The following is a 57,671-nucleotide window of genomic DNA, read 5'->3' on the forward strand; positions in this document are numbered from 1 at the left end:
AAGGTGCCCAGGGCGATCATCAACGAGACCGTCTCGTTGCCCGACGGGAAGAACAGCTTGGAGATGGTCGCGGCGAAGAAGCCGTAGACGACCAGGTCGAACCACTCGAGCGCATTGCCGATCGAGGCTGCCACGACCACGCGCCACGTCGGCGTCGTCGCGCCCACGGCGCCGGCTTGTTGGGAGGAAACGTTCATGACACCGCTCGCAGGAAGGTAGTGACGCGCTGCCGGCGCACCGACTGCGCCGGGCTCGCGCTCCGGAAGAAAAGATCACTCAAACGAACATCGCGGCAACGCGGCCGCGCCGGAACCGGGCGTGCGATGGACGGCGCCGCGCGAGCGGCCGGCGCCGGTGCCTGCCTGGGTCCGTCGGTCCTGCCGTGGGTCCCGTCGTGGGTGCCGCCGGGGGTGCCGCCGGGGGTGCCGCATCAACGGCCCTTCGTCAGCGACCGTCTGGCCTCAGTCACGCACCGCGAGGCTGTCGACGAAGCGCCCGAGGAAACGGTCGCACTCGGCCATCTGCTCGAGCGAAACGAACTCGTTCGGGCGGTGCGCCTGTTCGATGTTGCCTGGTCCGCAAATGATCGACGGAATGCCTGCCTGCTGGAACTGTCCGCCTTCCGTGCCGTATGCGACCTTGCGAACGTCGGTGTCCCGCGTGAGCGCACGCACCAGTTGCGTCACCGCCGCTTCTTCCGATGCGTCGAGCGACGGCGCCGCGGCAATCTTCGACAACTCGACCGCACCGATCGCGTGCTCGCGCCGCATGCGCGGCAGCAGGTCGCCGTCGATGTATTCGCGGATGCGCGTCAGTACCGCTTCCGGGTCGACACCCGGCAGATTGCGGTATTCGAACTGGAATTCGCAATCGGCCGGCACGGTGTTGAGCGCATTGCCGCCCTTGATCGTGCTGGTCTGCGCGGTCGTGAACGGCACGTCGAACGCGTGGTCGTACGGCCCGTTGGCACGGAACTCGTCGGCGATGTCGCGGATGAAGGTGATCAGCCGTGCCGCGTATTCGATCGCGTTGAGGCCCTGCGGCGTCAGCGACGAATGCGCGGCCTGCCCGCGGATGCAGCAGCGGAATGCGTTGATGCCCTTGTGCGCGACGATCACCCGCATGCTGGTCGGCTCGCCGACGATGCAACCGCTCGGCCGGATGCCGCGCGCGGCCAGATCGGCAAGCATCACCGGCGCGCCGACGCAACCGATTTCCTCGTCGTACGAAAACGCGAAGTGCACCGGCTTCGACAGGCGGGTCGACATGATCTGCGGCAGCGCGGTGAGCGCGCTGCCGATGAAGCCTTTCATGTCGCAGGTGCCGCGGCCATAGAGCTTGCCGTCGCGCACTTCGGGCGCGAACGGATCGGAGTCCCATTTCTGCCCATCGACGGGCACCACGTCGGTATGCCCGGACAGCACGATGCCGCCCTGCGTGCCGCCGCCGGCGTCGGGAACCGTGGCGAACAGGTTGGCCTTGCGGCGGTCAGCGTCGTAGCTGAGGATGGATTCGATGCCCGCGCCGGCCAGATGGTCGCGCACCGTCTCGATCAGGCCGAGGTTGGATTCGCGGCTGGTCGTGTCGAAACTGACCAGTTTGCGGGTCCAATCGAGAGAGGCCGGCTCAGCGGCGGCGGGCGCAGCGCTGGCGGGGGACAGTTGGTCGTCGAACATTTCGGTATCTCATAAGAAAACTCATCAAGCATAGCCTCAATCGGTCCCAAAAAAAACGGCACTTTCCCGGCTGTTCCGGTTGCCGTCCGCCGCGCGGTCGGTGCCGCCTTGGCCCGCGCGCGTCGCCGCGTTGCGCGGCCGCCTGAATGCCATTCCCCGCGTTCGCGGCCGTGCCACCCTACCCGCTGTGACCGGTGCGCGGGCGCCGCCACGGCACCAGCACGCGGGCGGGCGGGCGGGCGGCATTGCGCCGCGGCCCACGAACCGCGCTTCTGGCATCATCGCGGCTATCCAGCACCGGTTGGCGGCGTCCCGCGCCGTCGGCCGCGCCTCCATCCCTCCCTCAACGCCGGCCAGCCCGCCCGCCGCCCGCCATGAACGACCGCATCCTCACCTGCCTCGGCGCCCTCAACATGTTCATCGCGGTCGGTGCCGGCGCATTCGGCGCACATGGACTGAAGCAGCGGCTGTCCGCCGACATGCTGGCAGTGTGGCAGACAGGCGTGACCTACCATCTGATTCACGGTCTGGGCCTGCTGCTGATCGCCTCGCTGGCGCCACGCCTTGCCGCCGCACGCGTGGCGTGGAGCGGCTCGCTGATGCAGGCCGGCATCGTGCTGTTCAGCGGCAGCCTCTATCTGCTTGCGCTCCTGGGCGCGCGTCCGCTGGGCATCGTCACGCCCATTGGCGGCGTGCTGTTGCTTGCGTCGTGGGCGGTGCTCGCGTGGAGCGCATTGCGCTGACGGCGGCGCCCTGCCAGGGCGCGCCACCCAAGCGCGTCAAGCAAGCGCGTCAAGCAAGCGCGTCATCCGAGCACGCCGTCCGGGCACGCCGTCCGGGCACGGCATACGGACAAGGGCCCGTGCCGCCCGCTGCTCCTGTTCGATTCGGCTCGGCCACCGCTGACCGCAGTCGCGCCGCCGCGCGCGGCTTGCACCGTACTGCCGCGCGCTTTCGTCCCGTTTGTCGTCGCCGATCACGCTTCGCGACGCCGGCCGCCGGGCTTACCGCTGCTTACAAAACGTCACAGCGGCGCGTCCGTCGCTTTCCGATACTGATCTCCAACAGCCGCAGCACTGCGGCCGGCTCGAGGAGATCGAATATGGACGCACAAAATCAAAGCCATCTTCCAGCGACGGTCGTTGCCGCCCCTGCAACGCGTCTTCATCCGCTGCTCGCGGGCGCAGCCATCGCAGTCACGCTCGCCAGCGTGGTCGGCGCCGCCGCCATGCTCGGCTGGCTGCCGAACAGCCGCGCCACCGAAGGCGCAAGCGCCGCCACGCCAGCGCAGGTCACCGTCGTGCAGCCGGTGGTGCAGCCGGCCGTCCAGCCGCCGGCGACGCGCACGGTGACGGTCAAGCGGTACGTCGACGTACCGCGCCAGCGCTACGAAAGCGCGCCGACCTATGCCGCGCCAACGCAGACGGCCTACCAGCCGAGCTACCAGCCCGCGCACCAGCCGACCACAGGTGTCGGCGCGGTCGGTGGCGCGGTGGTCGGCGGCCTGCTCGGCAATCAGATCGGTCACGGGCGTGGCCGCACGCTTGCCACCGTGGCCGGCGCGCTGGGAGGCGGTCTGCTCGGCAACACGGTGGAATCGCGCGTCCGCAACAGCAACAGCTACTGACCCGTCCGAAGACGCGGATGGCGCCGGCCCGTCGTCGGCGCGGTCCTGACCAGGGGCTGGCGAGCAGGCGGTCTTCGGCGATAATCGCCCGATGGACCTCGAACGCATGCTCTTTTCCCAGGGTTTCGGGTCGCGGCGGGAATGTCGCGCGCTGATCGCCCGGGGCGCCGTGAGCCTCGCCGGCTACCCCACCGATGATCCCGCGACGACCGTGCCGGATGGCGCGATCGACTTCACCGTCGACGGCGTTGCCTGGCGTTATCGTGAAAAAGTGTATCTGGCGATGCACAAGCCGCCCGGCTTCGAGTGCTCCCACGATCCGCAGCATCATCGCAGCGTCTTCGAATTGCTCCCATGGCCATTGCGGCAACGCGGCGTGCAGTGCGTCGGCCGGCTCGACCAGGACACCACCGGCCTGCTGCTGTTCTCCGACGACGGTGCCTTCGTCCATCAATTGACCGCACCGAAGCGCAAAGTACCAAAGTGTTATCGGGCGACGCTCAAGCACGCGGTCAACGACGCGCTGCTCGATGCGCTCGGCGCCGGCGTGGTGCTGCGCGATGCGCCCGAACCGATGGCCGCCCTGGCCGTGCATCGTGTCGGCGACGCCGAGATCGAGCTGGAAATCGCCGAGGGCAAGTATCACCAGGTGAAGCGGATGGTGGCGGCCGCGGGCAACCGGGTGGTGGGCCTGCATCGCGTGGCGATCGGCGGCTTGACCTTGCCTTCCGATCTGCTCGAAGGCACCTGGCGCTACCTCGACGACGCCGAACGGGCCGCGCTGCGTGCGAAGAACGCGCCGACCGTCGGGTACGTCAACGCATAGCCGAACTCGCGCCGCAGGCGCCCGTTGTCGAGCCGGCGCGATTCCAGCATGAACGACAGCAGCGCGGGATCGAGGTTCTCGCGGGCTTGCGCCAGGCTCACGCGCGGTGGCGGCGCGAGGCCCGCGTGCGCCGCCACGAGTTCGAAGTAATCGCCCATCTTCAACGCGCTGTCATCGCTCGCGTGCACGATACGCTGCGGCCGGCCTCGCCGGAGCGCGCGCACGACGATGGCCGCCAGATCGTCCGCGTGGATGTGGTTGGTGAACACGTCGTCCTCGCCACGCAGCGCCGGCGTGCCGCGCTGCAGGCGCGCGACTGGCAGACGCGTCTCGTCGTAGATGCCGGGCACCCGCAGCACGCTGACCGACAGGTCCGCCGCCGTGCCCGCCGCGGCGCGCAGCAGCCGCTCCGCGGCGACGCGGCGCCGGGCACGGGCGGTGGCCGGCGCCACGCGCGCGGTTTCGTCGGTGCGGGCGCCGCGTCGGTCGCCGTAGACACCGGAGGTACTGGCATAGACGAGGCGGCGGGTACGCTCGGGTACAATGGGCCGCCTCGTGCCGCCGGACACACCGGGCACGCCGGCGGGCCGCGCCGCCGTCCGCGTGCGTCGCGGTGGCCGCCTGAGCGCCGCGAGCAGCGCGACCGTGCGGGCATCGCCCTCGCCTTCGGGACGCGGCGGCGCCAGATGCACGATGTGGTCGAAGGCCGGGCCGAGGGCGGCCAGGCGCGCCAGACTGCGGTGGCGGTCGAGGTCGCCTGGCAGCGGCGTGATGCCGGCGGCGCGCAGTGCGGCGGCCCGGGACGGATCGCGGATCAGGCCCACGCACTGGTAGCGGCGCGACAGCAGCCGGCCGCAGCGCAGGCCGATGTCGCCGCAGCCGACGATGAGCACGCGCTGGCGTCGGAACGAACAATGGCTTTTCATTGTTCCGATTGTAGAACGCACGGACCGGACGTCGCTCGCCGTGATGGGTCCGCCGGTTTCCCCTATCGATAAAGATGAGCTATACAGTCACCCTCAAGAAAAGCGGCCGTCAGTTCCAGGCCGAGGCCGATGAATCGATTCTGGCCGCGGCACTGCGCCAAGGCGTCGGCCTGCCATACGGCTGCAAGAACGGCGCGTGCAGTTCCTGCAAGGCGGAGATCGTTGCCGGGGAAGTCGACCAGGGCCCGCACGCGGCGTCCGCCCTGGCCAACGACGAGAAAACGCGCGGCTTTGCGTTGCTGTGCTGCGCGAATGCCCGGTCCGATGTCGAGATCGATGTGCGCGAGGTCAACGGCGTGGGCGACGTGCCGGTCAAGAAGCTGCCCTGCCGCGTCAGCGAACTGGTTCGCGCGTCCGACGATGCGATGATCGTGCGCCTGCAACTGCCGGCCAACGAACGTCTGCAATTCCTGGCCGGACAGTATCTCGAATTCATCCTGAAGGACGGCAAGCGCCGCGCCTATTCGATCGCCAGTTCGCCGCACGCCGACGGCCCGCTGGAACTGCACATCCGTCACCTGCCGGGCGGGGTCTTCACCGACCACGTGTTCGGCGCGATGAAGCCGCGCGACATTCTGCGCTTCGAAGGTCCGCTGGGCACTTTCTTCCTGCGCGAGGACACGGACAAGCCCGTCGTGCTGCTGTGTTCGGGCACCGGCTTCGCGCCGATCAAGGCCATCGTCGAACACATGATCTTCAAGGAGATCCGGCGCCCGGTGACGCTCTACTGGGGCGGCCGGCGCAAGCGCGACCTGTACCTCGCCGAAGCAGCGCAGCGTTGGGCGGCCGAGCATGCGCATATCCGCTTCGTCCCGGTGCTGTCCGAACCGGATGCCGACGATGGGTGGACGGGCCGCACCGGCTTCGTGCACCGGGCGGTGATCGAGGATCTGCCGGATCTGGCCGGTTACGAGGTCTACGCGTGCGGCGCGCCGGTGATGGTGGAGTCCGCGCAGCGCGACTTCACCGCGCATCACGGCCTGCCGGCGGATGCGTTTTTCGCCGACGCGTTTACCAGCGCGGCGGACCTCGCCAATCCGATCTGAGGCGACGCATGACACGGCGCCAACGGACGACGACCGCCGCGCCGGGTCCGCTGGCGCCGGCGGGCGAACCTTGCTTTGACAAACGCCGCCACGCTGACGTATTCTTCGCGAATGCACTGCACCGCCGCCACCGCTGGGTCACGACGCCGCCGCCTCTGCTAGAGACGGCCCGGCCCAGATGCGCGCGCAGCGCGACGCGTTACACGCTTCCAGAAGCCACGGGTCAAACCGTGGCTTTTGTTTTTTCCGACCGCTTTGATGGAGCCCGTTGATGAACTTTGATGCCTATTCGACCGAGTCGCTGATGTTCATCACGACCCGCCCGGAAATCGTCTTCACCCACGGCAAGGGCGCCTGGCTGTACGACAACAACGACAAGCGCTATCTGGACTTCATCCAGGGCTGGGCGGTCAATTCTTTCGGCCATGCGGACGACGGCATCGTCGAGGCGATGCACAAGCAGGCCAGCCGGCTGATCAACCCGAGCCCCGCCTACTACAACGAACCGATGGCCCGCCTGGCCAAGCTGTTGACCGACAACAGCGCGTTCGACAAGGTGTTCTTCGCGAACAGCGGCGCCGAAGCGAACGAAGGCGCGATCAAGCTGGCCCGCAAGTGGGGTCGCAAGAACAAGAACGGCGCCTACGAGATCATCACCTTCGACCATAGCTTCCATGGCCGCACGCTGGCCACCATGTCGGCCAGCGGCAAGGCGGGCTGGGACACGATCTTCGCGCCGCAGGTGCCGGGCTTCCCGAAAGCCGAACTGAACGACATCGCGTCGGTCGAGGCGCTGATCACCGACAAGACCGTCGCGGTGATGCTCGAACCGATCCAGGGCGAAGGCGGCGTGCTGCCCGCCACGCGCGAGTTCATGCTGGCGTTGCGCGAACTGACCCGCAAGCATCGCCTGCTGCTGATCGTCGATGAAGTCCAGACCGGCTGTGGCCGCACCGGCGAGCTGTTCGCATACCAACTCTCGGGCATCGAGCCGGACATCATGACGCTCGGCAAGGGCATCGGCGGCGGCGTGCCGCTTGCCGCCCTGCTCGCTCGCGATGAGGTGTCGGTGTTCGAGGCCGGCGACCAGGGCGGCACGTACAACGGCAACCCGGTGATGACCGCGGTGGGCTACGAAGTGATCTCGCGCATGGTCGCGCCGGGCTTCCTCGACGGCGTGCGCGATTCGGCCGCCTACCTGCGGCAGGCGCTGCTCGGCCTGTCCGAGGAATACGGCTTCAATGGCGAGCGTGGCGAAGGCCTGCTGCGCGCGCTGCTGCTGCCGAGCGAGATCGGACCGCTGATCGTCAACAAGGCACGCGACCTGAACCCGACGGGCCTGCTGGTGAACGCGGCCCGGCCGAACCTGCTGCGCTTCATGCCGGCGCTGAACGTCACGCGCGACGAAATCGACCAGATGATTGCGCTGCTGAAGCAGGCGATCGAAGCGTCCCTGCCGGAAGGCGCCGCCACCTCGGCAATCTGAGCCGGGCGGACGATCGGCCTGGTCCGCCGCCCGCAAGCGCGGCGGACCGACAAGAAAAATGCCGCGTCAGCGGCATTTTTCGTTTCTGCAAGCGCCGCCATCAACGATGACGACTACATCAGGGGCGCCAGGGCGGCAGCATCAGGACGGCAGCAGCAAGACGACAGCACTACCGGCGTACCGGCGCGCGCTGTCGCAGCAAAGCGCCACGGTCACTCGCCCAGATAGGCTGCCCGCACCTTCGGATCGTGCAGCATCTCCTTCGCGTCGCCGCTCATCGAGATCAGGCCCGAGTCCATCACGTAGCCGCGATTGGCCGCCTGCAGCGCCAGCCGCGCGTTCTGCTCGACCAGCAGCACCGTCAGACCCTCGGACGAGATTTCGCGCACGACCTCGAAAATCTTTTCGACCATGATCGGCGACAGGCCCATCGACGGCTCGTCCAGCAACAGCAGCTTCGGCCGGCTGATCAGCGCGCGCGCCATCGCGAGCATCTGCTGCTCGCCGCCGGACAGCGTGCCGGCCAGCTGGCTCTGACGTTCCTTCAGGCGCGGGAAGAAGCCGAACATCCGCTCGATGTCGCTGCGGATCGCCGACTCGTCATTGCGCAGGTAGGCACCCATGCGCATGTTCTCGAGGATCGTCATGCGCGCGAAGATGCCGCGGCCTTCCGGCACCATCGCCAGTCCGCGCTTGAGCAGTTCGTACGACGGCACGCCGCGGATCGACTGACCCATGTAGGTGATGTCGCCGCCGGTCCAGGTCTTCAGGCCGGTGATCGCCTTCATGGTGGTCGTCTTGCCGGCGCCGTTCGCACCGATCAGCGTGACCAGTTCCTTCTCGTGGATATCGATGTCGATACCCTTCACTGCCTGGATCCCGCCGTACGCCACCTGCAGGCCCTTGATCGACAACATTGCTTCGCTCATCAGTGGCCTCCCGCGCCCAGATATGCCTCGATCACCTTCGGGTCCTTCTGCACGTCCTGCGGCAGGCCCTCGGCGATCACCTTGCCGTAGTCGAGCACCGTGATGCGATCGCACAGGCCCATCATCAGCTTCACGTCGTGTTCGATCAGCAGGATCGTGCGGCCGTCGCTGCGGATCTTGTCCAGCAACGCGCGCAGCTCGACCTTCTCGGTCGCGTTCATGCCCGCGGCCGGCTCGTCCAGCGCCAGCAGCTTCGGATCGGTGGCCAGCGCGCGGGCGATTTCGAGCCGCCGCTGGTGACCGTACGACAGGTTGCGCGCGGTGTAGTCCGCATACTTCAGCACGCCGACGTAATCGAGCAGCTCGATCGCACGCTCCTTGATCTCGCGCTCCTCGCGGCGTTCGGCGGGCGTGCGCAGCACCGCGCCGATCAGGCCGTGCTTGGTGCGGACGTAGCGACCGGTCATCACGTTTTCGAGCGCGGTCATGCCGCCGAACAGCCGGATGTTCTGGAACGTGCGCGCGATGCCCGCCCGTGCCACCTCATGCACCGCGGTTGGCTTGTACGGCTTGCCGTCCAGCACGAAGTCGCCCGAGTCCGGCTCGTACAGCCCGGTGATCACGTTGAAGAACGTGGTCTTGCCGGCACCGTTCGGCCCGATCAGGCCATAGATCTGGCCGGGCCGGATGTCCAGACCGACGTCCGACAGCGCCTGCAAGCCGCCGAAGCGCTTGTTGACGCCCTTGATATGTAACAGCATTTCGCTTTCGACCATCTCGACCTTCTCCGCTTCTCTGCGGCGGCGTTGTCACCGCCTGCGACCGGCCGTCGTGCGGCCGGCTGTTGTGCGTCTTGGTATCGCCGGTGCTCAGGCACCGGCCGCCTTGTTCCGCTTCGCGAGCCGGGCGATCCGGTCCTCGTGGCGCGGCGCAGGCCAGAGGCCTTCCGAGCGGTACAGCATGATGATGATCATCGCGAGACCGTACACCAGCTGGCGGACGACTTCGACGTCGACCACTTCATGCCCGAACACGGCCTGCTGCAGCGGGCCCATCGTCGAGCGCAGCACTTCGGGGAAGACGGCCAGCAGGACGGCGCCGAGGATCACGCCCGGGATGTGGCCCATGCCGCCCAGCACGACGCAGGCAAGCACCACCACCGATTCCCAGAAGGTGAACGACTCGGGCGACACGAAGCCCTGGAAGGAGCCGAACATCGCACCGGACACGCCGCCGAAGGACGCACCCATTGCGAAGGCGAGCAGCTTCACGTTGCGGGTGTTGATGCCCATCGCCTTGGCTGCGATCTCGTCCTCGCGAATGGCCGCCCATGCGCGGCCGATGCGCGAGTGCTGCAGCCGCACGCAGATGAAGATCACCGCCAGCGACAACGCCACGAACAGGTAGTAGTAAAGGTATACCGGCGGCAGCGTGACACCGAACAGGTCATGCGTCTTCGAGAAGTCGAAGCCGAACAGCGAGACCGGCGCGATGCCCGTGATGCCCTTCGGACCGTTGGTGATGTTGATCGGACGGTCCAGGTTGTTCATGAAGATCCGGACGATCTCCCCGAAACCGAGCGTCACGATGGCCAGGTAGTCGCCGCGCAGCCGCAGCGTCGGCGCGCCGAGCAGCACGCCGAACAGCGCGGCCATCGCCATGCCAACCGGGATCACCACCCAGATTGGGAAATGCGGTCCGGTCGGCCACAGATGCGCGGCCCATTCGAACTGCGTCGACAATTGCGGCGACGTCAGGAACGCGGCCATGTACGCGCCCACCGCGTAGAACGCGATATAGCCCAGGTCGAGCAGGCCGGCAAAACCGACCACGACGTTCAGCCCAAGCGCGAGCATCACGTAGAGCATCGCGAAGTCCAGCACGCGCACCCAGTAGTTGCCGCCGGCGGCGCCAACGATCATCGGTGCGGCGGCGACCAGCACGATCAGGATCGCGACGCCCAGGTAGTGCGAGGGCGACTTCTTCTGCGGCGTAAGCGAGGTCGTCGCTTCGATCGGAGGAATGGAAGGCATAGCGCTACCCCTGTTAAGCGCGGTCGGCAACCCGCTCGCCCAGCAAACCGGACGGACGGAACACGAGAACGATGATCAGAACGATGAACGCGAACACGTCCTGATAGTTACTGCCAAACACGCCGTGCGTCAGGTCGCCGACGTAACCGGCGCCGAGCTGCTCGATGATGCCGAGCAGGATGCCGCCGACCATCGCGCCGGCCAGGTTGCCGATGCCGCCGAGCACCGCGGCCGTGAACGCCTTGATGCCGGGGATGAAGCCCATGTAGAAGTGGACGTTGCCGTACTCGGACGCGATCATGACACCCGCCAACGCGGCGAGCGCCGAGCCGATCATGAAGGTGGCAGCGATCACGAAGTTCGGGTTGACGCCCATCAGGCCGGCCACGTTGCGGTTCTCGGCGGTGGCGCGCATCGCACGCCCCAGCTTGGTCTTGTTCACCAGCAGCAACAGGCCGCCCATCGTCACGAAGGCCACCGCGACGATGATGATCTCGGTCACCGAGATCACCGCGCCGGGGGTCGTGTCCGTGGCCTTGATCACTTCGAGGGGGTCGGTCGGCAACAGCTGCGGGAACATCAGCGGGTTACGACCCCAGATCATCATTGCAACGGTCTGCAGCAGGATCGAGACGCCGATCGCGGTAATCAACGGCGCCAGACGCGGCGCGTTGCGCAGCGGCCGGTAGGCCACCCGTTCGATCGTCGCGCCACTGATCGCACACACGACCGCCGCGATGCCCAGCGCCACGACCAGGGTCGGAACGGCGCCGAGCGCGGGGAAATGCGCTTGCAGGAGATTGATTGCGGTGAGCGCCACCATCGCGCCGATCATCAGCACATCGCCGTGGGCGAAGTTGATGATGCCCAGAATGCCATACACCATCGTGTAGCCCAACGCGATGATCGCGTAGACGCTGCCGAGGACGAGGCCGTTAATCAGCTGCTGGACGAAGGTATCCATTCATTCTCCCGGACGGCGTTCCTTCAATAACGCCGAGACCAATACCGCATGAAGTCATGCCCCACCCGGTTGGGTGCGGACCATTTGGCAGACGGGTGCACGACAGTAGCCTCGCAGCCTTGCGTCCCTGCCGCAACCGTACCCCCATGTCGACGTGCCGGGTGTCGGCATGCCGAAAAGTCGGCGAATTGTACCCAAATTTAACTGGGCGACAATAATGGTTGCACCGTATATGAAACAGACGTTGCAACCGCCGCTTGGCGGGTTGCACCTGGCGCGGAAAATCTCTCGACTTCGTTGAAAAGAAAGGAAAGGTGCGCGCGGCCACGATTTCAGTGGGCGCGCCATGCGGACGCATCGCTGGCAGTGCATGAATGCCGCGCGGCGCCGTTCTGCGAGTCGGTTATCAGCCGCCTCGGGTTACGCGCGGGCGGCCCGACAGGCGGGCACGATTAGAGGGGTTCTTCTAATGCAAGAAGCAGGGCGGCGCGCAAAAAGCCGTCCGGTTCGGCTGGTACGACGGCGCCGTCAGTTCGCCGGCACCGTGCCGGCCACGTCGCGGCGCGACCGGCGAGCGCGGCGACGCGTCTGTCGCATGACCGCTGGAGGCCTGTCTACTGGCGGTGCCATGGTGCCGGCCGGACCGCCAGGCCGGTACACGGCGGCCCGACATATTCAGGTCGCCGACGGCGCCAGACCGCGAGGCAGCGGAAACGCAATGTTTTCGACGATGCCGTCCAGTTTTCGCACACCCTTCACGCCGAATTCACGGATACGCTGCATCACGGACTGGGCCAGCGCTTCCGGCGCCGAGGCACCCGCCGTCAAACCCACGCGCTTCACGCCGACGAACCACGCCGGGTCGAGCTGGTCGGCGGCGTCGACCATATAGGCCGGCACGCCGAGCTTTTCGGCCAGTTCGCGCAGGCGATTCGAATTCGAACTGTTCGGGCTGCCGACCACGATCACCACGTCGCACTGCGGCGCCATGAACTTCACCGCGTCCTGCCGGTTCTGCGTCGCATAGCAGATGTCCTGCTTCTTCGGCTCGCGAATCGCCGGAAACCGTGCCTTCAACGCTTCGATCACCACGGCCGCGTCGTCGACGGACAGCGTGGTCTGGGTCACATAAGCGAGCCGCTCCGGATCCTTGACGGACAGCGTCGCGATGTCGTTGTCGTCCTCGACGAGATACATGCCTTCGCCGGACTGCCCCATCGTACCCTCGACCTCGGGGTGGCCGCGATGGCCGATCATGATGATCTCGTAGCCCTCGGCGCGCATCTTCGCGACCTCGACGTGCACCTTGGTGACCAGCGGGCAGGTGGCATCGAACACCTTGAGCCCGCGCGCCTCGGCATCCTTGCGGATTGCCTTCGGCACGCCATGCGCGCTGAACACCAGCGTGCTGCCGGCCGGCACTTCGTCGAGATCCTCGATGAAGATCGCGCCCTTGCCGCGCAGGTCGCTTACCACGTAAGCGTTGTGGACGATCTCATGGCGCACGTAGATCGGCGCGCCGAACAGGGCCAGCGCGCGCTCGACGATCTCGATCGCCCGGTCGACGCCCGCGCAGAAGCCGCGGGGCTGGGCCAGCAGGATTTCTGCGTCGACGTCGGAAACGGAAGTCATATTCATCTGGGTTGCGTCACTAGGTAGGCGCGGCGCCGGCGCTGGCGCGCTCAAATGATGCCGATGATCTGCACCTCGAAGACCAGCTCCTGGCCGGCCAACGGGTGATTGAAGTCGAACAGCGCCGACGTTTCGCCCACTTCCTTGAGCACGCCCGCATAGCGGCCGCCGCCCGGCGCGTTGAACTCGACCAGGTCGCCAGGCGAGAAATCCTCGCCGACCATGCTGTTCTCGCGCAGCGTCGACAGCTTCACGCGCTGGATCAGTTCGGGGTTGCGCGGTCCGAAGCCCTGCTCCGGCGTCAGCCGAAAGACCGAGTGGTCACCCGCCTTCATGCCGATCATCATCTCTTCCAGGGTCGGCGCAAGCTGCCCGGCCCCGAGCAGCAGCGTGGCCGGTCGTTCGTCGAAGGTGCTGACGATGTCTTCGCCGTCGGGACGGGCGAGACGGTAATGCAGCGTGACGTGCGAACCGGGGCCGACACGGGCGAGATCGATCAGGGTCATGACAAAGGCTATTAGACGAGCGCAGCGCGACGCGGCGAAGGGGCACACTGCCGGCTTGAAGGAAGCGCCCGGCAGTTCGCCGGGCAACGATGCCCGGCATGTGTCGGCAGCCGCGCGCACCGGTGGGCGGGCCGATCGACAGGAAAGCGGTATTGTAAGCCAGCCGGCAAAACCCTGTGCCCGGCGCGGCCCGGGCGCCGATCTGCCGATTTCGCGCTGGCCCGTCGATCTTCGCCCACGCGAGCGCCTGCAGGAAGCCGGACCGGGTGCGCTGTCCAACGCGGAACTGTTGGCCCTGCTGCTGGGCAGCGGCCCGGCCCATTGCAATGCGGTCGCGTTCGGACAGGCGTTGCTCGCCCGCTTCGGCTCGCTGCGCGCGTTGCTGCATGCGGACCGGCGGGTGCTTGCCGCCGTGCGGGGCATGGGCCCGGCGAAACTCAGCAAGCTGCAGGCGGTGTTGCAACTGGTCGAGCGCGCACTGGTCGAGAATCTGCGCGCGGATGCGCCGTTCGCCGGGCCGGCCAACGTCAAGGACTATCTGCGCCTGACGCTCGGCATGCGAAGCCGCGAAATCTTCATGTGCCTGTATCTCGACGCGCGCCACCGTCTGATCGCCAGCGAGGAAGCGTCGCGCGGCACGCTGACCCAGACAGCCGTCTACCCGCGCGAGATCGTGCGCGAGGCGTTGATGCGCAATGCCGTCGCGGTCATTGTTGCACACAACCATCCTTCCGGGCAGGCTGCGCCAAGCGAGGCCGACCAGCGCCTGACCTATCGGCTCAAGGCCGCGCTCGAACTGATGGACGTGCGGCTGCTCGACCACATGATCGTCACGCATGACTCAGTGATGTCGTTCGCGGAGCGTGGCTGGCTATAGCACTGCCTCTGCAGCACTGCGTCTGCGGCACTGCCTCTGTGGCATTGCGTCTGTGGCATTGCCTCTGTGGGATTGCGTCTGCGGCACTGCGTCTGCGGCGCCGCGGCCATGGCAGCGGCGCCCGCGACACCGGCTACGGTTGGGGCGGCACGACACGCGCTTGCAACCGGTTGCCGGGCTTGCCAACTTGTGGACGGGACCCGAGCGGGAGAGGTCTGCGACGCAGCTGCTGGGCACGCGCGCTGGCGCAAGCCGGGCGGCGGCGCCTGTCGGACAGCCGGCTCGTCGCCGATCGGCCCCTGTACCGGCGACCGGGCGGCCAGCGCAGGCATTCAGCCGCGGGCCCATCGATCGCCAAGCGATAGATCGACTGCGGCAGATCTATTGCGGCGGCCGATCGCGGCAGATCAATTACGGCAGGCCGATCGCAGCAAGCCAGATTGCAGCGCGCGACGCGCGGCTCATGGTGCGCGGCGCGCTACGTTGCCAGGCGAACCGATGTTGCGCCCATGCCTATAGCGCCAGCCTCTTGAATAGGCTAGCGAAAACATGCTAACATCGCTGTCTTTGTGTCTCCGAATACGTCGGAGCAAGCCGAATCAAAGCGAATCTACGCGTACTGGAGAGTGCTTCATGGCACGCAAATGCATCGTTACGGGAAAGGGGCCGATGGTCGGCAACAACGTTTCCCACGCAAACAATAAGACGAAGCGTCGCTTCCTGCCGAACCTGCAGAGCCGCCGCTTCTGGATCGAAAGCGAAAACCGCTTCGTGCGGCTGCGCGTGTCGAACGCCGCGCTGCGCCTGATCGACAAGAAAGGCATTGAAGCGGTCCTCGCCGACATCGGCAAGGCCTAAATCGCAGATTAACAGGCGAGGGCATTGCCCCGCCTCATCCTTACAGGGGATTTGTCATGGCGAAGGGTATTCGCGACAAGATCAAGCTGGAATCGACCGCCGGTACCGGCCACTTCTACACGACGACGAAGAACAAGCGCACGATGCCGGAAAAGATGGAGATCAGCAAGTTTGATCCCGTCGTCCGCAAGCACGTGCCCTACAAGGAAACCAAGATCAAGTAAGATCTTGGCGCGGTGCGCGCTTGCGTGCACCCGTGACCTGGCGCCGGGCAGACCGGCCCCGCCAGGAACATCACAAAAAGCCGCTTTCGGGCGGCTTTTTGCATTTCGCGCGACGTCGCATTACATAGCGTCGCATCGCGTTGTGTCCGGCTCCCTGCCGCGATCTGCTACATCCGTCGGATTGCCCGGACGCGCCCCCGGTCTCAGGCCCCTCCTCTGTTCAACCGCCCCTCGACGGCCTGTCTCGTCGAACGCAAGCGTCGGCCGCTGCGCCGACGGCATCGTCGCGCCTGCCCCTTTTCAACCGTTGCCTAACACGTGACACGAGTATCGAACTCCGGCGATGACCATAGCGGTGCGGCTGTTACTTCGGCGCCGCATTCGATAAAGCGCCACGGCGCTTGCACCGGTACGCGACAGCCGCCTAGTGCAGCGGGCGCGCACCGTCCAACGGTTAGCGCGAGACGTAAGTCCAAGAGATGACCGGCGCAAAGGCGCACCGAGTGAACTGGCGACTGGGCGATCGGGCGACTGAGCGACTGAGCCACCGAGCAACCTTCATGAGGTCGTTTGCGCAGCGTGTCACGTCGTTCCGGCTGGCTCGCCGTTGCGACAAGCGCGCCACACCGGCACCGGATGTCAGGCCGAATTGCCGTGACGAAAATGTTGCCGTCAGCCTGAGATCGCCGCCCCTGCCAGCTACCCGTCCCCTCCAGCAGCGGGCCTAAGGGGGCACCAGCACCGAGCCGGCTGCACGGCGACCGGCCTGGCTAGCTTGCCTGTCGAGCTAGTGCATCGTGCTGGATCAGACGCGCACGTCGACTTCAACTCGCGATGCAAGTCGCGTCTAAAGCCGTTGCGTCGTGAAACGATGCTTGTCGGCTCGCCGTCGGTTCCGCCGCGCGTCCGCGCACGACGCGTCATGCCCGCCGCTATAGCGGCGCACCGCCGTAGCTGTGCAGCCGTATAGCCGTATAGCCGTATAGCCGTATAGCCGTATAGCCGTGGAGCCGTGGAGCCGTGTCTGCAGCCAGCGACTGCTCAGACCAGCCGCATCGAAAAGTCTGTTGCGCGGATATCCTTGGTGAGCGCGCCAATCGAGATGCGGTCGACGCCGGTTCGGGCGATGTCGACCACCGTGCGCATGTCCACGCCGCCCGACACCTCCAGCAGCGCCCTGCCCGCGTTGCGACGAACCGCCTCGCTCATGTCGGCCAGTGCAAAATTGTCCAACAAGATCGAGCGTGCGCCGTGCGCCAGTGCCTCGTCCAGTTGCACGAGCGTCTCGACCTCGATCTGCACCGGCGCCGACCCGCCCCGCTCGGCTGCGCGCTGCAAGGCTGCCGCGACTCCGCCGGCGGCGGCGATGTGGTTTTCCTTGATCAGGATGCCGTCGTAAAGGGCCAGACGTTGATTCGCGCCACCACCGACGCGCACCGCGTACTTCTGCGCCAGGCGCAGTCCAGGCATCGTCTTGCGCGTATCGAGGATGCGCGCGCGGTTGTTCTGCACCGGTTCGATCGCATCGACGTAACGCCGCGTCGCTGTCGCCACGCCGGACAGCAGTTGCAGGAAGTTCAGCGCATTGCGCTCCGCCGTCAGCAGCGACCGGACCGGACCATGCATTCGGCACACGACGGCTTCGGCAGGCATCCGCTGGCCGTCCGCGAAATGCCATTCGAGCGTGATGGTCGGGTCGACGTACCGCATCACCGCCTCGAACCACGGCGCGCCGGCAAGCACCGCTGCCTCGCGCACGATCACACGGGCGCTGCGCTGCTCGTCATTGAGCAGACGGCCGGTTAAATCGCCGGCCCCCACGTCCTCGTCGATCGCCGTGGCGACGTTGCGGGACAGCGCGGCCCCCAGCGTGCCGTCATACTCGGCGTCGATGGTTTGGAACTCGGGCGCGAGCGATGCAACATCCATCGCTGCAAGAACATCGCGCAGTCGCTCGGGCGACCGTTGATCGGCTGAGCTCATGCGGGCCCCACTTGTGAGAACAGTGCGCCGTCGCGCGCGAGATCGCCGCTCGCGCGCACCGTGCGCTTGGCGGCGGCGGCGAAGTCGAGCATGCGGGTGATGGGCAACAACGCTCGCTGCCGGATGGCCGGATCGATGTCGATTTCCTTGTCCCCGGCGTCGAGAACCGCTGCCACGTTTTCAAGTGCGTTCATTGCCATCCACGGACAGTGCGCGCAGCTCTTGCAGCTTGCGCTGTTGCCCGCGGTAGGTGCCTCGATCAGGATCTTGCCAGGGGCCGCCGCCTGCATCTTGTGGAGAATACCGAGGTCGGTCGCGACGATGAAGCGTTCCGCATCGAGCGTACGCGCCGCATCGATCAACTGCGAGGTCGAGCCCACGACGTCGGCCAGCGCGACCACCGAAGCCGGCGACTCGGGATGAACCAGCACCTTCGCGTCCGGGTACTCGGTCTTCAGCAGATCCAGTTCGGTCGCCTTGAATTCATCATGCACCAGGCAGGCGCCGTCCCACAGCAACATGTCCGCACCGGTCTGCTTGCGGACGTAGGCACCCAAATGGCGATCCGGCGCCCACAGGATCTTCTCGCCTCGATCGTGCAGCGCCTGGATGATCTGCAGGCCGATCGACGACGTGACTACCCAATCGGCACGTGCCTTTACCGCTGCGCTCGTATTGGCATAGACGACCACCGTGCGGTCCGGGTGGGCATCGCAGAAAGCCGAGAACTCGTCGGCCGGACAGCCGAGATCCAGCGAGCAGGTCGCGTCGAGATCCGGCATCAGGATGCGCTTCTCGGGACTGAGAATCTTGGCCGTCTCGCCCATGAAACGCACGCCCGCGACCATCAGCGTGCCAGCCGGATGGTCCCGGCCGAAGCGAGCCATCTCGAGCGAGTCGGCGACGCAGCCGCCGGTCTCCTCGGCAAGATCCTGCAATTCCGGATCGACGTAATAGTGCGCGACCAGCACGGCGTTCTCGCGCTGGAGCAATGCCTTGATCCGCGCCTTCAGGGCAGCGCGTGCTTCGCGGTCGGGCTGAGCGGGCACGCGCGCCCAGGCTTGCTCGACACTGCAAGTGCCGCGAAACATGTGTGGCCGATCGAACTCGACCGATTTCAGCGCTGCCTGATTCATCGTCGGTATGGGATTCGCCAATGCGCGAAACCCGGTCTGGAAACCGGGTTTCGTTCAAAAAAGGCAAGTGTAGCCCAAGAAACTGCCCGTCGGGGCAGCCGAACGATCGCTCAGCTGTAGCGGCGCAGACGCCCCGCGAAATCTTGCAGTGCAGCAATACCGCTCTGCTCCGCGCGCTGGCACCAGCCTTGAAGCTGAGCAAGCAACTGCTCGCGCGACGCGTTGGAACGTTCCCAGATGGCGGCCAGCTCGCGGCGAAGCTCGTAGAACGTATGCAGGGCGGAGCTGCTTTCGAGGATCTGCGGCAATTGCTGGCGCTGCGGCTCGGCCAGGCGCGTCTCGTCCTTGTGGAACCATTTGCGCGCGCCCTTGAACAGCGCATAGCTCTCGCCGCTCGCACCGGCCGACGTCTTCAGTCGCGCCAGTTCGTCGCGGTATGCCCGGCGCAGCGTGCGGCCGTAGCGCTCCATCACTTCGTAGCGGTTCGACAGCACGGCCTGGAGCGTATCCAGATCGCACACCGACTTGCCAGCGGCCAGCTTCGGCGTCGGCGCGAGCTTCTTCACCTTGGCCAGACCGAAGACGGACATCGTGCGAATGTACAGCCAGCCGATATCGAACTCGTACCACTTGTTCGAGAACTTGGCCGACGTGGCGTACGTGTGATGGTTGTTATGCATTTCCTCGCCACCGATCAGGATGCCGATCGGGAACAGGTTCGTGCTGGCGTCCGTGCAGTTGAAGTTGCGGTAACCCCAATAGTGGCCGAGACCGTTGACGACGCCGGCCGCCCAGAACGGAATCCAGACCATCTGCACCGCCCAGACCGACAGGCCGGCCAGGCCGAATAGCGCCACGTCGATGATCATCATCAGGCTGATGCCGAGGATGTTGTGGCGCGAATAGACGTTGCGCTCGAGCCAGTCGTCGGGCGTGCCGTGGCCGAACTTGCGCAGCGTCTCGCCGTTCACGGCCTCCGCCTTGTACAGCTCGGCGCCTTCCCACATCACCTTCTTGATGCCGCGCGTCTGCGGGCTGTGCGGATCTTCTTCGGTCTCGCACTTTGCGTGGTGCTTGCGGTGGATCGCGGCCCACTCCTTGGTGACCATGCCGGTCGTCATCCACAACCAGAAGCGGAAGAAATGCGCGGCGATCGGATGCAAATCAAGGGCACGGTGCGCCTGGCACCGGTGCAGATAGATTGTCACGCTCGCGATCGTGACGTGCGTCATCGCCAGCGTGAACAGGACAATCTTCCACCAGGACCAGCCCGTCAGGCCGTTACCGAGGAATTGAGACAAGGACTCGTACAAGATGTTTTCCGGCTGCTTGGAAAGGACGCATCGTCAGGGTCGAGGAGGCGCCGAAAGGCTCGCCGGCATACTGCCCGCTCGACGAGCGAACGATTCAGACGGAATTTTAGCGCAAGGGTTCCGCAAGGCTGGCAGGAAATTGTAACCGCCCCACCCGGGAGTCAACTAAACGGTGGACCTGAAAATAAATCTGTCGTGGCAATGACTTAGATCAACTCGACGGACCCGATTGTTCGGTAGAAATTGCCGCAGCCCAGGCGCGCCGTGCGTCCGCCTCCGCGGTCTTTCCCGGACCTCGCGATGCGCATTGCCTTGGTCGCGAGCCAGCGCGCCGCGACGCGAATGGGCCCAAGGCCGAGGTGCCGCCGTCGTCTCTCGCGTTTCGCGCAACAGCCTCAGTCGCGCGTCCACCGCGCGCTCGCGGAACGCTGCTGCCACGCCGCGCGCGCCTCTCAACCAACAAGAACCGACAACGGACAAGAACAAGTAAAAACCGGCACCGCACGCGCCGACAAGGCGAACTCGTCGCCATCGGCGTTGCGGTCCGTTCCGCCGTCGCCGTGGTGCTTACGGCCGTGGTGCTTACACAACAACCGCGGCTCATCGCCCCACGTGCCCGTGCCGGCAGCAACGGTTGGCGAGCGGGCCAGTGCCGCGCGCGCCGACCGCCATGCAACCGTCCGGTTGCGGTAACGCCGCCAGTGTCAGGCCGGCTCCGACGCCGGCTCGGCAGCGGTCGCTTTGGCGGCTGCCTTGCGTTGCAGGATAGCGGCGAAGAAGCCGTCCGTACCGTGGCGATGTGGCAGCAGCTTGAGCATCGGTCCCGTGTCGAGGTCGATGCGCTGCGATTTGAGCACGGCCGCCGCGTCGCCCAGTTCGAAATCGGGATGCGACGCGAGAAAGGCTGCCACGATCGCCTCGTTTTCCGCCGGCAGCAGGCTGCAGGTCGCATAGACCAGGCGGCCCGAAGGCTTCAGCAGGCGGGCGGCGGCCGCCAGAATGGACGCCTGCTTCACGTTCAATTCGGCCAGCGAGGCCGGCGATTGCCGCCACTTGAGATCGGGGTTGCGTCGCAGCGTGCCCAGGCCGCTGCAGGGTGCGTCGACCAGCACGCGGTCGATCTTCCCGCCCAGACGCCGGATCTTCACGTCGTTCTCGCTGTCGATGACGATCGGGTGGACATTGGACAGGCCGCTGCGCGCCATGCGCGGCTTGAACTTGGCCAGCCGCCGCTCCGACACGTCCAACGCGTACAAGCGGCCGCTCGAACGCATCAGCGCACCGAGCGCGAGCGTCTTGCCGCCCGCGCCCGCGCAGAAATCGACGACCATCTCGCCGCGCTTCGGGGCCAGCAGATAGGCGAGCAACTGGCTGCCTTCGTCCTGCACCTCGAACCAGCCGTCCTGGAACGCCTTCAGCCGCGTCAATGCAGGCTTGCCCACCAGACGCAGCGCTTCCGGCGCATACGGCGTGGTGCCGCCGTCGATGCCGGCGTTCTCGAGCGCGTCGAGCACCTGTTCGCGCGTCGCCTTCAGCGTGTTCGCGCGCAAATCCAGCGGTGCCGGATAATTCAGCGCCGCCGCCAGTTGCATCAAGCCTTCGTCGCCCAGTTCGGCGCGCAGCGTGTCGCCGATCCAATCCGGCAGGTTCAGGCGCATGCGCTCGGGCAGGCTGGCGGGATCGATCTGGGCGATGCGGTCGAGCCACGCCTTTTCCTCGTCGCTCACCACGGCCGACAGCACGCCGCGTCCGACGGTCTGCATCAGCCCCAGCAGGATCAGGCGCCGGTTCGGCGCGCCGCTGCCGCTCTGGGCCAGATGCGCGAACTCGAGCCGACGGCGCAGCACCGCGAAGATCGCCTCGGCGATCACGCCGCGCTCGGCGTGCCCGAGCTTCGGATGCGCGCGGAAGAAGCGGCTGACGACCGCATCCGCCGGATGCGTGAAGGTCAGCACGTCGGCCAGCAGGGTTTCGGCTTGGCCGATCAGGAATCGATGTAGTTTCATTGCGTAAGCAGGTCGGCCGCGGCCGTTTCGTGGACGCAGGCAAGCGAAGGCCACAGTTGCGGCGCGAGCAGCAGGTCGTCATCGACCAGTTTGATCTGGTCATCCACATATCCGCGCACCACACGCGGATACAGCGCATGCTCGGCGGCCAGCACGCGCTCGCCGAGCGTCGCCGGACTGTCGTCCGGATGCACCGGCACCGCGCATTGCGCGATGATGCGTCCGCCATCGACGGTCGGGCTGACGAAATGAACCGTCGCGCCGTGCCAGCGCACGCCGGCTTCGAGCGCGCGGCGGTGGGTGTCCAGGCCGGCGAAGCTCGGCAGCAGCGACGGATGGATGTTGATCAGGCGGCCCGAATAGCGCGTCACGAAGCCATCGGTGAGCACGCGCATGAACCCGGCCAGCACCACGAGATCCGGCGCGTGCGCATCGATCGCGTCGGCCAGCGCCGCGTCGAACGCGGCACGGCCGTCGTACGCGCGGTGATCGACGACCTCGGTCGCGACGCCATGCTGACGGGCCACCGGCAGGCCGGCCGCATCGGGCCGGTTCGAGATCACCGCGACAATTCGCGCCGGCCAGCGATCGGCCGCGCACGCGCGCAGGATCGCTTCCATATTGCTGCCCCGGCCCGATATCAGGATGACGATTTTTTTCATGGGCGGATTCTATCACCGGCGTCCCGGGCCACCGGCCGCACTCAGCCACGCCCCGCGGCGGGCGGCAGCGGGTGGCGGCAGCCCGTGCGCTGGCGGCGCCGGCGGCCGGCAGCGTGCCCGGGGAGCGCACAAGCGTCTATAATCGAACGCTTTTCTCCGTCCGGACCGGCAGTTTGCCAACGTGAAAGTCTTCAGGGGTCTCCCGAATGCCGAAAGCCGCGAACGTTGCGCGCTGACGATCGGCAATTTCGACGGCGTCCATCGCGGCCACCAGACGCTGCTGGCGCGCGCGCGCGCCGCCGCCGACGCGCGCGGCCTGCCGCTCACGGTCATGACCTTCGAACCGCATCCGCGGGAGTTCTTCGATCCGGGCAGCGCGCCGCCGCGCATCGCATTGCTGCGCGACAAGCTCGAGGCGCTGGCCGCCTGCGGCGTCGACCGGGTGATCGTCGAGCATTTCGGTCCGTCGCTCGCCGCGCTGTCCCCGGATGCGTTCATCGACGACATGCTCGTCGACGGCCTGCACGCGCGCTGGGTCCTGGTCGGCGACGACTTCCGCTATGGCGCCCGGCGTGCCGGCGACTTCGCCGCCCTGGCGGCCGCCGGGGCGCGGCACGGCTTCGAAGTCGAGCGCATGGACACGTTCGCCGACGTGAACGGCGCGCGCATCTCCAGCTCGGCCGTGCGCGCGGCGCTGGTGTCGGGCGATCTGGGCGCGGCAGAACAACTGCTCGGCCGCGCCTATGCGATGTCCGGCCGCGTCGTGCACGGCAAGAAGCTGGGCCGGGATCTCGGGTTCCCGACGCTCAACCTGCACATCGCGCACAAGCGCCCCGCGATCGCCGGCATCTTCGTGGTGCGCGTGCACGGCCTGGCCGCCACGCCGCTGCCGGGCGTCGCCAGCATGGGCCTGCGCCCGACGGTCGACGACTCCGGACGCTTTCTGCTGGAAGTGCATGTGCTCGACTGGAGCGGCGATGCGTACGGCAAACTGGTGCGCATCGAGTTCCTGCAGAAATTGCGCGACGAGGAACGCTACATCGACCTGCCCACATTGATCGCGGCGATCGGGCGCGACGTCGCGCACGCGCGCGCGTGGTTCGATCGCTCGGGCACCGGCGCGACGACTGCCACCGACCGAATTAGGTAGGCTGGCGCGGCGGGCGCGGGCCATGCCCGACCGCCGCGACCGGCAGGCATCTCACCCGCCGCAGGCGCCGGCCCCGCAATGCCGCGCCAGCGCGCGGCGCACCCATTTCGCGAAGTCGCACACATGAGCCAAGACAACCACGAGTCCCAGCCCGCCCAGGGCGCCAAGCCGAGCAACGGCAAGGCCGGCAAGCCGCAGAAGCACGCCAAGGCGTCCGCCTATCCGGTCAACCTGCTCGAAACGCCGTTCCCGATGCGCGGCGACCTGCCGCGCCGCGAGCCGGAATGGATCCGGCAATGGCAGGAAAAGGACATCTACGGTCAGATCCGCGCGGCCAGCTTCGGCCGGCCGAAGTTCGTGCTGCACGACGGCCCGCCCTACGCGAACGGCGACATCCACATCGGTCACGCGGTCAACAAGATCCTGAAGGACATGATCGTGAAGGCGCGCACCCTCGGCGGCTTCGACGCGCCCTACGTGCCGGGCTGGGATTGCCACGGCATGCCGATCGAGATCCAGATCGAGAAGCAGTTCGGCAAGAACCTGCCCGCCGACGAGGTGCAGCGCCGCGCGCGCGCCTACGCGACCGCGCAGATCGATCGCCAGCGCGAGGATTTCAAGCGCCTGGGCGTGCTTGGCGACTGGGCGCGGCCGTACCGCACGATGGACTACGGCAACGAGGCGGACGAAATCCGCGCGCTCGCGAAGATCCTCGACAAGGGCTACGTGTTCCGCGGCCTCAAGCCGGTGAATTGGTGCTTCGATTGCGGCTCCGCGCTGGCCGAGGCGGAAGTCGAATACCGCGACCGCACCGACCTGTCGGTCGACGTCGGCTTCGCGTTCGACGACCCGGCGGCGGTGGCCGCCGTCTTCGGCCTGCCGGCACTGCCGGACAAGCCCGGCCAGATCGTGATCTGGACCACCACGCCCTGGACCATCCCGGCCAACCAGGCGCTGAACGTGCACCCCGAGATCGAATACGCGCTGGTCGACGCCGGCACGCGGCTGCTGATCCTGGCCAGCGAACGTGTCGCCGCCTGTCTCGACAGCTATGGGCTGAGCGGCAACGTGCTGGCGACGGCGCCGGGCGCCCGCCTCGCCGACCTGCGTTTCGTCCATCCGCTGGCGTCCCTCGACGAAGGCTACCGGCGCACCGCGCCCGTCTACGTCGGCGACTACGTGACGACGGATACCGGCACCGGCATCGTGCACTCGGCGCCCGCCTACGGCATCGAGGACTTCGTCTCGTGCAAGGCGCACGGCATGCGCGACGACGACATCCGCAACCCGGTGATGGGCGACGGCCGCTACGCGTCGAGCCTGCCGCTGTTCGGCGGCATGTCGATCTGGGACGCCAACGAACCGATCGCCGAGCGTCTGGCCGAGGCCGGCAGCCTGCTCGCCCGGCACAAGCATCCGCACAGCTACATGCACTGCTGGCGGCACAAGACGCCGATCATCTACCGCGCCACCTCGCAATGGTTCGCGGGCATGGATATCACGCCGCGCGACGGCGGCGCGACCCTGCGCGAGACGGCGCTGGCCGGCATCGAGGCGACCCGCTTCTTCCCGTCGTGGGGCAAGCAGCGCCTGTTCGGCATGATCGCCAACCGCCCGGACTGGACCCTGTCGCGGCAGCGCCAGTGGGGCGTGCCGATGGCGTTCTTCGTCCACAAGGAAACCGGCGAGCTTCACCCGCGTACCGTCGAACTGCTCGAACAGGTCGCGCAGCGCGTCGAACAGCACGGCATCGAGGCCTGGCAGACGCTCGATCCGGCCGAACTGCTCGGCGACGAGGCCGCCCAGTACGAGAAGAACCGCGACACGCTGGACGTCTGGTTCGACTCCGGCACCACGCACTGGCATGTGCTGCGCGGCTCGCACGCGGACCAGCTCGTGTTCCCCGCCGATCTCTACCTGGAAGGCTCCGATCAGCACCGCGGCTGGTTCCATTCGTCGCTGTTGACCGCGTCGATGCTCGACGGCCAGCCGCCGTACAAGGCGCTGCTCACGCACGGCTTCACCGTCGACGGCGAAGGCCGCAAGATGTCCAAGTCGATCGGCAACACGATCGTGCCGCAGGACGTCGCGTCGAAGCTGGGCGCCGAGATCATCCGGCTGTGGGTGGCGTCGACCGATTACTCCGGCGAGCTGTCGATCTCGGACGAGATCCTGAAGCGCGTTGTCGAGGGCTATCGCCGCATCCGCAACACGCTGCGCTTCCTGCTCGCCAATCTGGCCGACTACGACGCCGACCGCGATGCGTTGCCGGTCACGGAATGGCTGGAGATCGACCGGTATGCGGTCGCGTTGTGCGACCGCCTGCAGCAGCAGGTGCTGTCCCACTATGACCGCTACGAATTCCACCCGGTCGTGGCGATGTTGCAGACCTTCTGCTCCGAGGATCTGGGCGGCTTCTACCTCGACGTGCTGAAGGACCGGCTGTACACGACCGCGGCGGCCTCGCACGCGCGGCGCTCCGCGCAGAACGCGCTGTGGCACGTCGCGCACGGCCTGCTCAAGCTGCTCGCGCCGTTCGCGTCGTTCACCGCCGAGGAAGCGTGGCAGGTCCTGCACCCGCAGATGGACACGCTGTTCGTCGAGACCTTCCACGTCCTGCCGCCGCTGGCCGACGGCGAGGCACTGCTTGCAAAGTGGACGCTGCTGCGCGAGGTCCGCAGCGACGTGACCAAGTCGCTCGAGGAAGCGCGCACGGCCGGCGCGATCGGCGCCTCCCTCGACGCCGAGGTCTCGGTCCGGGCCAGCGGCGCACGCTTCGATGCGCTCAGCAGCCTGGGCGACGACCTGAAGTTCGTGCTGATCACGTCGAAGGCCGACGTGGTGCGCGTCGACGACGAAGCCGCGCATGGCGTCGACGTGACGCGCTCGCTCGCACCGAAATGCGAGCGATGCTGGCATCATCGCACCGACGTCGGCATCGATCCCGCCCATCCGACGATCTGCGGACGTTGCTTCAGCAACCTGTTCGGCGAAGGCGAATCGAGGAGTGCGGCCTGATGGCAACCCGAAGCATGACGATGAAAAGCGCGGGCCCGGTGCGACGCGGCTCGGTCTGGCCGTGGCTGGGCCTGGCCCTGCTGGCGATCCTGATCGACCAGTTGACGAAGGTGATGATCGTCCGACTGTTCCAGTATGGCGAGTCGCGCCCCGTCACCGACTTCTTCAGCCTGGTGCTGGTCTACAACCGAGGCGCGGCCTTCAGCTTCTTGGCCAACGCCGGCGGCTGGCAGCGCTGGGGCTTTACCGCGCTGGGACTGGTCGCCGCCGTGTTCATCTGCTGGCTGCTGCGTCGTCATGCCTCGCAGAAGGTGTTCTGCACCGCGCTGTCGCTGATCATGGGCGGCGCGATCGGCAATGTCATCGACCGGCTGGTGTACGGCCACGTGATCGACTTTCTCGACGTGCACTGGCAGCACTGGCATTGGCCCGCCTTCAACGTCGCGGACAGCGCGATCACCGTCGGCGCGGTCCTGCTGCTCGTCGACGAAATGCGCCGCGTGCGTCGTGCACGCTGACACGTAGTCCGCACGCCAGCCAGCGAGGGAGACCATGTCCGCATCGCAATCCGACCCCGCCTTCCCGGTGGACCGCGACGCCACGCCGGCCGACGCCGATGCGACGGTCGCGCACGCTGCGGCGTTGCTGTCGACCGCAACGTCATCGCACGACGCGCTCGAACTGGCCGGCCGGCGAATCGTCGTCGGCCTGACCGGCGGCATCGCCTGCTACAAGGCGGCCGAACTGACGCGCGAACTGGTTCGGCGCGGCGCGGAGGTCCATGTCGCGATGACCGAGGGGGCCACCCACTTCATCACGCCGCTGACCATGCAGGCGCTGTCCGGCCGCCCGGTGCATCTCGACCAGTGGCGGCAGGACGGCAATGGCATGGCGCACATCGACCTGTCGCGCGGCGCCGATGCGATCGTGATCGCGCCGGCGTCGGCCGACTTCATGGCCAAGCTTGCCTGCGGCATCGCCGACGACCTCCTGCTGACCCTGTGCCTGGCGCGCAACTGCAAGCTGCTGGTGGCGCCCGCGATGAACCGGGAGATGTGGGCCAAGCCCGCCACCACGCGCAATGTCGCGCAGTTGCGCGACGACGGGGTGGAGATCTGCGGCCCCGGCAGCGGCGCGCAGGCCTGCGGCGAGGTCGGCGACGGCCGCATGCTCGAAGCCGGGCAGATCGCCGACGCTCTGTGTGCGGCGCTGCGGCCAAAGCTGCTGGCGGGCCGGCATGTCGTGCTGACCGCCGGGCCGACCTTCGAGCCGCTCGATCCCGTGCGAGGCCTGACCAACCGCTCGAGCGGCAAGATGGGCTTCGCCCTCGCGCGTGCCGCCGCCGACGCGGGCGCGAGCGTCGATCTCGTTGCGGGTCCGGTGGCGCTTCCGACCCCGTGGGGGGTGCGGCGTCACGACATCGAAACGGCCAGCGAGATGCGCGCCGCGGTGCTCTCGCTGGTGCCGCACGCCGACGTGTTCATCGGGGTCGCGGCCGTGTGCGACTGGCGCGCCGCCGAGATCGCGACCGACAAGATCAAGAAGTCGGTCGACGCGGCACCGCCGCGGCTCGCGCTGGCCGAAAACCCGGACATTCTCGCCGAGGTGGCCGCGCGGCCCGACGCGCCGTATTGCGTCGGCTTTGCGGCCGAGAGCAGCGACCTTCTGAAGCTTGCGGCTGCCAAGCGCGTGCGCAAGGGCGTGCCGCTGCTGGTCGGCAATCTCGGCCAGCAGACCTTCGGCCGCGACGACAACGAAGTCGTGCTGTTCGACGCCGACGGACCACGGGCGCTGCCGCGTACCGGCAAGGCCGTGCTGGCCCATGCGCTGATCGCCGAGATTGCACGGCGACTGCCGCGCCGGCCGCCGCCCTGAGCATGATCCGGCGCCGGGCCGCGTCGGTCGAACAGGGGCGCGCTCGCCGCTCGCTCACGCGGTGGCGCCGACCCACCGGCGCGGCCCTGCCTGACTCCGCTGGCCTCGCTGCCTCGCTTCGCCGGCGTCGTTGCGCCGCGCCACCCTGCGTGGTGCGGCAACTTGCCACTTTTTTCGTCCCTCTCTCACGCCAGCCGATGCAAATCGATATCAAGGTACTGGACGCGCGGATGCGCGAGCAACTGCCCCGTTATGCCACCTCCGGCAGCGCCGGTCTCGACCTGCGCGCCTGCCTGGACGCGCCGCTGGACCTTGAGCCGGGCCAGACGGAATTAGTGCCGACCGGCCTGGCGATCCATCTGGACGACCCCGGCTACGCGGCGTTGATCCTGCCCCGCTCCGGGCTCGGCCACAAGCACGGCATCGTGCTGGGCAATCTGGTCGGGCTGATCGATTCGGATTACCAGGGTCAACTGATGATCTCGACCTGGAACCGCGGTCAGCAGGCGTTCCGAATCGAACCGTTCGAGCGGCTGGCGCAATTGGTCATCGTGCCGGTCGTGCAGGCCCACTTCAATCTGGTCGACGAGTTCAGCGACAGCACGCGCGGCACCGGCGGGTTCGGCAGCACGGGCCGCGGCTGAGCGGACCACGGACCGCCGTTGTTCGCCCGCCTGCGTTCCGGCCGCCCGCGGCGGGGTGCTGCCGCGAACGGACGGCACCATGAAAAAAGCCACCCCGCAGGGTGGCTTTTTGCTGTGCGGCCAGGCCGGTCACTCGACTTCGGCCGCCTCCGGCTTCGCGTCGCGCGGCGCGCCGCTGTCATCGAAGCTCAGCTGGACCTTGTCGTCCGCGTCCACATCGACCGATACGCGTCCGCCGCTGGCCAGACGGCCGAACAACAACTCGTCGGCCAGCGCCTTGCGGATCAGGTCCTGGATCAGACGCTCCATCGGACGCGCGCCCATCAGCGGATCGAAGCCATGCTTCGCGAGATGATGGCGAAGGGCGTCGCTGAAATGGACGTCCACCTTCTTCTCGTGCAACTGGTCCTCGAGCTGCATCAGGAACTTGTCGACCACCCGCAGGATGATCTCCTCGTCCAGCGACTTGAAGTTGATGATCGCGTCGAGCCGGTTGCGGAACTCGGGCGTGAACATCCGCTTGATGTCGACCATCTCGTCGCCGGCTTCCCGGCGCGTCGTGAAGCCGATCGTCGACTTCTGCATCGCCTCGGCACCCGCGTTCGTGGTCATGATGATGATCACGTTGCGGAAGTCGGCCTTGCGTCCGTTGTTGTCCGTCAGCGTGCCGTGGTCCATCACCTGCAGCAGCACGTTGTAGATGTCCGGATGCGCCTTCTCGATTTCGTCGAGCAACAGCACGCAATGCGGCTTCTTCGAAATCGCCTCGGTCAGCAGCCCGCCCTGGTCGAAGCCGACGTATCCCGGCGGCGCGCCGATCAGCCGGCTCACCGCGTGGCGCTCCATGTACTCGGACATGTCGAAACGGATCAGCTCGATGCCCAGCGTGAAGGCCAGCTGCTTCGCGACCTCGGTCTTGCCCACGCCGGTCGGGCCGGAGAACAGGAACGAGCCGATCGGCTTGTCCGTCTTGCCCAGGCCCGCGCGCGACATCTTGATCGCGGCGGCCAGCGCCTCGATCGCGGGGTCCTGACCGAACACGACCGCGCGCAGGTCGCGATCGAGCGTCTGCAACTTGCCGCGGTCGTCCTGCGACACGCTTTGCGCCGGCACGCGCGCGATCTTCGAGATGATCTCCTCGATCTCGCTCTTGCCGATGGTGCGCTTCTGACGCGACTTCGGCAGGATCCGCTGCGCCGCACCCGCCTCGTCGATCACGTCGATGGCCTTGTCCGGCAAATGGCGGTCGGAGATGAAGCGCGCCGACAGCTCGGCGGCCGCCGACAGCGCGCCCGACGAATACTTCACGCCGTGGTGCTCCTCGAAGCGCGACTTCAAGCCGCGCAGGATCGCGATGGTCTGTTCGACCGTCGGCTCCACCACGTCGACCTTCTGGAAACGACGCGACAACGCCGCATCCTTCTCGAAGATGCCGCGGTATTCGGTGAAGGTCGTCGCGCCGATGCACTTCAACTGGCCCGACGAGAGCGCCGGCTTGAGCAGATTCGAAGCGTCGAGCGTGCCGCCCGACGCGGCGCCCGCGCCGATCAGCGTATGAATCTCGTCGATGAACAGCACCGCGTGCGGACGATCCTTCAATTCCTTCAGCACGGTCTTCAGGCGCTGCTCGAAGTCGCCGCGATACTTGGTACCGGCCAGCAGCGCGCCCATGTCGAGCGAATACACGACCGCGTCCGACAGAATGTCCGGCACGTCGCCGCGCGTGATGCGCCAGGCCAGGCCCTCGGCGATCGCGGTCTTGCCAACGCCCGCCTCGCCGACCAGCAATGGGTTGTTCTTGCGGCGGCGGCACAGCACCTGGACCACCCGCTCGACTTCGGACTCGCGGCCGATCAGCGGATCGATCTTGCCGTCCTTCGCCATCTGGTTCAGGTTCTGGGTGAACTGGGCGAGCGGCGTTTCCTTCTGGCCGGCGGCGTCCTCGCCCTCGGCCGGGGCCGCCTCGCCGCCCTTGCCGGCATCGGTCGCGCCGGCCTTCGAGATGCCGTGCGAGATGAAATTGACCACGTCCAGACGCGTCACGCCCTGCTGTTGCAGATAGTAGACCGCGTGCGAGTCCTTCTCGCCGAAGATCGCCACCAGCACGTTCGCGCCGGTCACTTCCTTCTTGCCGTTGGACGTCGACTGCACGTGCATGATCGCGCGTTGAATCACGCGCTGGAACCCGAGCGTCGGCTGTGTGTCGACCTCGTCGTTTCCGGCCACCGTCGGCGTGTTGTCGTGGATGAAATTGCGCAGATTCTGACGAAGGTCTTCGATATTCGCCGAGCACGCACGCAAGACTTCGGCTGCCGTTGCGTTGTCCAGCAACGCCAGCAGGAGATGTTCAACGGTGATGAACTCATGCCGCGCCTGGCGCGCTTCCATGAACGCCATGTGCAGACTGACTTCCAGTTCCTGGGCAATCATGCTTCCTCCATCACGCACTGCAGCGGATGCCCCGACTGCCGTGCATGGCTAACCACTTGCTCAACTTTGGTCGCCGCGACATCTCGCGTATAGACCCCACAAACTCCCCTGCCCTCGCGGTGAACCTTGAGCATGATCTGCGTCGCGGTTTCACGGTCCTTGTTGAAGTAATCCTGCACGATCATGATGACGAACTCCATGGGTGTGAAGTCGTCGTTGAGCAGCATCACCTTGTACATGGACGGCGGCTTCAGCTTCTGTTGCTGCCGCTCCAGGACGGTACCGTCCTGTTTGTCCGGGATAATCGCCATACATTCATTCTAAACAAGTCGCTCCGGGGCCAAGGCAGCGACGCAATTAGCGTTCCGACGCCTGCCTCGGCGGCCCGGAATACCGCGCCGCCCCACCCGCACCGACCCGTTCGATCTCCGTCAAGAATTGTCAGGAAACGTCCCGTCTGCGAGAAGCACCATGACCTTGGGCAGTGACGCTTCCTCACCTCATCTGGAGCGATTATGAGCAATTTCAAGCCGGCCCGCTGGCCTGCCTGAAAAGCCGAATATAACCCTGCCGAAGCCCCGGTTTTGCACGTCCGCAACGTCGCCAAAAAGCGCTTGACAGGTGATTTAAGAGCCTCAACAATCTTTCTCGCACCTTTTTGAACACAATGAAAAGGGCTTCCGTGCGCCGCCGGCCTGCCTAATGGCACGGTGGTGGGCGCTTATTCGGTCAGATGCAGCGGACAAGAGTCAGAGGGGAAGTAGCATGGCAACAGGTACGGTCAAGTGGTTCAACGACGCGAAAGGTTTCGGCTTCATCACGCCGGATGAAGGTGGCGAGGATCTGTTTGCGCACTTCTCCGCCATTCAGATGAATGGCTTCAAGACGCTGAAGGAAGGCCAGAAGGTCAGCTTCGAAGTCGTGCAGGGCCCGAAGGGCAAGCAGGCGTCGAACATCCAAGCGGCATTCTAAGTACGAGCAAGACCGACACGGGTGCAGCGGTGCCCGTGCCCGAGCAAGGCGATCGCGGTTGACCGCGATCCGACATGAAGCGAGGCAGGCGGTGCAGTGCCTTGCCTCCCGATACCGCAGGATGCCTGGACCAACGCACTTGAACGGGTGCTTGGTTGTTGGAACAACCTGCAGCATGGACACGTCTGTCGGTTCCCGACGCCGGCGTCGCGTTCCCGACGAAAAAGCCCCGTCACCTCACGGTGACGGGGCTTTTTCGTTATGCGGACAGCCTGGCGCGTCGGCGACGCGCCGTGACGCATCGTGCGGCGACGTGCGGCACACCGCGGACGCCGGCGCGACGCACGGCCCGCTGGAGAGCAGGCCGTGCCGAGCGGCTTACATGTTTTCGATCAGCACCTGACCGAAGCCCGAGCACGACACCTGCTCGGCGCCGTCCATCAGCCGCGCGAAGTCGTACGTCACGCGCTTCTGCAGGATCGACTTCTCCATCGCGGCGATGATCACGTCAGCCGCTTCCGTCCAGCCGAGGTGACGCAGCATCATTTCGGCGGAGAGGATTTCCGAACCCGGATTCACGTAATCCTTGCCCGCGTACTTCGGTGCCGTGCCGTGGGTCGCTTCGAACATTGCGACCGAATCCGACAGATTCGCACCCGGGGCGATGCCGATGCCGCCGACCTGTGCCGCCAGCGCGTCCGAGATATAGTCGCCGTTCAGGTTCAGCGTCGCGATCACGTCGTATTCGGCCGGGCGCAGCAGGATCTGCTGCAGGAACGCGTCGGCGATCGAATCCTTGACGGTGATCTCGTTGCCGGTCTTCGGATTCTTGAACTTCATCCACGGACCGCCGTCGATCAGTTCGGCGCCGAACTCACGCTTGGCCAGATCGTAGCCCCAATCACGGAAGCCACCTTCGGTGAACTTCATGATGTTGCCCTTGTGCACCAGGGTCAGCGACTTGCGATCGTTGTCGATCGCGTATTGCAGCGCCTTGCGGACCAGGCGCTCCGTGCCTTCGCGCGACACCGGCTTGACGCCGATCGACGACGACTCGGGGAAGCGGATCTTCGTCACGCCCATTTCCTTCTGCAGGAAGGCGATGATCTTCTTGGCCTGCTCGCTGTCGGCCATCCATTCGATGCCGGCGTAGATGTCTTCCGAGTTCTCGCGGAAGATGACCATGTCGGTCTTTTCCGGCTCGCGCACCGGCGACGGCACGCCCTTGAAGTACTGCACCGGGCGCAGGCAGACGTACAGGTCGAGCTGCTGGCGCAGCGCCACGTTCAGCGAGCGGATGCCGCCGCCGACCGGCGTCGTCAGCGGACCCTTGATCGAGACGACGTACTCCTTCAGCACCTCGAGGGTTTCCTCGGGCAGCCAGACGTCCGGACCGTAGATCTTGGTCGACTTCTCGCCGGCGAAGATTTCCATCCAGCTGATCTTCTTCTTGCCGCCGTAGGCCTTTTCGACCGCCGCATCGACGACCTTGATCATCACCGGCGTGATGTCGACGCCCGTGCCATCGCCCTCGATGTAGGGAATGATCGGCGTATCGGAAACGTTGAGCGAAAAGTCGGCATTGACGGTGATCTTGTCGCCGGCCGGGACTTTGATGTGCTGATACGACATGAAATCGACTCCAATAAGGGCGGACCGCCTCGACGGAAGGCAGCTTCGGTACGGATCGCGTTATTCTAGGCGCTCGGTGGCGGCAGGACCACGCCGCACGCGTAGGTGCCGGTGGCCGACCGCGCCGGTCGGGTGCTCCCGGCAACGCGTCACTCTTATATAAGACAAAAGACCGCGGCAATATTATGCATTAAACTCCGGCGCCCCGCCATCGTGCTTACCCGTGCGACCGGCGGCTGCACGATGCCGCGCCGGCAAGCGCAACGGGCGATGTCAGCCCTGGCCGAAGCCGGCTGTCGGACGCAGCGGCCGTGCCACGTCGAACGATCCGCCGTCCCAGCGCCCGGATCGTCCGCCGACCGGTTGAGCGCGCGTGACCGCGTCGGGCAGGCGCCAGCGTCGAGCCGCAACATCGGCCTGCCGCCGGGGGCACTCACCGGCGCCGCTCGCGCGCTGCCCGTTCCGCCCCTCCGGCGCTCAATTCTGGACACTGTCATGGCCCGTCTCATCGCTCTCAACAAACCGTTCGACGTGATCTGCCAGTTTTCCGCGCATCCCACGCGCCGCACCCTCGCCGACTGCATACCGGTGCCGCAGGTCTACCCGGCGGGGCGACTGGACGCGGACAGCGAAGGGCTGCTGCTGCTCACCGACGACGGCGCCTTGCAGGCGCAGATCAGTGCGCCGCGCCACAAACTGCCGAAGCGCTATCTGGCGCAGGTCGAGGGCCTGCCGGGTGCCGACGCGCTGGCGCACCTGCGCGCCGGCATCGACCTGGGCGATTACCGGACACAACCCTGTCAGGCGCGCGTGATCGATCCGCCCGATCTCTGGCCACGCAACCCGCCGATTCGCTACCGTGCGGCGATCCCGACGACGTGGCTGGAACTGATCATCAGCGAAGGCAAGAACCGGCAGGTTCGGCGCATGACCGCGGCGGTCGGCCTGCCGACCCTGCGGCTGGTACGCCGCGCGGTTGGCGACGTCGACCTGTTCGATCTTGGCCTGGCCCCGGGCGAATGGCGCGAACTGGACGTGGGCGCGCCTTGGCGCGATGAAAGACCGGTGACGCGCGCGCAGCCGCGCCGCCCATTCCGGGCGTCCGGTGAGACCGCACCGGCGCGGACAGCCCGGCCGACTGGTGCGCGTGGCACGCCGCGCGCGCCGGGCGCACAGCAGCGCGCGGCATCCGACGACACGCGCGCGCCAAGGCAACGCGGCACCCGAAAGAAATCGACGAAATTTTGATGAACCGTGTCAACGGCTGCCGCACAGCCGCGTTTTAGGTAGCGACGAGCCGACGAACGGCCAGTCATTTCACTAACGTGTATCGAGGATGTCATGAAGAAACTGATCGCTGCCCTGATCGCTGGCCTGTTCGCCTCCGCCGCTTTCGCGCAAGCGCCGGCCGCATCGGACACGACCGCCGCGTCGTCGGCGAGCGCGAAGCCGGCGAAGAAGGCCCACAAGGCCAAGAAGCATTCGAAGAAGCACGCCGCTGCCGCCTCGGACGCAGCTGCCTCGTCGGCACAGTAAGTCTTTCGCATCGCTGCGATCGCGCCGCCTCGGCGGCGCCGACCAGAGACTCCCGGGCACGCCCGCGGAGTCTTTTTTTTTTGCCGTATCGGATAATATGCGGCAACCGTGACCCCTCGGAGCCCGACGTGCCTTCGACGCTTTTCCGCCGTGCCGCGCTTGCCCTGTCCGGCGCCGCGGTGCTCGCCACCGCCGCTGTGGGCGACGCACAGACGATCAAGCAGCCCGGTGACTTCCCGGTCGTGCAACTTACCGCCGGCATGAACCTGATTCGCGCCGAAGTGGCCGCCACCGAGGCCGATCGCGAGCAGGGCCTGATGTACCGCAAGCACCTGGCTCCGAACGGCGGCATGCTGTTCGTGTTCGACGACGTTGCCGGCCACTGCTTTTGGATGAAGAATACCGAGATCCCGTTGTCGATCGCATTCATCCGCGACGACGGGACGGTGACCGACGTGGACGAGATGCAGGCGCAGACCGAGAACAATCACTGTCCGACCCGCGCCATCCGCTATGCGCTGGAGATGAATCGCGGCTGGTTCAGCCAGCACGGCATCGGTCCGGGCACACGCATCGGCGGCCTGCCCGCACCGCGCTGATTCCGCAGGCCCGCTCTTGCAATTCGGCGTGCGGACCCGCATCTAGGCAGTTGCGCAACGCGCGGCCCGCCGTGGCGCTATTTATGCTTGCTTGACCGGATCGCCGCCGCGCGGCGCTCGTCACCCGAGCTGACAGGAGATTAGAAGTGGCCCGTAAGACTCCCATCGAACGTTACCGAAATATCGGTATCAGCGCCCACATCGACGCAGGCAAGACGACGACGACCGAGCGCATCCTGTTCTACACCGGCGTCAACCACAAGATCGGCGAAGTGCACGAAGGCGCGGCGACGATGGACTGGATGGAGCAGGAACAGGAACGCGGCATCACCATTACCTCGGCCGCCACCACGGCATTCTGGTCGGGGATGGGCAAGAATTATCCCGAACACCGGATCAACATCATCGACACGCCGGGGCACGTCGACTTCACGATTGAAGTCGAGCGCTCGATGCGCGTGCTCGACGGCGCGTGCATGGTCTACGACTCGGTCGGTGGCGTGCAGCCGCAGTCGGAAACCGTCTGGCGCCAGGCCAACAAGTACGGCGTGCCGCGTCTGGCTTTCGTCAACAAGATGGACCGTGTCGGCGCCGACTTCTTCCGCGTCGAAAAGCAGATTCGCGAACGCCTGAAGGGCAACCCGGTGCCGATCCAGATCCCGGTCGGCGCGGAAGACAAATTCCGCGGCGTGGTCGACCTGGTCAAGATGAAGGCGATCATCTGGGACGATGCCTCGCAAGGCACCAAGTTCGAGTACGGCGAGATTCCGGAGGAACTGCAGGGGCTGGCGCAGGAATGGCACGACAAGATGGTCGAGGCGGCCGCCGAAGCCAGCGAGGAACTGCTCGAGAAATACCTGAGCGGCGATGCGCTCACCGAAGACGAGATCAAGCAGGCGCTGCGCAAGCGGACGATCGCCGGCGAAATCCTGCCTATGCTCGCGGGCAGCGCGTTCAAGAACAAGGGCGTGCAGGCGATGCTCGACGCGGTCATCGATTATCTGCCGTCGCCGGTCGACATTCCGCCGGTCGAGGGCGAACTCGAGAATGGCGAGCGCGCCTCGCGCAAGGCCGACGATTCGGAGAAGTTCTCGGCGCTCGCGTTCAAGATCATGACCGACCCGTTCGTCGGCCAGCTCGCGTTCTTCCGTGTCTACTCGGGCGTGGTCAACGCCGGCGACACGGTCTACAACGCGGTCAAGGAAAAGAAGGAACGGCTTGGCCGGATCCTGCAGATGCACGCCAACCAGCGCGAAGAAATCAAGGAAGTGCGCGCCGGCGACATCGCGGCGGCCGTCGGTCTGAAGGAAGTGACCACGGGCGACACCCTGTGCGATCCGAACGCGGTGATCGTGCTCGAACGCATGGAATTCCCGGAGCCGGTGATCTCGCAGGCCGTCGAGCCGAAGACCAAGGCCGACCAGGAAAAGATGGGCCTGGCGCTGAACCGTCTGGCGCAGGAAGACCCGTCGTTCCGCGTGCAGACCGACGAGGAATCGGGTCAGACGATCATCTCCGGGATGGGCGAGCTGCACCTGGAAATTCTGGTCGACCGGATGAAGCGCGAGTTCAACGTCGAGGCGACGGTGGGCAAGCCGCAGGTTGCGTATCGCGAAACGATCCGCAGCGTCTGCGACGAAGTCGAAGGCAAGTTCGTCAAGCAGTCGGGCGGTCGCGGCCAGTACGGCCACGTCGTACTCAAGCTCGAGCCGCAGGAACCGGGCAAGGGTTATGAATTCGTCGACGCGATCAAGGGCGGCGTGGTGCCGCGCGAATACATCCCGGCGGTCGACAAGGGCATCCAGGAAACGCTGAAGGCGGGCGTGGTCGCGGGCTACCCGGTGGTCGACGTGAAGGCGACGCTGTTCTTCGGTTCGTACCACGACGTGGACTCGAACGAAAACGCGTTCCGCATGGCCGGCTCGATGGCGTTCAAGGAAGGCATGCGCCGCGCCAAGCCGGTGCTGCTCGAACCGATGATGGCCGTTGAAGTCGAGACGCCGGAAGACTACGCCGGCACCGTGATGGGCGACCTGTCCTCGCGGCGCGGCATGGTGCAGGGCATGGACGACATGGTCGGCGGCGGCAAGCTCGTGAAGGCCGAAGTGCCGCTAGCCGAAATGTTCGGCTACTCGACGTCGCTGCGTTCGCAGACCCAGGGTCGCGCGACGTACACGATGGAGTTCAAGCACTACGCCGAAGCGCCGAAGAACGTCGCCGACGCGATCGTCAACGCGAAGTCGAAGTAAGCAAGTGTGCAAGTGCGGCCCTGGCGCCGCGCTTGCATCGCTCCGAAGCCGGCGCCCAGGCGCCGGCTTTTTTGCATTCGCTTCACTGAGTCCTTCACCGCTCCTTCCCTGCGTGCGACGGGGTGCGCCGCCGCGCGTGCCCGGCGCCCCGGCCGGCCCCGCCCACCTCCTGCCGCACCCACGGTGTCCTGTGATCGGTCGGATTTGCGCTACCATCGTCCGAAGGCTGGCGGCGCCGCCGCGTGGATCGTTCCGCGTGGATCGTTCCGCGTGGATCGTTCCGCGTGGATCGTTCCGCGTGGATCGTTCCGCGTGGGTATTCCCGCGTGGCCGGCACGGCACGCGTCGCTGCTGCGCCGTGCGCGAGGGCCGGACACTGTGGCGCATGCATCACGCAGCCTGCACGGCGACCATGTTTTCGCCGCTCGCCATCCGCGTTCGCTGGCCGTCAGCGGTCGCACGGATGCCTTCGACCGTCCGCGTGCACTCGCGCGACGCCGCCCGTGCTCATCCGAAGGAGATGCAGAGATCGACGAACTCAGAGCCCGCGCCGGTGCCCACGGCAATGCGGCGATCGATGAATGTCTTGCCGGTCGCATCGGGCGGCGCGAACTGCTGCGCTACCTCGCGGCCATCGGCGTGGGCGGACTCGCGCTGCCACGCGCGGCGCTGGCTCGGTCGGCTCAAGCAGGTCAATCGACTCAACGGGGTCAAGCGGGCGCGACCATTCGCGTCGCGGCGCTCACGCCGACCGGCGCGGTCGATCCGGTCAGGCTGTCCGATCCGGCGGGCATCGGCATCGTTTGTCAAAGCGCCGAATATCTGATCGACGACGACGGCGACACGCTCACGCTGCGGCCGTCGCTGGCCGTCAGTTGGCAGTCTGACGCGGACGGGCGCACATGGACCTTCCGGCTCCGCGATGGCGTGCGCTTCCACGATGGCCGCGCGCTCGACGCCGCGGACGTCGTCGCCACCTTCGACCGGCTGACCGATCCGGCCGTCGGCTCGGCCGGGCTGTCGGTGCTGAAGGGCGTGCTGTCGAAGGGCGGCGCGCGGCGCGCCGACCGCCTCACCGTGGTCTTTCATCTGGACGCGCCGAACGGCAACTTTCCGTACTACGTCTCCTCGGACAATTTCAACGCGGCCATCGTGCCGGCCGACTACCGGGGCGACTTCGAGAAGCGTTCGACCGGCACAGGCCCATTTCGGCTCGAACGCTTCACGCCGATGGTCGGCGCGAGCTTCGTCCGCAACCACGACTATTGGGGCGGCGCGGTGTTGCCGGAGCGGGTCGAGTTTCGCTTCTATGCGGACCAGCAGTCGCAACTGCTGGCGTTGCGTGGCGGCGATGCGGACCTGATGGTCGACTTCACGCCACTCAACGCCCGCAGCATGCTGCAGGACCGCCAGTTCCGGGTCAGCCGCGTGCGTTCAAGCGCACATCGCCAACTGCACATGCGATGCGATCGCGGCCCCTTCGCCGACGCGCGCGTGCGGCGCGCGCTGGCGCTGTCCATCGATCGCGGCGCGATCGTCGACGGCTTCTTCCTCGGCCGCGCGTCGGCCGGCGCCGATCACCCGTTCGCGCCGGTGTTCCCGTCCACGCCGCCCGCCTCGCCACAACGCGGACAGCGTATCGACGAGGCGCGGCGGCTGTTGGCGGAGGCAGGCTTTCCGAACGGTTTCTCGAGCACCCTCACGACCGAGACATACATGGAGTTGCCGGACTACGCGGTGCTGCTGCAAAGCGCGGCCCGTTCGATCGGCATCGACCTGCGCCTGCGCGTCGAAAGTCAGGCGGCGTATTATGGTACGGCGGCCTTCGGCCAGTCGGACTGGCTCGACGCGCCGGTGGGCCTGACCGACTACGGCCATCGCGGCGTGCCCAACATTTTTCTCGAAGCACCGCTGACCAGCAACGGGGCCTGGAATGCCGCTCACTTCCGCGACGGCGGCTACGACAAACTGGTCAAGTCGTATGCCGCCGCCTTGCAGTTGGCCGACCAGCGTCGCATCGCGTCGCAGATTGTCGACCGGCTGCAGCGCGAGACGCCGGTGATCATCGGATACTTCTACGATGGATTGGCCCTGTCGCGGCGCTCGCTGCAGGGTTTCGCGTTCACCGCGATCTCGCAGATCTGGCTGGCACACGCCTCTTTCAGTTGACGCGCCAACGAGAACCGTCGATGACGACCGCCCCCCAACCCGCGCCAGGCCAACCCGACGGCGATACCCGCTGGCGGACGTCCGCCAGCCGGCGGGTCCATCTCGGACCGCTCGCGCGCGCCGTCGGCACGCGCCTCGCGCTGGCCGCGTGCACGCTGGCGCTGCTCGCCGTATGCATGTTCCTGGGCGGCCAGTTGCTGCCCGGCGACATCGGCCGCGCGATGCTGGGCCCGTTCGCGGACGCCCAGGCCGTCGCCGCCCTCAATCACCGGCTGGGCGTCGACCAGCCGCTGATCACGCAGTTCCTGCGGTGGGCCGGCGGCCTGCTGCGCGGCGATCTCGGCCGCTCGTACAGCTACGATGCGCCGGTGGCCAGCCTGCTCTGGCCAGCGCTGTGCAACTCGCTGAAGCTCGCGGGTCTTGCGTTTGCGATCGTCGTCCCGCTCGGCATTGCCGGCGGCGTGGTCGCCAGCCTGTACCCGAGGCGCTGGCCGGACCGGCTCATCACCGTCTTCGGCCTGGCGTTCGCCGTCGTGCCGGAGTTCGTGTCCGCGATCGTGCTGATCCTGGTATTCGCGATCGGGCTGCGGGTGTTGCCCGTGTCGGCGTCGTTCAGTGGTGACGCGGGCTTCGGCACGCAGTTCCGCCACCTGCTGCTGCCCGCCCTGCCATTGGTCTTCGTCCTGTTCGCCTATCTGGCGCGGATCACGCGCACCGGCATGCGCGAGGCGCTCGACGCCGACTTCACGCGCACGGCGGTGCTCAAGGGTCTGCCGCTGCGCACCGTGCTCTGGCGTCACGTGCTGCGCAACGCGCTGGCCCCCGCGTTGGCGGTGGCCGCGACACAACTCGGCTACATGGTCGGTGGCCTGGTGGTGGTCGAAACCATCTTTCATTACCGCGGCATCGGCAGCCTGGTATTCGAGGCCGCGCGGGCCAAGGATTTTCCAATGCTCGAAGCCGGCGTCCTGACCATCGGCGTGATCTACGTGCTCGCCGGCCTGCTGGCCGACGCGCTGCAAGCCTGGCTCGACCCCAGACAGCGCAAGGCCGGCCGATGAACGCGATCTCCCGTCACACCGCTCGCGGCGGCCCGTTGCGCGGCCTGCTCGGCCATCCCGGCTTCGTGGTCGGCGCCGTCGTGCTGCTGTTCTGGTTGGCATGCGCGATCGGCGGCACGGCGCTCGCACCGCAAGACCCATACGCGGTCGCACCGCGCGCCGCCCTGCTGCCGCCATCGGCGGACCATTGGTTCGGCACCGACCGACTCGGGCGCGACGTGTTTTCGCGCGTGCTTGCCGGCGCGCGCGACATCCTCGCCGTGGCGCCGCTGGCGACGCTGCTCGGCACGGCGGTCGGCACCGTGCTCGGCTTGTTCGCCGGCTATTACCGCGGCGCGGTGGACGCCATTCTCGGTCGCCTCATCGAGGTCGTGCTCGCGCTGCCGCTGGTGATCGTCGCGCTGTTCGCGCTGTCGGCGCTGGGTGGCGATCGGCTGACGGTGGTCGTGGTGATCGCCGCGGTATTCGCGCCGATCACCGCGCGCACCGTGCGCGCCGCCACCGGGCGCGAGCGCAATCTCGACTACGTCGCCGCCGCGCAGTTGCGCGGCGAACACGCCGGCTACATCGTGTTTCGCGAAATACTGCCGAACATTGCCGCGACGGTCGTGGTCGAGGCCGCGGTGCGGCTCGGCTACGCCATTTTCACCGTCGCCACGCTGTCGTTCCTCGGCTTTGGCACCCAGCCGCCCTCGCCGGACTGGGGGCTGACGATCGCCGAGAATTACACGTCGCTGGCCGGCGGCGCCTGGTGGACCGTCGCGTTCGCCGCGCTGGCGACCGCCTCGCTGGTGATTGCCGTCAATCTGATCGCCGACGCGCTCGGGCAGGACCTGCGATGAGCACGCGTGACATTCCCTCATCGACGCATGCCGCTGCGGTCGCAACGGACGCCGTGCTGCGTCTGCACAACGTATCGCTGCGTTACGATGGCCCGGGCGGCCCGGGCCGCCCCCGTGCGACGCCCGTGGTGCGCGACGTATCGCTGCAATTGCGGCCCGGCGAGTCGTATGGCCTGGTCGGCGAATCGGGATGCGGCAAGTCGACCATCGCGCTGGCGATCGCGGGCTATCTGCCGCGCGGCGGCGCCGTCAGCGCGGGCGAGATCCACGTCGCCGGCAAACGGCTCGACCAGCTCGACGCGACGGGCTTGCGCACGTTGCGCCGCGAGGATGTCGGTCTCGTGTATCAGGATCCGGCGCGAGCGCTCAATCCGGCGTTGACCGTCGCGCGCCAGTTGCACGAAGTGTTTGCACTGCGCGGCGCCACGACGGCGCAGATGCCACCGTTGTTGCGCGAGGCGCTCGCCCAGGTGCGCATCGAAGCGGTCGACCGGGTGCTCGCCAGCTATCCGCACGAGTTGTCGGGCGGCATGCAGCAACGGGTGGTCATCGCGATGGCGCTCGCCAAGCGGCCCCGCCTGCTGATCCTCGACGAGCCGACCACCGGACTGGATGCCACCGTCGAGGCGGAGGTGCTGGATCTGGTCGGACAGCTGCGGCGCGAACTGGGCATGGCCACGCTGTTGATCAGCCACAACCTGGCCGTGGTCGCGCGCGTGTGCGAACGCGTCGGCGTGCTGTACGCGGGCGAGTTGGTCGAGGAAGGACCAAGCGCCGCGTTGTTCTCGTCACCGCGCCATCCCTACACGCTGGCGCTGTTGCGCTGCCTGCCCGGCCAGGCGCCGCGCGCGACGCGTCTGGCCACGATTCCCGGGCAATTGCCGCCGCCGGGCAGCCGTCCGAACGGCTGCGTCTTCACCGAACGTTGTCCGATCGCGGCGGAACGCTGCGCGGTCGAAGCCCCGCGCGCCTATCTGATCGACGCGCGCCCGCAGCGGCGCAGTCGCTGCCATTTCCACACCCGCGTGGCGACGATCCCGCTGGTCGCGGACGCGGGACCCGAGCCGACGCACGACGGCGCCGCTACGGCCGAACCCGCGCAGGCGGGCCCGGCCGCGCCCGCCGAGGCGCCCGTCCTGCGCGCCCGCGCGCTGTCGAAGACGTATCGGGTCGACGGCCGCCCGCTCAAGGCGCTGGACGACGTCTCCCTCGACCTTGCGGCCGGCGAAACGCTCGGTCTGGTCGGCGAGTCCGGCAGCGGCAAGAGCACGCTCGCCCGTCTGGTGCTGGGGCTGGTCGAGGCCGATCCCGGCGGCGCGGTCGAGTTGGACGGCAGTCCCGCGCACGCGCGCGTGACGCGGCGCACGCGTGCCCAGTCGCGCTACCTGCAAGCCGTCTTCCAGAATCCGGGCGAAGCGCTGAACCGCGCGCATACGGTGCGCCGGCTGGTGGGGCGCGCGCTCGGCAAGCTCGGCCGCGTCGCGCGCGCCGAACGCCCGGCGCGCGTCAGCGCCCTGCTCGACGCAGTGCGGCTGCCGCGCCATTGGATCGATGCCCGCAGCCGTCAGTTGTCCGGCGGCATGCAGCAGCGCGTCGCGATCGCGCGTGCCTTCGCGGGGGCACCCCGCGTGGTGGTGTGCGACGAGCCGACGTCGGCGCTGGACGTCTCGGTGCAAGCCGCGATCCTCAACCTGCTTGGCGATCTGCAGCGCGAACACCGCACCAGCTATCTGTTCATTTCGCACGACCTTGCCGTCGTACGGCACGTATCGGATCGGGTCGGCGTGCTGTACCGCGGGCGTCTCGTCGAACTGGGGCCTGCGGAGGCCGTGTTCACGCGGCCTGGCCATCCCTACACGCGCGCGCTGCTCGCGGCTGGCACGGCGCTGACGGCGCCAGGCGCAAACGGTGGCGCCGCCGCAGCCGACCACGATGCGGCAGGCTGCGCGTTCCGCGAGCGCTGTCCGTCGGCGACCGATGCCAGGTGCGCCAACGCCGCGCCGGTCCTGCGTCCCTGGCAAGACGGCCAGTTGGTCGCCTGCCACGCACGCGATACGGCAGCGGCGCCGGGTCGGGTGCCAGATCAGGCGCCCGGACCGGGACCGACACAGGGACCGACACAGGAACCAACGCGGGGACCGAACAGCTGACGCGCGGCGCCTGGGCCGGGCGTGCAACGCCGGCATCGGGCTGCCATCATGTTTGAGTGTTTCAACCGAGGAGAAGGGAACAATGAAGCAGAAAATCCGATATGCCGCCGCCGTCCTGACCTGTCTCGCGCCGCTCGCGCTGGCTTGCCAGTCGGCCCAGGCGCAGGCGCCGGCCGCGCCGACTGCCCCGAACGCCCAGGCCGCCGCGCCGACGGATGCGCCGACCGGTGCACCGACTGGGGCGCGTAATGCCATGCAGGAAGCGGCCGCGTCGTGGAACGCCTACACGCTGATGCAGCAGTGTCAGGACAAGAGCGACAACGTCTCGCAGGCACAGTGCACCAGTGCCGTACGCGGCGTGGTGCACGGCTATCAGTACGGCGTGCTGTTCCTCGCGCAGCATGCGACGGTCGACAACAAACGCGTACAGCCGATCGCGCTGTGCATCGATCGCACGCCGCTCAGCACGCTCGTCGACGAGTACGTGCAGGATGCGCAGCAGGTCAGCCCGGAGACGCTCAGCAAGACGCCCGCCGAGGTCGCGTTGCTCGGCTCGATCCACCAGCACCACCCGTGCCGCTGAGGCGCGGCAGGGCCTGACCGAGCGCTGCCGCGCCCGCGTCCGGCCGGCTGCCTGTCAGCCGGCCGGCATGGTCCGCCGTACCTTACGAAACGCCATCCAGACGCCGTCCAAACGCGGGCTAACCCGCAGGCTGGACGGCGTTTTGTTGTGTAAAAGTCACATGGCGGCCGTGAAGCGCAGCTTTATTTGAGCACGCGAAAACAAGTTTGCTATCTTTCGGTCAGCTTCTCGCGAAGTTGTCGCGGACGAAACCTCGAAGAATGGATCGACGCCGCGTTTAACAATTGATGGAGATCTTAAACCCATGAAAAAATCGCTTCTCGCCGTGGCAGCGTTGAGCACCTTCGCCGGTGCCGCCCACGCGCAAAGCAGCGTCACCCTGTACGGGATCATCGACGCAGGCGTGAACTACACCAGCAACGTGCGCACCAGCGCGACGACGAACGGCCGTCAATTCAACCTGACGAGCGGCGTCATGCAAGGCAGCCGTTGGGGTCTGCGTGGCACGGAAGACCTCGGTGGCGGTCTGAAGGCGATCTTCGTGTTGGAAAACGGCTTTGACGTCGCTGGCGGCGGCCTGGGTCAAGGCGGCCGCATGTTCGGTCGTCAAGCCTTCGTCGGCCTGAGCAGCAACCAGTACGGCTCGGTGACCCTCGGTCGCCAGTACGACTCGGTCGTCGACTTCGTCGGCCCGTTCGAAGCCGGTTCGCAATGGGGTGGCTACGTTTCGGCTCACCCGGCTGACCTGGACAACTTCAACAACGCGTTCCGTACCAACAACGCGATCAAGTACACCAGCAACAACTACAACGGCTTCAAGTTCGGCGGTCTGTACAGCCTGGGCGGCGTTGCAGGCGACAACAGCCGCAACCAAGTCTGGTCGCTGGGTGCTGGCTACGCGAACGGCCCGGTTGGCTTCGGCGTCGGCTACTTGAACGTCCGTAACCCGAACATCGCGTTTGGCGGAGGCAACTCGTCGACCTCGACGGCTGCGACCAGCTACTTCTCGTCGCCGGTCACCGCTGGCTTCGCGTCGGCCCACACGCTGCAAGTCATCGGCGCGGGCGGTTCGTACGCCTTCGGCCCGGCCACGCTCGGCCTGACCTACAGCAACACGAAGTTCAAGGATCTGGGCGACACGACGTCGGGCCCGAACCCGTACGGCTACACGGGCAGCGCGACGTTCAACAACGCCGAAATCAACTTCAAGTATCAGCTGACCCCGGCCCTGCTGGCTGGCGCTGCTTACGACTACACCCGTGGCCCGGACATCAACGGCAGCCGCGCCCAGTACCACCAAGGCTCGCTGGGTCTGGACTACTTCCTGTCGAAGCGCACCGACGTCTACATCATCGGCGTGTTCCAGAAGGCCAAGGGCAACGATTCGACGGGCCAGTCGGCTGTCGCCTCGATCAACGGTCTGACCGCTTCGAGCAGCGACCGTCAAGCCTACGTCCGCGTCGGCGTGCGTCACAAGTTCTAAGAGCAACGATAGTTGTATCCTTCGAAAGGCACCTTCGGGTGCCTTTTTTTATTTCCGATGACGGCAGCGGCGCGCGCTGCGTGGTCGCTTTACTCGTTCCGCGATGGCAGGATCGTACGCGCACACCGGTCGCGTCATCCGCAGTGCGACGCGGCGGCCGCGTGCGATTCGGCAGTGCGCGCGGTGTCGCCAGAACGCGTGGCCGGCTGCGCTGGCCTCGCACTGACCCGCACTGACCCGCGCTGACCTGCCCGGGCTGGCGCATCGGCCGGCGAACCCATCGCGCAGTGCGGGCGAGCACTTGGCAGTGGCTGGCGAGAGCGCCCCGCCGCCTTGCCGGCGCAACGTCACCAAGGCAACGAGCGCCGCGTCCGGCAGCGTAGCGGCGCCGGACCATCAGAGTCGCCGCCGCTTGGCCGCCCCTGGGCCGGCGGGAACAGCGAGTACGCCAGCAGCCGGATCAGCCAGGACCGTCGCTCGCGGCCGCGAGTAGGGGCAATACGACGTCGCTGATCGGCGTCGGGATGCCGTGCTGCCGAGCCCGACGAGCGATCACACCATTGCGAATCTCCCATTCGAGTGGCCTGCCGGCTTCGCGATCCGTGAGGATCGACGTCCCCATGTCGGCCGGATACGCCTGGAATTTTTCGACGATAGCTTGCGCAACCTCGTCGCCCAGATCGGCCCCTTCAGCGCGGGCCACGGCGAGGCATTCGCGCAGATAGGCGACCGCGAGGCCGGCGATGTCGGCCCGTCCGAACATGCCCGCGCGACGGTGCGTGAGCACCATCAGTCCGGCCACCGCGTTCTGCAGCAGCTTGCGCCAGGCCAGCGTGTTGAAATCCGCCGCCAGGTCCACCGCGCATCGTGTGTCCTGCAGTACCTCGGCCACCACACGCGCTGTCGCCGTGTCGGGCAGGCTGAGGCGCGGCTCGCCGCGCAAGCGCACCGAGCCATCGGCTTGCGCCTGCGCGGGGAACCACACCACCGCCGGCACGACGCGTCCGCTCGGCGCATGCGGGGCGACGCTTTCCACCTGCTCTACGCCGTTTTGCAGCACGCACACGACCGTTTCCGGCCCGCTCAACGCCGTCAGCCACGCGGCTGCCGCCTCGGTCTGTGTCGTCTTGACCGCCAGGAACACCAGATCGACGGTGTCGGCACTTGCGGCGGGATCCGTTCGGACCGGACCGGGAACGACGATGCGTCGATCGCCATCCAGCAAGGTCAGCGAGTCGCGGGACGAGCGGCCACACAGCAGCGGGGTGTGACCGACTTCGTGCAAGGCCGCCGCGACTGCGGTGCCGATGGCGCCCGGTCCAATGATGGCAACGGTGCTGCCGGTTCGTGTGGTCATGGAAACTCCCTCCTCTCTGTTGCCTGGACGCTGCCTGCGCGCCCGTTGTGCATTTCAAGCAGTGAAAGTAACATATTACAAATGGGACAAGAAATAAGTAACGCGGTTTCAGATGTCGCGGATCGGCTCGGGCAATGGCTCGGCCACATCCAGTCCCGCAGCGGCGACCTGGCTGCGAGCGAGCAGAGAGTGGTATCGCTTCTGCTGGCCGATCCGCTGTTCGTCGGCGCGAGCACGACCGCGCAGGTCGCCGCACGGGCCGGCGTGTCACCGCCCAGCGTGGTCCGCGCCGCGCGCGCAATCGGCTTCAGCGGGTTCACCGAACTCAAGATCGAGATCGCCCGCGCCCGCGGTACGACGCGCTTTTTCGCGCCTCCCGACGTACTCGCCGCGGATGCGACATCGGGCGCCGTGCTCGAAACCGCCATTCGAACAGGCACGGATGCCCTGACCGCCCTCGCCGGCGCCGTCGAACTCGCGGCGTTCGACAAGGCGGTCGAGACGATCCTGTCCGCGCGACAGGTGCTTGCCTTCGGCGCCGGCCCTTCGTCCACGGTGGCCGCCGATGCGGTTTTTCGTCTGCGCGCGGTCGGCGTCACGACCATCGGCATCCCGGACTATCTGTCGGCAATGATCGCGGCGCGCCTTCTCGGCCCCGGGGATGTGGTCATCGCCGTCAGCTCAACCGGACGCACCGCGACGACGCTCGCCATCGCCGACGCGGCGTCATCCGCCGGGGCCTCGCTGGTCGCAGTCACCAACCAGTACGGCACGCCGCTGGCGACCCTTGCCGATATCGCGCTCGCTGTCGGCGGCGCGCCGCTTCCCGCGCAAATGGCTGCGGCTGGCAGTCGGCTGGCTCAGCTCGTCGTGATTGACGCACTGGTCGCCGCCATCGCGCTGCGCGACCCCGAACGGAACCAGCGCGCCGAGCGGGCAGGCATCGACCTGCCCGACATCCACTGATGCCGCCCGGCACGGTCGCGATCGTCCTCGCCGCGGCGGCAGCCCATGCGGTCTGGAACCTGGCGTCGAAGTTCAAGCGGCAAGACACCGTGGTGTTCGTCTGGGCTTATTTCTGCGCCTCGGCGCTGCTGTGCATGCCGCTTGGCGTCGCGCGCATGGTCGCCGGACAGCAGGCGCTCGATTGGCAGCTGGTGGTGGGCTCGGCCGTCTCGGCGGCCTTGCACATCGTCTATTCGCTGACCCTGCAGGCCGGCTACGACCGCTCGGCGCTCGGCGTGGTCTATCCAGTCGCCCGCGGCTCGGCGCCAATGCTGACGATGCTGTGCGCGGTCCTTCTTCTCGGGGAGCGGCTCACCCCGCTCGCGGTGCTCGGCGCCTTGCTCATCGTCGCGGGCATCCTGGTTGTTACCGGCAATCCATTCAGACGCGGCGGCCGCCATCCGCTGCAGGGGCTGTATTGGGGCGCTGCAACGGGTGCCACCATTGCCGCCTACACGCTGTGGGACAGCTACGCGATCACCGCGTGGCATTTGGCGCCTGCCAGCTACTTCGCCGGCGCGCTTCTTTTACAGAGTCTCATACTGACCCCGATGGCGCTGCGTCGGCGCCATCTGATCCGCGCTGCGGTTCGCACGGATGCAGTGCCGATCGTCATCGTGGCGGTGTTCTCGCCGCTGGCCTACCTCCTCGTACTGACCGCGATGCAGACTGCGCCCGTGGCACTCGTGGCACCGCTGCGCGAGTCCTCGATCGTCATCGGCGCACTGCTGGCATGCAGGCTGTTCCACGAGGGCCACTTCAGGCGCCGCCTCGCCGGAGCGGCGGTTGTACTTGCCGGGATCGCGGCGATCAGTCTGTGATGCCGCCGCGCAGCGGGCGTCGCTTCCGCTGCGCCTACAAACCGCGGCGCCCGCAGCAGGCCGCGATCGAAAGCGCCGGCCGTGCCAGAAGACCCGGGCGCCGCCGCAACGGCCCCGTCTCCGCCTGCCGAGAGTCGCTTGCCCTCGCCGATGCGGCGCCAGCCCTCATGCGAACCCCGCGCACCCGCTCCGCCGCGTCGCTCGCGGTCGCGGCGACGCCGTCGCCAGCGCGCATCGCGCGTGCATCGTTCGTTGGCGGGCGGCGCACCGGCCGCGTGCAGTTAAGCGGGCCGGTGGCGTGAGAGCAGCGTGAAGGCAACATGAAGACAACGTAAAGGCAACGTGAGGGCAAAGTTGAGGGAAACAGCAGGGCAACCGCAGCGGCACCTGGGCGCGCCACAGGGCGCTCAGGCGCCGCCGCGTCGCGGCCGGCGCGCTCGTGTAACGCCTGCCGCGGCAACCGCCATCCTGCCCGTGTCGTGCGCGGTGCTGTCGTCGCGGCGCGGCCCGCGCAAGTGTCGGATGCCCACACGCGCGTCTCATTTTTTCCACTAGGCGCGCGCGTCACGCTCACTTAACCTCTATCATGTAATCACCGGCACGCCGAGCGAGCGCGTCTCCAAAGAAAACTCGCCGCGTTGCGTAACAAGCTGATCCAGAGTCTTTGCAATAGGACGCATGGCATTGCCCACGTGGGCGGCCACGCAGTGTTCCACGTTGGCGAGGAGTGTGTATGGATATCTACAGCAGTTTCGCGACCCGCTTCGACAAAACCCGCGAGGAGGAACTGTCCCTCGAGGAGTATCTCGAAGTCTGCAAGAACGACGCGTCGGCTTACGCGTCGGCCAGCGAACGGATGCTGAAGGCCATCGGCGAACCCGAAACCCTCGACACCCGCAGCGACCCGCGCCTGTCTCGCATCTTCGCGAACAAGGTCATCAAGATCTATCCAGCGTTCAAGGAGTTCTACGGCGCGGAAGAGGTGATCGAACAGGTGGTGTCGTACTTCCGTCACGCCGCGCAGGGTCTCGAAGAGAAAAAGCAGATCCTCTACCTGCTCGGTCCGGTCGGTGGCGGCAAGTCGTCGATTGCCGAGCGGCTCAAGCAACTAATGGAGCGCGTACCGTTCTATGCGTTGAAGGGCTCGCCAGTCAACGAATCGCCGCTCGGGCTGTTCGATTACGACGAGGACGGACCGATCCTCGAAGAGCAGTACGGCATCCCGCGACGCTATCTGAAAAGCATTCTCAGCCCGTGGGCGGTCAAGCGGCTGCACGAGTACAACGGCGATATCCGCCAGTTCCGCATCGTCAAACGCTATCCGTCCGTTCTGCGCCAGATCGGCGTGGCGAAGACCGAACCGGGCGACGAAAACAACCAGGACATTTCGTCGCTGGTCGGCAAGGTCGACATCCGCAAGCTCGAACAGTTTTCGCAAGACGATGCCGACGCATACAGCTACTCCGGCGGCCTGTGCCTGGCCAACCAGGGGCTGCTCGAATTCGTCGAGATGTTCAAGGCGCCGATCAAGGTGCTGCACCCGCTGCTGACGGCCACCCAGGAAGGCAATTTCAAGGGCACCGAAGGGTTCGGCGCGATTCCGTTCGACGGCGTGATCGTCGCGCACTCGAACGAGTCGGAGTGGAAGGCATTCCGCAACAACAAGAACAACGAGGCGATGCTGGACCGGATCTACATCGTCAAGGTGCCCTACTGCCTGCGCGTCACGGAGGAAGTGAAGATCTACGAGAAGCTGATCCGCAATTCCTCGCTCGGCGAAGCGGTGTGCGCGCCGGGCACGTTGAAGATGATGGCCCAGTTCTCGGTGCTGACGCGGCTGGTCGAGCCGGAGAATTCGAGCACCTTCTCGAAGATGCAGGTGTATGACGGCGAGAATCTGAAGGACACGGATCCGAAGGCCAAGTCGTACCAGGAGTACCGGGACTTCGCCGGCGTCGACGAGGGCATGACCGGCGTTTCGACGCGGTTCGCGTTCAAGATCCTGTCGCGCGTCTTCAACTTCGACAGCACCGAGGTGGCTGCCAACCCGGTGCACCTGATGTATGTGCTGGAACAGCAGATCGAGCGCGAGCAGTTCCCCACCGACACGGAACAGAAATATCTGTCGTACGTGAAGGACCTGCTTGCATCGCGCTACGTCGAATTCATCGGCAAGGAGATCCAGACCGCGTATCTCGAATCGTATTCGGAGTATGGCCAGAACATCTTCGATCGCTATGTGACCTATGCTGACTTCTGGATCCAGGATCAGGAGTTCCGCGATCACGACACCGGCGAAAGCTTCGACCGCGCGGCACTCAACGCCGAGCTGGAGAAAATCGAGAAACCGGCCGGCATCAGCAATCCGAAGGATTTTCGCAACGAGATCGTCAACTTCGTCCTGCGCGCACGCGCCGGCAATGCCGGCAACAATCCGCAATGGACCAGCTACGAGAAGCTGCGTCGCGTGATCGAGAAGAAGATGTTCTCGAACACCGAGGAGTTGCTGCCGGTCATCTCGTTCAACGCCAAGGGATCGGCCGAAGAGCAGCGCAAGCACGACGAATTCGTCAACCGGATGGTTCAGAAGGGCTATACGCCGAAGCAGGTGCGCTTGCTCTGCGAGTGGTATCTGCGGGTACGCAAGTCGTCGTAGCAGTCAGCCGGCCGCGGCCGGTTCTACCCCCGGGCGCCTGCCGCAGCGACAGGCGGCGCGCGAACGGGGACCGGCGCACCGGCGCGGTGGCGAAACCAGGCGCACGCATGGGGCAGTGAACCATGCGCGTCCTCGCCACCGCGGCGGTCGCGCTTCCAGCAGGAGATGCGAACTTGCTGCACCAAATCATCGATCGCCGGCTGGCGGGCAAGAACAAGAGTATCGCCAATCGTGAGCGCTTCCTCAGGCGCTTCCGTCATCATATTCGCGAAGCAGTCACGGATGCGATCCGTGACCGCGGCATTCAGGACATCGACGAGTCCACCAGCATCACGATCCCCCGCAAGGACGTGTCCGAGCCCGTTTTCGGTCACGGCCCGGGCGGCACGCGGGAGATGGTGCATCCGGGCAACCAGGACTACACGCGTGGCGACCGCATCAAGCGCCCGCAAGGCGGCGGCGCGGGCGGCGGCGGCTCGCAGGCGAGCCAGGATGGCGAAGGGGAAGACGACTTCGTGTTCCAACTGAGCCGCGAAGAATTCATGCAGTATTTCTTCGAGGATCTGGAACTGCCGCGCCTGGTCACCACGCAACTGCTCGCCGTGCCGAGCTGGAAGAGCGTGCGCGTCGGCTATGCGGCCGAAGGCACGCCGAACAACATCCACATCGTGCGTTCGCTGCGCGGCGCGCTGGGCCGTCGCATCGCGCTGGGCGGCCCGCTGGAAGAACAGGCCAAGGCGCTGGAGGCCCAGCTCGCCGCGCTCAAGCAGGATCCGGCGCCGCTCACGCAGAGCCGTCGCGAGGCGATCGTCGCCTTGACCCAGGAAATCGAAGCGCTGCGCGAACGCATCCGCCGGATTCCGTTCATCGACCCATTCGACCTGCGCTACGTGAATCGGGCGAAGCAGCAGGAGCCGTCGAGCCAGGCAGTGATGTTCTGCGTGATGGACGTGTCGGGTTCGATGGACGAGCAGCGCAAGGATCTCTCCAAACGCTTCTTCATCCTGCTCTATCTGTTCCTGACCAAGAGCTACGAGCGAATCGAGATGGTCTTCATCCGGCACCACACGCGTGCCGATGAGGTGGACGAGCACACGTTCTTCCATTCGCGCGAGAGCGGCGGCACGGTCGTGTCGAGCGCGCTCGAACTGATGAGCCAGATCATCGAAGCGCGCTATCCGCCGTCGGAATGGAACATCTACGGCGCGCAGGCATCCGACGGCGATAACTGGAACGACGATTCGCCGAAATGCCGCAAGCTGCTCAGCGAGGCGATCCTGCCCCGCTGCCGTTATTTCGCTTACATCCAGGTCGCGCAGGAAGAGCAGAATCTCTGGACCGAGTACACGCAGATGCTTGCCAGCCACCCGCAATTCGCGATGAAGAAGGTGTTGGCCAGCAACGAGATCTACCCGGTGTTCCGCGAACTGTTCGAGAAGCAGACGAGCGGCACCTGAGCGCGGCCGTGATGGATGCCGCGGCGCCGCATGCGCAGGAGAGGATACGATGAACGAGGTCATACGAACGCCCCTGCCCAGTCCGTCGGACTGGACCTTCGAACTGCTGGAGGAATACAACGAGCAGATCGCGCGGGTGGCGGCACGCTACCGGCTGGACACCTACCCGATCCAGCTGGAAATCATCTCGTCCGAGCAGATGATGGACGCCTACGCGTCGATCGGGATGCCGGTCTACTATCGCCACTGGTCGTTCGGCAAGCACTTCGTCGCCACCGAGAAGGACTATCGGCGCGGCCAGATGGGCCTGGCCTACGAGATCGTGATCAACTCGAGTCCGTGCATCGCCTACCTGATGGAGGAGAACACGTTGACGATGCAGGCGCTGGTCATCGCGCACGCCGCTTACGGTCACAACTCGTTCTTCAAGGGCAATTACCTGTTCCAACTCTGGACGGACGCGCAAGCGATCGTCGACTATCTCGTCTACGCCAAGCACTACATCGCGGAATGCGAGGAGCGGCACGGCATGGCGCGCGTCGAGGAACTGCTCGACTCCTGCCACGCGCTGATGAACTACGGCGTGGACCGCTACAAGCGGCCGCAGAAACTGTCGCTCGTGAAGGAAACGCTGCGCCGGCGCGAACGGGAGGCGTATCTCCAGTCACAGGTCAATGAATTGTGGCGCACGCTGCCGGCGCGCAAGGTCGAGGCGGCGCAGGCCGATGCACAGCGTTTCCCTGCCGAACCGCAGGAGAATCTGTTGTATTTCGCCGAGAAGAACGCGCCGCTGCTCGAACCTTGGGAACGCGAAGTGATTCGCATCGTCCGCAAAGTCGCGCAGTACTTCTATCCTCAGCGGCAGACGCAGGTGATGAACGAAGGCTGGGCCACCTTCTGGCACTACACGCTGCTCAACACGCTGTACGACGAAGGCAAGCTGTCCGACGGCTTCATGATGGAATTCCTCCATTCGCACAGCAACGTCGTGCTCCAGCCCGGCGTCACCAAGCCCTACTACAGCGGCATCAATCCGTATGCGCTCGGCTTTTCGATGATGAGCGACATCCGGCGCATCTGCGAGCAGCCGACCGAGGAAGATCGCCGCTGGTTTCCGGATCTGGCCGGGCACGACTGGCTCGACGCGCTGCATTATGCAATGCGCAACTTCAAGGACGAGAGCTTCATCGCCCAGTACCTGTCGCCCCGGCTGATCCGCGAGATGCGGCTGTTCTCGATACTTGATGACGAGAACGCCGATGCGCTGGAAATCTCCGCGATCCACGACGACAACGGCTATCGCTACGTGCGCCAGGCCCTCTCTCGCCAATACGACATCCACCACCGCGAACCGAACATCCAGGTCTGGTCGGTGGACACGCGCGGCGACCGCAGCCTGACGCTGCGGCACTACCGCACCGACAATCGTCCGCTGGCCGATACGACCGACGAAGTGCTGCGGCACATGGCGCGCCTATGGCGTTTCGACGTGCATCTCGAAAGCGTCGACGAGGCCGGTTCGATCAGGCAGCGCTACCGCTGCCCCGCGCCGCGCCAGGCAGCCTGAGCAGTTGGAGCGACATGGCGCGGCGGCTCACGGGGTGCCGTAATCGCTGCACTCGACGCGCGGGCGCGGCGCGCTTGAACAGCATAGCGCCCGCGCCGTTCACGCGTTTATGCCGCGCACGCCGGTCACCCGTTGGCCTGGCCGCCCGGCGCGTTGCTCAGGCGAGTCGCCAGCCGCGCCATCATCGCATCGCACCGGCTCAGTTGTTCGACCGTGACGAATTCGTCGGGCTTGTGACCCTGGTCCATGCTGCCCGGCCCGCACACCACCGTTGGAATGCCCATCGCATCGTATAGGCCACCTTCGGTGCCGAACGCGACGGTATCGAAGCGGCCGGCTTCATCCTGCCCCGCGCCACTGAGCGCGGCGATCAGGCGCGCCGCGTCGCTGTCCGGGTCCGTCGCAAGTCCGGGATACGCGTTCAGCGTCTCGAAACGGATGTCGGTATCCGGCACGACCGCGCGCATCCGCGGCAGCAGCGTCCCGCTCGCGTAGGACTGCAGTTGCGTGGTGACCGTGCGCATATCGAAACCGGGCACCGCGCGCACCTCGAAGTCGAAGTCGCATTCCGCCGGCACGATGTTGAGTGCGCGGCCGCCGCGAATCAGGCCGGCCTGCACGGTCGTGAACGGCGGGTCGAAGCGGTCGTCCCGCTGGCCGGGCTCGGCCAGCGCGTCGCCAATCTCCTCGAGCCTGGCGACCAGCCGAGCCGCGTAGTGAATCGCGTTGACGCCGTATGGCGCATACGCGGAATGGCACGCGGCCCCTTTGACACAACAGCGGACGGCCAGCTTCGCCTTGTGCCCGAGCACCGGGCGCATCCCGGTGGGTTCGCCGATCACGCAGACGCGCGGCCTGAAGCCACGCTTTTGCAACTCGGCCAACATCGGCCGAACGCCAACGCAGCCGATTTCCTCGTCGTAGGAGAACGCCAGGTGAATCGGCACCGCCAACGGATCTTCGAGAAAGCGCGGCACGGCGGCAAGCACCGAAGCAAGATAGCCCTTCATGTCGGCGGTGCCCCGCCCGTACAGCCGCCCGTCCGCTTCGGTCAGTCGGAATGGCGGCACGGTCCAGTTCTGGCCGTCCACCGGCACCACGTCGGTGTGGCCCGACAGCACGACGCCACCGTCGCCGGGCGGGCCGATGGTCGCAAACAGGTTGGCCTTGCTTCGGTCGTCGTTGTGGAACAGCTCGCTCGCCACACCCAGTTCGTGCAGATAGTCGTGCACGAATTCGATCAGGCCGAGATTCGACTCCCGGCTGACGGTCGGAAATCCGACCAGGTGGGCCAGCATGTCCTGGCTCGATCGCGTGTTCATCGCATGTCCTGTCACGGTGCCTTCGTGCGCCTGCAATGGCGGTTGCGCCGCGCGACGCACGCGTGGCCCCTCGTTCAATCCTTCTCGTACGCAACGTAGTTGCGCTGGATCGCGATGTGATCGGCAAGATACTTCGCGTCGTGCCAGCAACCGTAGATGAAGGATGACGCACGGTTGGTCAGCTCGGGCAGCCCCAGGAAATAAATGCCGCTTTCAGCCGAAATGCCGCGCTTGTGGAACGGCATGCCATGCTCGTCGAAGGCATCGACCTGGAGCCAACCGAAATCGAACTTGAAACCGGTGGCCCACAGTATCGTCTTGAT

General features: G+C 66.5%; 46 protein-coding genes and 3 pseudogenes (1 of these 49 running past the window's edge). 29 read left to right on the forward strand and 20 right to left on the reverse strand.

What is annotated here, in order from left to right:
* Positions 1–197: pseudogene (locus BLU54_RS13535) on the reverse strand (MFS transporter); the annotation flags it as partial.
* A gap of 264 nt (positions 198–461) precedes the next feature.
* A complete protein-coding gene (gene argE / locus BLU54_RS13540) occupies positions 462–1,676 on the reverse strand; it encodes an acetylornithine deacetylase (protein WP_091909264.1) in 1,215 nt (404 codons plus the stop codon).
* Positions 1,677–2,050: 374 nt separating this feature from the next.
* Between argE (BLU54_RS13540) and BLU54_RS13545 the strand changes: the two genes are divergently transcribed.
* From BLU54_RS13545 to BLU54_RS13555, 3 genes are all read left to right on the forward strand, one after another.
* On the forward strand, positions 2,051–2,419 hold the full coding sequence (locus tag BLU54_RS13545) for a DUF423 domain-containing protein (RefSeq protein ID WP_091909267.1): 369 nt from the start codon (positions 2,051–2,053) through the stop codon (positions 2,417–2,419).
* Between the two features lie 359 nt (positions 2,420–2,778).
* Complete coding sequence (locus tag BLU54_RS24475; RefSeq protein ID WP_091909270.1) at positions 2,779–3,303, forward strand: glycine zipper 2TM domain-containing protein; 525 nt, start codon at positions 2,779–2,781, stop codon at positions 3,301–3,303.
* A gap of 91 nt (positions 3,304–3,394) precedes the next feature.
* Positions 3,395–4,129: a pseudouridine synthase gene (locus BLU54_RS13555; RefSeq protein ID WP_091909273.1), complete on the forward strand. Its 735-nt coding sequence runs from the start codon at positions 3,395–3,397 to the stop codon at positions 4,127–4,129.
* On the opposite strand, the gene BLU54_RS13560 is transcribed toward BLU54_RS13555, so the two are convergent.
* Positions 4,057–5,055: an NAD-dependent epimerase/dehydratase family protein gene (locus BLU54_RS13560; protein WP_091909275.1), complete on the reverse strand. Its 999-nt coding sequence runs from the start codon at positions 5,053–5,055 to the stop codon at positions 4,057–4,059. The genes BLU54_RS13555 and BLU54_RS13560 overlap by 73 nt on opposite strands.
* Positions 5,056–5,129: 74 nt before the next feature.
* On the opposite strand from BLU54_RS13560, the gene BLU54_RS13565 reads away from it, so the two are divergent.
* Together BLU54_RS13565 and BLU54_RS13570 are read left to right on the forward strand one after the other, a co-directional pair.
* Entirely contained in the window at positions 5,130–6,161 is a 1,032-nt protein-coding gene (locus BLU54_RS13565; RefSeq protein WP_091909278.1) for a CDP-6-deoxy-delta-3,4-glucoseen reductase, read from the forward strand.
* A gap of 271 nt (positions 6,162–6,432) precedes the next feature.
* Entirely contained in the window at positions 6,433–7,647 is a 1,215-nt protein-coding gene (locus BLU54_RS13570) for an acetylornithine transaminase (RefSeq protein ID WP_091909281.1), read from the forward strand.
* A gap of 212 nt (positions 7,648–7,859) precedes the next feature.
* Here the strand turns inward: BLU54_RS13570 and BLU54_RS13575 are convergent, their stop codons facing one another.
* The 6 genes from BLU54_RS13575 to BLU54_RS13600 all read right to left on the reverse strand — a co-directional run bounded on the left by BLU54_RS13575 (position 7,860) and on the right by BLU54_RS13600 (position 13,711).
* Positions 7,860–8,576: an ABC transporter ATP-binding protein gene (locus tag BLU54_RS13575; protein WP_091909284.1), complete on the reverse strand. Its 717-nt coding sequence runs from the start codon at positions 8,574–8,576 to the stop codon at positions 7,860–7,862.
* A complete protein-coding gene (locus BLU54_RS13580) occupies positions 8,576–9,337 on the reverse strand; it encodes an ABC transporter ATP-binding protein (protein ID WP_407919418.1) in 762 nt (253 codons plus the stop codon). Before BLU54_RS13580 ends, BLU54_RS13575 begins: the two co-directional genes overlap by 1 nt.
* Before the next feature lie 108 nt (positions 9,338–9,445).
* Positions 9,446–10,609 (reverse strand): ABC transporter permease subunit, encoded by a 1,164-nt coding sequence (locus tag BLU54_RS13585; RefSeq protein WP_091909290.1) that lies wholly within the window; start codon positions 10,607–10,609, stop codon positions 9,446–9,448.
* 13 nt (positions 10,610–10,622) lie between these two features.
* Complete coding sequence (locus BLU54_RS13590) at positions 10,623–11,573, reverse strand: branched-chain amino acid ABC transporter permease (RefSeq protein ID WP_091909292.1); 951 nt, start codon at positions 11,571–11,573, stop codon at positions 10,623–10,625.
* 675 nt (positions 11,574–12,248) lie between these two features.
* Positions 12,249–13,205 (reverse strand): 4-hydroxy-3-methylbut-2-enyl diphosphate reductase, encoded by a 957-nt coding sequence (ispH, locus tag BLU54_RS13595; protein WP_407919419.1) that lies wholly within the window; start codon positions 13,203–13,205, stop codon positions 12,249–12,251.
* A gap of 50 nt (positions 13,206–13,255) precedes the next feature.
* Positions 13,256–13,711: an FKBP-type peptidyl-prolyl cis-trans isomerase gene (locus BLU54_RS13600; protein WP_091909299.1), complete on the reverse strand. Its 456-nt coding sequence runs from the start codon at positions 13,709–13,711 to the stop codon at positions 13,256–13,258.
* On the opposite strand from BLU54_RS13600, the gene radC reads away from it, so the two are divergent.
* From radC to rpmG, 3 genes are all read left to right on the forward strand, one after another.
* Positions 13,710–14,588: a RadC family protein gene (gene radC, locus BLU54_RS13605; RefSeq protein ID WP_091909302.1), complete on the forward strand. Its 879-nt coding sequence runs from the start codon at positions 13,710–13,712 to the stop codon at positions 14,586–14,588. The genes BLU54_RS13600 and radC overlap by 2 nt on opposite strands.
* A 633-nt stretch (positions 14,589–15,221) precedes the next feature.
* Positions 15,222–15,446, forward strand: coding sequence for a 50S ribosomal protein L28 (gene rpmB / locus BLU54_RS13610; protein WP_091909305.1), 225 nt, complete (start codon positions 15,222–15,224; stop codon positions 15,444–15,446).
* A gap of 56 nt (positions 15,447–15,502) precedes the next feature.
* Positions 15,503–15,670: a 50S ribosomal protein L33 gene (gene rpmG / locus BLU54_RS13615; protein ID WP_091909309.1), complete on the forward strand. Its 168-nt coding sequence runs from the start codon at positions 15,503–15,505 to the stop codon at positions 15,668–15,670.
* 1,041 nt (positions 15,671–16,711) lie between these two features.
* On the opposite strand, the gene nadC is transcribed toward rpmG, so the two are convergent.
* The 5 genes from nadC to purN all read right to left on the reverse strand — a co-directional run bounded on the left by nadC (position 16,712) and on the right by purN (position 22,770).
* A complete protein-coding gene (gene nadC / locus BLU54_RS13620) occupies positions 16,712–17,599 on the reverse strand; it encodes a carboxylating nicotinate-nucleotide diphosphorylase (RefSeq protein ID WP_091909312.1) in 888 nt (295 codons plus the stop codon).
* 50 nt (positions 17,600–17,649) lie between these two features.
* Positions 17,650–18,789, reverse strand: coding sequence for a quinolinate synthase NadA (gene nadA, locus BLU54_RS13625; RefSeq protein ID WP_091909315.1), 1,140 nt, complete (start codon positions 18,787–18,789; stop codon positions 17,650–17,652).
* A gap of 110 nt (positions 18,790–18,899) precedes the next feature.
* Positions 18,900–20,102: a DesA family fatty acid desaturase gene (locus BLU54_RS13630; RefSeq protein ID WP_091909318.1), complete on the reverse strand. Its 1,203-nt coding sequence runs from the start codon at positions 20,100–20,102 to the stop codon at positions 18,900–18,902.
* Between the two features lie 704 nt (positions 20,103–20,806).
* Complete coding sequence (locus BLU54_RS13635) at positions 20,807–22,108, reverse strand: RsmB/NOP family class I SAM-dependent RNA methyltransferase (protein ID WP_091909322.1); 1,302 nt, start codon at positions 22,106–22,108, stop codon at positions 20,807–20,809.
* Positions 22,105–22,770, reverse strand: coding sequence for a phosphoribosylglycinamide formyltransferase (purN, locus tag BLU54_RS13640; protein WP_091909325.1), 666 nt, complete (start codon positions 22,768–22,770; stop codon positions 22,105–22,107). Before purN ends, BLU54_RS13635 begins: the two co-directional genes overlap by 4 nt.
* A 181-nt stretch (positions 22,771–22,951) precedes the next feature.
* On the opposite strand from purN, the gene BLU54_RS13645 reads away from it, so the two are divergent.
* From BLU54_RS13645 to dut, 5 genes are all read left to right on the forward strand, one after another.
* Positions 22,952–23,920, forward strand: a complete 969-nt coding sequence (locus tag BLU54_RS13645; RefSeq protein ID WP_091909328.1) for a bifunctional riboflavin kinase/FAD synthetase — start codon at positions 22,952–22,954, stop codon at positions 23,918–23,920.
* 123 nt (positions 23,921–24,043) lie between these two features.
* Entirely contained in the window at positions 24,044–26,938 is a 2,895-nt protein-coding gene (ileS, locus tag BLU54_RS13650) for an isoleucine--tRNA ligase (protein WP_091909876.1), read from the forward strand.
* Complete coding sequence (gene lspA, locus BLU54_RS13655; protein ID WP_091909331.1) at positions 26,938–27,456, forward strand: signal peptidase II; 519 nt, start codon at positions 26,938–26,940, stop codon at positions 27,454–27,456. Before ileS ends, lspA begins: the two co-directional genes overlap by 1 nt.
* Before the next feature lie 34 nt (positions 27,457–27,490).
* Positions 27,491–28,813, forward strand: coding sequence for a bifunctional phosphopantothenoylcysteine decarboxylase/phosphopantothenate--cysteine ligase CoaBC (gene coaBC / locus BLU54_RS13660; protein WP_091909334.1), 1,323 nt, complete (start codon positions 27,491–27,493; stop codon positions 28,811–28,813).
* A gap of 197 nt (positions 28,814–29,010) precedes the next feature.
* Positions 29,011–29,457 carry a dUTP diphosphatase gene (gene dut / locus BLU54_RS13665; protein ID WP_091909336.1) on the forward strand — a complete coding sequence of 149 codons (447 nt, stop codon included), beginning with the start codon at positions 29,011–29,013 and terminating at the stop codon, positions 29,455–29,457.
* A 129-nt stretch (positions 29,458–29,586) separates the two neighbouring features.
* On the opposite strand, the gene clpA is transcribed toward dut, so the two are convergent.
* The gene (gene clpA, locus BLU54_RS13670) at positions 29,587–31,887 is read right to left on the reverse strand and encodes an ATP-dependent Clp protease ATP-binding subunit ClpA (RefSeq protein WP_091909339.1); all 2,301 of its coding nucleotides are present in this window, start codon (positions 31,885–31,887) and stop codon (positions 29,587–29,589) included.
* Entirely contained in the window at positions 31,884–32,198 is a 315-nt protein-coding gene (clpS, locus tag BLU54_RS13675; RefSeq protein ID WP_091909344.1) for an ATP-dependent Clp protease adapter ClpS, read from the reverse strand. The genes clpA and clpS overlap by 4 nt, the downstream gene beginning before the upstream one ends.
* A gap of 454 nt (positions 32,199–32,652) precedes the next feature.
* On the opposite strand from clpS, the gene cspD reads away from it, so the two are divergent.
* Positions 32,653–32,859, forward strand: a complete 207-nt coding sequence (gene cspD, locus BLU54_RS13680) for a cold shock domain-containing protein CspD (protein ID WP_091909347.1) — start codon at positions 32,653–32,655, stop codon at positions 32,857–32,859.
* 378 nt (positions 32,860–33,237) lie between these two features.
* Here cspD and icd read toward each other — a convergent pair whose 3' ends face one another.
* Positions 33,238–34,491, reverse strand: coding sequence for an NADP-dependent isocitrate dehydrogenase (gene icd / locus BLU54_RS13685; protein ID WP_091909352.1), 1,254 nt, complete (start codon positions 34,489–34,491; stop codon positions 33,238–33,240).
* 495 nt (positions 34,492–34,986) lie between these two features.
* Between icd and BLU54_RS13690 the strand changes: the two are divergent.
* The 10 genes and pseudogenes from BLU54_RS13690 to BLU54_RS13735 all read left to right on the forward strand — a co-directional run.
* A pseudogene (locus tag BLU54_RS13690) lies at positions 34,987–35,556 on the forward strand (pseudouridine synthase); the annotation flags it as partial.
* Between the two features lie 276 nt (positions 35,557–35,832).
* Entirely contained in the window at positions 35,833–36,027 is a 195-nt protein-coding gene (locus BLU54_RS13695; RefSeq protein WP_091909354.1) for a hypothetical protein, read from the forward strand.
* A 128-nt stretch (positions 36,028–36,155) separates the two neighbouring features.
* Entirely contained in the window at positions 36,156–36,626 is a 471-nt protein-coding gene (locus tag BLU54_RS13700) for a DUF192 domain-containing protein (RefSeq protein ID WP_407919420.1), read from the forward strand.
* Between the two features lie 146 nt (positions 36,627–36,772).
* On the forward strand, positions 36,773–38,875 hold the full coding sequence (fusA, locus tag BLU54_RS13705; protein ID WP_091909357.1) for an elongation factor G: 2,103 nt from the start codon (positions 36,773–36,775) through the stop codon (positions 38,873–38,875).
* 528 nt (positions 38,876–39,403) lie between these two features.
* On the forward strand, positions 39,404–41,044 hold the full coding sequence (locus BLU54_RS13710) for an ABC transporter substrate-binding protein (RefSeq protein ID WP_170845158.1): 1,641 nt from the start codon (positions 39,404–39,406) through the stop codon (positions 41,042–41,044).
* A 20-nt stretch (positions 41,045–41,064) separates the two neighbouring features.
* Positions 41,065–42,105, forward strand: a complete 1,041-nt coding sequence (locus BLU54_RS13715; RefSeq protein WP_091909360.1) for an ABC transporter permease — start codon at positions 41,065–41,067, stop codon at positions 42,103–42,105.
* The gene (locus tag BLU54_RS13720) at positions 42,102–42,947 is read left to right on the forward strand and encodes an ABC transporter permease (RefSeq protein WP_091909363.1); all 846 of its coding nucleotides are present in this window, start codon (positions 42,102–42,104) and stop codon (positions 42,945–42,947) included. The genes BLU54_RS13715 and BLU54_RS13720 overlap by 4 nt, the downstream gene beginning before the upstream one ends.
* Positions 42,944–45,097 (forward strand): ABC transporter ATP-binding protein, encoded by a 2,154-nt coding sequence (locus tag BLU54_RS13725; protein ID WP_091909366.1) that lies wholly within the window; start codon positions 42,944–42,946, stop codon positions 45,095–45,097. Before BLU54_RS13720 ends, BLU54_RS13725 begins: the two co-directional genes overlap by 4 nt.
* Before the next feature lie 82 nt (positions 45,098–45,179).
* Positions 45,180–45,680: a hypothetical protein gene (locus tag BLU54_RS13730; protein WP_091909369.1), complete on the forward strand. Its 501-nt coding sequence runs from the start codon at positions 45,180–45,182 to the stop codon at positions 45,678–45,680.
* Between the two features lie 304 nt (positions 45,681–45,984).
* On the forward strand, positions 45,985–47,163 hold the full coding sequence (locus BLU54_RS13735) for a porin (protein WP_091909372.1): 1,179 nt from the start codon (positions 45,985–45,987) through the stop codon (positions 47,161–47,163).
* Positions 47,164–47,623: 460 nt separating this feature from the next.
* On the opposite strand, the gene BLU54_RS13745 is transcribed toward BLU54_RS13735, so the two are convergent.
* Entirely contained in the window at positions 47,624–48,520 is an 897-nt protein-coding gene (locus BLU54_RS13745) for an oxidoreductase (RefSeq protein WP_091909378.1), read from the reverse strand.
* On the opposite strand from BLU54_RS13745, the gene BLU54_RS13750 reads away from it, so the two are divergent.
* From BLU54_RS13750 to BLU54_RS13775, 5 genes and pseudogenes are all read left to right on the forward strand, one after another.
* Positions 48,431–49,486, forward strand: a complete 1,056-nt coding sequence (locus BLU54_RS13750) for a MurR/RpiR family transcriptional regulator (protein WP_235837957.1) — start codon at positions 48,431–48,433, stop codon at positions 49,484–49,486. The genes BLU54_RS13745 and BLU54_RS13750 overlap by 90 nt on opposite strands.
* Entirely contained in the window at positions 49,486–50,346 is an 861-nt protein-coding gene (locus BLU54_RS13755) for a DMT family transporter (RefSeq protein ID WP_091909385.1), read from the forward strand. The genes BLU54_RS13750 and BLU54_RS13755 overlap by 1 nt, the downstream gene beginning before the upstream one ends.
* A 733-nt stretch (positions 50,347–51,079) precedes the next feature.
* The gene (locus BLU54_RS13765) at positions 51,080–53,002 is read left to right on the forward strand and encodes a PrkA family serine protein kinase (protein WP_091909391.1); all 1,923 of its coding nucleotides are present in this window, start codon (positions 51,080–51,082) and stop codon (positions 53,000–53,002) included.
* A gap of 173 nt (positions 53,003–53,175) precedes the next feature.
* Positions 53,176–54,459 carry a YeaH/YhbH family protein gene (locus BLU54_RS13770; RefSeq protein ID WP_091909888.1) on the forward strand — a complete coding sequence of 428 codons (1,284 nt, stop codon included), beginning with the start codon at positions 53,176–53,178 and terminating at the stop codon, positions 54,457–54,459.
* 49 nt (positions 54,460–54,508) lie between these two features.
* A pseudogene (locus tag BLU54_RS13775) lies at positions 54,509–56,026 on the forward strand (SpoVR family protein); the annotation flags it as partial.
* A 125-nt stretch (positions 56,027–56,151) separates the two neighbouring features.
* Here BLU54_RS13775 and argE (BLU54_RS13780) read toward each other — a convergent pair.
* Both argE (BLU54_RS13780) and BLU54_RS13785 read right to left on the reverse strand, forming a co-directional pair.
* Positions 56,152–57,348, reverse strand: coding sequence for an acetylornithine deacetylase (gene argE / locus BLU54_RS13780; protein ID WP_091909892.1), 1,197 nt, complete (start codon positions 57,346–57,348; stop codon positions 56,152–56,154).
* Between the two features lie 74 nt (positions 57,349–57,422).
* Positions 57,423–57,671 carry the 3' end of a flavin-containing monooxygenase gene (locus BLU54_RS13785; protein ID WP_091909397.1) on the reverse strand. The gene runs 1,002 nt beyond the window's last position, so 249 of the gene's 1,251 nt are visible here — the last part of the coding sequence; the start codon falls outside the window, past its right edge; its stop codon occupies positions 57,423–57,425.

It is taken from the genome of Chitinasiproducens palmae (genome assembly GCF_900095735.1).
Classification (GTDB): Bacteria; Pseudomonadota; Gammaproteobacteria; order Burkholderiales; family Burkholderiaceae; genus Chitinasiproducens; species Chitinasiproducens palmae.

Excerpts from the sequence above, each read along its gene's own strand:
- argE (WP_091909264.1), bottom strand. The coding sequence starts at position 1,676 with ATGTTCGACGACCAACTGTCCCCCGCCAGCGCTGCGCCCGCCGCCGCT.
- BLU54_RS13545 (WP_091909267.1), top strand. The coding sequence starts at position 2,051 with ATGAACGACCGCATCCTCACCTGCCTCGGCGCCCTCAACATGTTCATC.
- BLU54_RS24475 (WP_091909270.1), top strand. The coding sequence starts at position 2,779 with ATGGACGCACAAAATCAAAGCCATCTTCCAGCGACGGTCGTTGCCGCC.
- BLU54_RS13555 (WP_091909273.1), top strand. The coding sequence starts at position 3,395 with ATGGACCTCGAACGCATGCTCTTTTCCCAGGGTTTCGGGTCGCGGCGG.
- BLU54_RS13560 (WP_091909275.1), bottom strand. The coding sequence starts at position 5,055 with ATGAAAAGCCATTGTTCGTTCCGACGCCAGCGCGTGCTCATCGTCGGC.
- BLU54_RS13565 (WP_091909278.1), top strand. The coding sequence starts at position 5,130 with ATGAGCTATACAGTCACCCTCAAGAAAAGCGGCCGTCAGTTCCAGGCC.
- BLU54_RS13570 (WP_091909281.1), top strand. The coding sequence starts at position 6,433 with ATGAACTTTGATGCCTATTCGACCGAGTCGCTGATGTTCATCACGACC.
- BLU54_RS13575 (WP_091909284.1), bottom strand. The coding sequence starts at position 8,576 with ATGAGCGAAGCAATGTTGTCGATCAAGGGCCTGCAGGTGGCGTACGGC.
- BLU54_RS13580 (WP_407919418.1), bottom strand. The coding sequence starts at position 9,337 with ATGCTGTTACATATCAAGGGCGTCAACAAGCGCTTCGGCGGCTTGCAG.
- BLU54_RS13585 (WP_091909290.1), bottom strand. The coding sequence starts at position 10,609 with ATGCCTTCCATTCCTCCGATCGAAGCGACGACCTCGCTTACGCCGCAG.
- BLU54_RS13590 (WP_091909292.1), bottom strand. The coding sequence starts at position 11,573 with ATGGATACCTTCGTCCAGCAGCTGATTAACGGCCTCGTCCTCGGCAGC.
- ispH (WP_407919419.1), bottom strand. The coding sequence starts at position 13,205 with ATGACTTCCGTTTCCGACGTCGACGCAGAAATCCTGCTGGCCCAGCCC.
- radC (WP_091909302.1), top strand. The coding sequence starts at position 13,710 with ATGACAAAGGCTATTAGACGAGCGCAGCGCGACGCGGCGAAGGGGCAC.
- BLU54_RS13600 (WP_091909299.1), bottom strand. The coding sequence starts at position 13,711 with ATGACCCTGATCGATCTCGCCCGTGTCGGCCCCGGTTCGCACGTCACG.
- rpmB (WP_091909305.1), top strand. The coding sequence starts at position 15,222 with ATGGCACGCAAATGCATCGTTACGGGAAAGGGGCCGATGGTCGGCAAC.
- rpmG (WP_091909309.1), top strand. The coding sequence starts at position 15,503 with ATGGCGAAGGGTATTCGCGACAAGATCAAGCTGGAATCGACCGCCGGT.
- nadC (WP_091909312.1), bottom strand. The coding sequence starts at position 17,599 with ATGGATGTTGCATCGCTCGCGCCCGAGTTCCAAACCATCGACGCCGAG.
- nadA (WP_091909315.1), bottom strand. The coding sequence starts at position 18,789 with ATGAATCAGGCAGCGCTGAAATCGGTCGAGTTCGATCGGCCACACATG.
- BLU54_RS13635 (WP_091909322.1), bottom strand. The coding sequence starts at position 22,108 with ATGAAACTACATCGATTCCTGATCGGCCAAGCCGAAACCCTGCTGGCC.
- purN (WP_091909325.1), bottom strand. The coding sequence starts at position 22,770 with ATGAAAAAAATCGTCATCCTGATATCGGGCCGGGGCAGCAATATGGAA.
- ileS (WP_091909876.1), top strand. The coding sequence starts at position 24,044 with ATGAGCCAAGACAACCACGAGTCCCAGCCCGCCCAGGGCGCCAAGCCG.
- lspA (WP_091909331.1), top strand. The coding sequence starts at position 26,938 with ATGGCAACCCGAAGCATGACGATGAAAAGCGCGGGCCCGGTGCGACGC.
- coaBC (WP_091909334.1), top strand. The coding sequence starts at position 27,491 with ATGTCCGCATCGCAATCCGACCCCGCCTTCCCGGTGGACCGCGACGCC.
- dut (WP_091909336.1), top strand. The coding sequence starts at position 29,011 with ATGCAAATCGATATCAAGGTACTGGACGCGCGGATGCGCGAGCAACTG.
- clpA (WP_091909339.1), bottom strand. The coding sequence starts at position 31,887 with ATGATTGCCCAGGAACTGGAAGTCAGTCTGCACATGGCGTTCATGGAA.
- clpS (WP_091909344.1), bottom strand. The coding sequence starts at position 32,198 with ATGGCGATTATCCCGGACAAACAGGACGGTACCGTCCTGGAGCGGCAG.
- cspD (WP_091909347.1), top strand. The coding sequence starts at position 32,653 with ATGGCAACAGGTACGGTCAAGTGGTTCAACGACGCGAAAGGTTTCGGC.
- icd (WP_091909352.1), bottom strand. The coding sequence starts at position 34,491 with ATGTCGTATCAGCACATCAAAGTCCCGGCCGGCGACAAGATCACCGTC.
- BLU54_RS13695 (WP_091909354.1), top strand. The coding sequence starts at position 35,833 with ATGAAGAAACTGATCGCTGCCCTGATCGCTGGCCTGTTCGCCTCCGCC.
- BLU54_RS13715 (WP_091909360.1), top strand. The coding sequence starts at position 41,065 with ATGACGACCGCCCCCCAACCCGCGCCAGGCCAACCCGACGGCGATACC.
- BLU54_RS13720 (WP_091909363.1), top strand. The coding sequence starts at position 42,102 with ATGAACGCGATCTCCCGTCACACCGCTCGCGGCGGCCCGTTGCGCGGC.
- BLU54_RS13725 (WP_091909366.1), top strand. The coding sequence starts at position 42,944 with ATGAGCACGCGTGACATTCCCTCATCGACGCATGCCGCTGCGGTCGCA.
- BLU54_RS13730 (WP_091909369.1), top strand. The coding sequence starts at position 45,180 with ATGAAGCAGAAAATCCGATATGCCGCCGCCGTCCTGACCTGTCTCGCG.
- BLU54_RS13735 (WP_091909372.1), top strand. The coding sequence starts at position 45,985 with ATGAAAAAATCGCTTCTCGCCGTGGCAGCGTTGAGCACCTTCGCCGGT.
- BLU54_RS13745 (WP_091909378.1), bottom strand. The coding sequence starts at position 48,520 with ATGACCACACGAACCGGCAGCACCGTTGCCATCATTGGACCGGGCGCC.
- BLU54_RS13755 (WP_091909385.1), top strand. The coding sequence starts at position 49,486 with ATGCCGCCCGGCACGGTCGCGATCGTCCTCGCCGCGGCGGCAGCCCAT.
- BLU54_RS13765 (WP_091909391.1), top strand. The coding sequence starts at position 51,080 with ATGGATATCTACAGCAGTTTCGCGACCCGCTTCGACAAAACCCGCGAG.
- argE (WP_091909892.1), bottom strand. The coding sequence starts at position 57,348 with ATGAACACGCGATCGAGCCAGGACATGCTGGCCCACCTGGTCGGATTT.